Here is a 46105-nt window from a genome sequence, read left to right as displayed (position 1 = left end):
CATTTTTACCAAGCAGGGTTCTCAAACGTCTATTTAGATGGACATTCAGCTTTTGGAATAAATTTTTATCTCTCCAACGCAAAAATTGAGAATAAACCGTTTTCCAAGGAGGGAAATCGTGAGGGATGTCAGTCCATTGACAAATGGTGGAAACAGTTACCAATCAAATTCTTAAAAAAGAAACCGAATTGATTGCTAAAGAAGCAGGCTATGCTGTATACCGTTGCGTACAAGCAAATTCGACAATATACGTGGGAATAACCAATAATTTTATTAGAAGGTCTGCAGAGCATTTAAGTAAAAAAAACATGCTGATTCATCAATTAATTGGCGGTTTAACAAAAATGGAAGCTCGAGGAGTAGAGCAAGCTTTGATAAACTATCACGGTTTCATTTCTAGTAGTAATCCTGCTTACACCATCCAACTGCAAAAAGGCTATGAACTATTAAAAAGTATAGGATACATATAATGGCAAAAATTGAAATAGGAGATATATTTGAAATTAATACTCCAAAAGGCAAAATCTATCTACATTATATTTATAAAGATGAAAGAATAGGAGAATTAATAAGGGTCTTACCTGGAGTGTATCCTGAAAAACCTGATTTACTAAATTTAGCTGCAAAGAAAGAGGTGTACATGGTTTTTTTTCCATTAGCAGCTGCGAAAAAAAGAAAAATTGTTGAACAAGTAGGACATTTCCCGGCAAATGACTTTTCTAAACCAAAATATATGAGATCAAAACATATCGTTAGAGGAGAATTTTTAGGTTGGCACATAGTAGATACGGATACTTTCCATATGAGACTGGTCAAAAGTCTTGCTCCTGAACAACTGCAATTATCTCCTTGGGGTGTTGCAAATGATGCCTTTTTAGTTGACAATGTAATAAATGATTGGACTTTAGAGAAATGGTCTTGATTGCTCATTCATCCAGGGGAGAGTCGTCTCCTATTGTTCCCTCAAAAATTACCATCGACTATCTGCATGGATAATGAATCGGATTTCTTACTAAACATACCTCAAGAAAGGTTTGAGAATCATTTAAATTTTTCTAATGAAGATTATCTGCAAGTCAAGTTTTGTTGGCCTCAATCATTTTCTTTCCTGATTAGGTGTGCAAAGGGAGAATACTAGGCCGACTAGAGCTTCTATTTAAGATCGGACCAAAGGAAATGGGAATTAAGGTAAGCATATGCACATTTTTGATGATGAATTAAAGAAAAATTTGGATGGCGTAACACTATTATTAACAAAGTGTGAAATTAAGCAACTTATCGGATATGCAAAACAGCTTCTAGAAGAAAAGCCCCCTTCAGATCATTATCATTTGTGTGATGAAAATTATCAGAAAGAGATCACCATTTGCTTATATGAACCTGAAAAGATGGATTCTTTTCATCCGGCAATACAAAAGCTAATCAAAGAGTCAGGATCGTGTACTGATGCATCGATTAATTGTTTTGAGCATGGTGAAACCGATTAAATCGGATGCCCCTGCTTGTTATCGACCCTGTCATCGGGAAAGCGTATGTGGAATCCGAGAGGTTGATTTTCCGGAGCTATCACAAATGGGTTCAAAATTATATTTAATTGAATTTGATAGTGGAGAAGCGATTGAAATTCCTGAAATTTATCTCACGCATTTTGCATCGTAAGCGGAACGGTGTCCAATTTTTTGAAAAAAATCCGGAGGTTGAAAATCCCGACACTAAAACTGTTGTTGTCCCTGTGGGCATAAAGAGCAAGGTGGATTTAATTCAACTGTTTATAGATAAATGGGATTTTCCTGATTATTCAAATACTAATTGGGATTCTTTTTACGCTAATCTGACTGATTTGGAATGGATCAAAGAAGCGAATGTCCGAATCATTCATCTAGATGTTCCTCTTTCAGAGGGCAAAGATAGAGACGTGTATTTTAAAATCTTAAAGAATATTATGACATACTGGTTCAATGATCAATCACACCATTTAGAAATTTCATTTCCGCTTGCATCTAAAAAGGAATTAGAAAAGAGGGGGCTCCTTGAAGGAATGGATTAAAGCATTTTCTACTCAATTTGCCTGTGTTTTGGCTCCTCTTCAGTTCGATTATTTTCCTTTCTTCTTTCTCTTTTTTTTGGTAAAGTGATTGTATTTTAACTCTTGAATTCTTGGTAAAATTTAAATTTATGATTACTCTTAATAAGATCTCGAAAAGTTTTGGTAGCCGTGTTTTATTTGATGATGTGACAATCACGTTCAACAAAGGGCGTCGATATGGTTTAACAGGACCAAATGGTGCTGGAAAATCCACTCTTTTAAAAATTGTGATGGGCTTTGAAGAGCCTACAAGTGGAACTGTCACTTTGCCTGATCATGTGGGCATTCTCCGTCAAAATATTGAAGAATTTAAAGACTTTGTCGTATTGGATGTGGTTGTTTCAGGAAATTCCCGCTTGTGGGATGCCATGAAAGAACGGGATGCCTTGTATGAAGTCGAAATGACTGATGATGTCGGAATGCGTTTAGGGGATCTTGAAGGGATCATTGCTGAAGAAGATGGCTATTCAGCAGATGCCAACGCAGAAGTTTTGCTTTCTGGAATGGGTCTTCCGTCTGACATTTTCACGAAAAAAATGCATGAAATTCCGACGGATCTTCAGTTCCGTGTCTTATTATGCCAATCGTTGTTTGGAAATCCTGAAGCATTACTTCTTGACGAACCGACTAACCACTTGGATTTGGAGTCGATCGGCTGGTTAGAAACTTTCTTGAAAAATTACAAGGGTACACTAATTGTCATCAGCCACGACCGCCACTTCTTAAACTCGGTTACGACAGATATCGCCGACATCGATTACGACACGATTATTGTCTACCCAGGAAACTATGATGACATGATCGTTGCTAAAACGGCTGTGCGTGAGCGTGCTGACCAAGATGCGAAATCTAAAGAGAAGAAGATTTCTCAATTAAGAGAGTTTGTTGCACGTTTTGGAGCGGGTACACGGGCAAGCCAGGTGCAATCACGTCTGCGTGAAATTGACCGCTTGCAACCTCAAGATCTAAAAAAATCGAATATCCAGCGCCCTTATATCCGGTTCATTCCGACAGAGAAGGCGCCTGGAAAAATCGTGATTAAGTCCGATCACGCTTCTAAAGCTTATGATCATCCTGTGGTGAAAGATTTCAATTTTGAAATTGAGCGGGGAGACAAAATCGGCATTATCGGAAATAATGGTCGTGGTAAAACGACATTGCTAAAGCTTCTGACTGGATTATTGCAGCCAGATTCTGGCAAGGTTGAATTAGGTCACAATGTCCAAATTGGTTATTTCCCACAAAATCACAGTGAAATTGTGGAGAAAAAAGGCACGATTACAGCATTTGAATGGCTGAAAGAGAGAAAGCCAGGCATCTATGACCAGGATATCCGAAGTGTCATGGGGAAAATGCTTTTTGGTGGGGATGATGCGTTTAAGTCTGTTGCCGCCCTCTCCGGAGGGGAAACAGCACGCTTAATTATCGCCGGTATGATGCTATCTGAGCACAACGTATTGCTGCTTGATGAACCCAACAACCACTTAGATTTGGAAGCTGTTTCTGCTTTGGCATGGGGGCTTGAAGAATATAAAGGAACTGTGATTGTTGTGAGCCATGACCGCGATTTAATTTCCAACGTGGCAAAAAAAATCATTTCTTTTGAAGCGGATGGAGTTCATTTCTTCGATGGGCCTTTAGATGAATATCTGATTGCTAAAGAAGAAAGGACAAAATCTTCCTAAGTGTTGTGTGGCATGTTTGATTTTACAAAAAGAAAGTTTCTCAGTTTGCCGATAGAAAGGCAGCATAAAAAGTGCGCGGAGTTAATCCGCTTTCTTTACGAACAAAAAGTAGAGAAAAAAGAACGAGAGAAACTTTTAGGGATCTATCAAACATTGCAAGATTGGATGGATGGGAATTTGCTGGTATTGGATGATTCCAAAAGCCTTGTTAACCAATTTCATTTGCATCTTAAAAAAGCCAAAATGTCTTTGAAGGAATGGAACCTGCTTCCTGTGATTACGCATCAAGATCGAGATGTTGTATTAGAGGAGCCAGGTTCCATTGCCATTTATTTGGATAGCATTCGCTCAGCCTTTAATGTGGGGAGTATCATTCGCACGGTGGAGGCCTTTTCTCTTGGCTCTCTTTATTTTTCGCCGGAAACTCCATGTGTCGAGCATTCTCAGGTGCAAAAAACCGCCATGGGGACTTCTGAATGGGTAACATGTTTTAAGGATATTCCTCTCACAGATTTGCCCAAGCCTATCATTGCCCTTGAAACAAGTCCTTGTGCCATTTCCATTTACGACTTTGTTTTCCCAGAGGTTTTTTCTCTCGTTTTAGGGAATGAAGAATATGGGTGTTCGGAAGCCACCTTAAAACAAGCTGATTTTCTCCTCCAAATCCCCCTTTGTGGAAGAAAAAATTCTTTGAACGTCGCTAACGCATTCGCAATTGCTGCTGGGGAGATTCGTAGGCAAAAAAAATTAAGGATCCACCATGATAAAGAGTAAAAAAAATAAGCCGCAACTTTCTCACGAAGAGTTTGAAGTGAGCCAAGCTGTTGCTAAACGCGCGGCTATTACCCGTTATCCATCTCCCATTAAAGCCAAAAAAAATCCGATGTCTAAGCAAGAAAAGATCGCATTTATTGCTGATAAATTTCGGGACATTATGCTAGCATTGGATCTTGATCTAACGGATGGATCTCTTGCAAGAACCCCCGAGAGAGTAGCTAGAATGTATATTGAGGAGGTTTTTTCAGGGCTTGATCTCAATGAATTTCCTCGAGTGAGTTTTATTGAAGATCAGTATCAGCATGATGAAAGAGCGAATATGGTGCTTGTGAAAGTCAAGTTTCATAGTTTCTGCGAGCATCATTTTGTGCCTATGTTTGGAACAGCGCATGTGGCATATATTCCGAATGGTAAGTTAATTGGATTATCCAAAATTCCTCGCATCGTACGGTTTTTTGCTCGTCGTCCTCAGGTGCAGGAAAGATTGGGAGCGCAAATTGCGGATAGTTTATGCACGCTCATGGATACTCAAGATGTGGCGGTTTCCATTTCAGCCCAACATTTTTGTGTGATCGCGCGTGGAATCGAAGATGAGAACAGCCACACGATCACAAATGTGCTGAGAGGAGCGTTTGATACGCATGAAGCTTTAAGAAACGAATTTTTTGAAGGCGTAAATCGAAAATATATTCAAACCTAACAAGTGAAGAGGTGAAAGATGATGTTGAATACTGAATGCTTATTAGAAAAATCACAAGAAACATTCGGTTTTCGGCAGGAAGTCATCTGCTATCTCAAACAGTTGCGAGACACGATTATTCAGGCTTTTGAAAAGCTCGAGGATGGGAAAACGTTTGAGCGAAAGCCATGGCCCTATCATTCGGGTGGAGGTGGAGGCGAAATCTCTGTTCTTCGTGGAAAGGTCTTTGAAAAAGCAGCGGTCAATTGGTCAGGGGTCTGGGGGGAAAAATTCCCGATGAATGATGACGAAGGTCCTTTCTTTGCGACGGGTGTGAGTTTGATTACGCATATGAGCAATCCCCATGCCCCCACAGCTCATATGAATGTTCGCTATATCGAAACGGCCAATCGCGCTTGGTTTGGTGGGGGATATGATTTAACTCCCATGGGGTTTCCTTATGAAGAAGATACTCTCCATTTTCACTCTGTTGCTCGAGAAACATTAGATCAGCATGGAACTCATCTGTATCCGCTGTTTTCTCAAAATGCTCGCGACTACTTTTACATTCCTCATATGCAGATAGAAAGAGGGGTGGGGGGCATTTTCTTTGATCATTACAACACAGGTGATGTTTCTCATGATTTTTCCATGTGGAAAGATGTGGGAGAAACGTTTACAAAAGCCCTCATGCCTGTTTTAGAAAAGCGCGTGCATCAGCCCTTCTCTGACGAAGAAAAAGAAGTTCAGCTCAAGAAGCGGGGTCATTATGTGGAATTTAATCTCTTGTATGACCGAGGTACGAAATTTGGATTTCAATCGGGAGGCAATCCTGAAGCCATTCTTTGCTCATTACCTCCTGTAGTGAAGTGGTAGATGGCTTTTTGTTAATTTAATTGCGCTTATTCCTTTTCCTGATTATGTTTCAAACAGAACAGTCTTCTTTAATAAAAGGAATAAGCGATGTGGAATCCTTTCAGCTCACTGCAACCTCAAGATCGTATTGTTGAACAAGCAACTCATCCCTTGACGGATCTAGTTCAAGCAGCTCTTCTTTACTATGAAGAAAGTGGAATTAAAATTGAGTTTAGTCGAAACCGTCTGCATTTAATGCGACCATGTGTTGGGCAATCGTTTGCGCGGATGCGTGATGGAAGCAGCTACAAAGATTTGAAAAAGTTGATTGCCGATGGCAGGTTGGTCGCTAAACTTTATAATCCTCGAGATTTTCCTGAAATTGAACGCATTTTTGAAATGGCTATATGTGGTCTTAGAAAGTATCGAAAAAAGACCTATAGTGATCATAAAGATGCAAAAGCGATGATTGAGAAAGTGATAAGCGGGTTAAATGCAGCCAAAACGCTTTATTCCCCAAGCAATGTGATTTTAAGAGATCCCCTATGGAGTGAGCAAGAACGGGATCTTGAGTGTAGTGGGCAGGAAGCAGAGTCGGAGGAAGATAGGCAATTGCGAAATATATGGGAGAAAGAAGAATTGGAAGAGTTTGTCCGAAAGGCTGCCTTTGTGTGGAATAATAGGAAAAATAAAACTCCAATTGTCAAATCGCAATGTTTAGGGAAAAAAGGTGAGCTGGAGGCTCTTATCAATAGTAAGGTGGAATTGTATAAGTGTGTTTTTAAGCAAAAATTAAAGCATCTCGCAACTAATGGACAGCCATCCCATGCAAGAGTCTAATATCTCTAAAGAAAAGCCTTTCTCTTTAGCTTCATGGATCAAAAGAGGGCTAAAAAAAGGGAAAAATTTCCTAGATCGAATCGAGATCAAAGTTGCCATTCGCGGTGGAATAGCTGCCGCGCTCAGTTGGTTCTTGGGGGTGTGGTTCAGCAAAGCGATGGCTCATCCGGATACACTTGTCAGTGGGACATGGTGCGTGCTGTCTGCTTTTGTCGTGTTGCAATCGCATCTAGGGGGGACCTATAAAGCTGCTTGGGAGCGTTTTTTAGGAGTTTTTATTGGATCGCTTATTGGAGGTGTTTGCACATCTTTTTTTGGGGCGCATCCTTTAACATTGGGGGGATCTGTCATTTTGACAGTTTGCCTGCTGTCTTTTTTAAATTTGAAAGATAGTATTCGGATTGCCTGCATGTCTCTTTCTGTTGTCATGATTTTATGGGGGCTTTCCCCCGAGATAAGTCCCTGGACATTCGCATTTTTTCGATTCATGGATTCGGCTTTAGGAATTTTAATTGCGGTTGTCATCGCGCATACATTGTGGCCCTCTGAAGCAACACAGATGCTTCGGCAAAAAATGTCTCAGCTTTTGAATTTGAGTGGAAAGCTCTATCGTATGCTTCTTAGTATGGATGGGGAACTAGAAGAATTTAATTTGGCTTATCGCAAGACCCTGGATGAAGGGGATAATCTGATCGTGGAAAGTCGCAAATTCTTGAGTGAATCAAAGCTGGAACTATTGATCAAGGCCTCAAGTACGGATCAATGGGAGAATTTGATCGATGATGCGGAAAGGCTTTTTCATAAGGTTTTAGAAATGCATGCCTTTCGCAAATTCCAGCTGCAGCGTATTTTAGATAGTGAATTAACGAGCTATCTTACGCAAACAGCTAACCTCACAGAAGTTGTTTTTCATGAACTTTCACGCGCTTTGTTAACGGGTGAAAAAGCCGAGTCTTTGCCTCAATTGCAAATGACGGTGCATGAATTAAGTGTGGATCTCGAACGCTTTCGGACAACCCGTGCAACTCGTCAGTTCAATTTCGCAGATGTTGAAAATTATTTTGTCTTTTTTTCTAACCTCAAGCAAGTGATAGATGAACTTCTTGTCTTAGAAGAAAAAATCAATCAACTGAATCGGGTGTCGTGACCGCTCTAAAAAGCTTTTATTATAGCTTAAAGGTGTCATCACATTTTTAGGTGTCCTCTTCTAAATCTTGGATAAAATGCTTCGTTATTCTATACTTTTCTCTTTTATTTTGTGGAATTTAGTATGTCTTTAAATTGTGTGGTAATAGGTGGCGGGGCTGCCGGATTTTTTGGAGCGATTGCGTGTGCGCAAAAAAATCCTTTGGCGCAGGTGACCATTCTTGAGAAAACAAGGCAAGTTTTAGCGAAAGTGCGTGTTTCAGGTGGTGGAAGATGTAATGTCACCCATTCTTGTTTTGAGCCTGCTCAACTTGTTAAAAACTATCCTAGAGGGAATAAGGCTTTATTGGGTCCTTTTCATCGTTTTCAACCCCGCGATACGATTGAGTGGTTTGAAAGGCGGGGGGTGATTTTAAAGACAGAAGAAGATGGGCGGATGTTTCCTATCACAGATACTTCTCAAACGATTATTGATTGTTTAACGCAAGAAGCACGCAAAGCGAAAGTCAACGTTAAACTTGAATCAGGCATTGAGCGGATTGAGCGTGAAGAGGGGGCGTTTAAGTTGCTTTTGAGTAATGGGGAATGTCTACATGCGGATCGCCTTTTACTTGCAACGGGTAGTCATCCTTTGGCTCATCAGTGGGCTGCCTCGCTTGGGCATACCATTGTTCCTCCAGTTCCTTCTCTATTCACCTTTAATATACAGAACTTTTCTTTGAAAGAATTAGCCGGGATTTCGGTCGAACAGGCAGAAGTAAAAATCGATGGCACTTCGTTAGCTCAGTCTGGACCTCTTTTGATTACGCATTGGGGTTTTAGCGGGCCTGCCGCCCTCAAACTTTCGGCGTGGGGAGCTCGCGATCTTCATCAAAAAGGTTACAAAGGCACATTTGTGATTAATTGGATTTCTGCATTTCAAGCAGAGCGGGTGATTTCCGCTTTGCAGCAATGGCGTAAAGATTTTCCTCGTCGGTCTTTAGGATCTGAAAATCCTTTTTCCCTTCCTCGTCAGCTCTGGAAGATGTTGTTGACGCGCGCTGAGATTGATACTGAAAAAAAATGGGTAAATGTAGATAACGCCAGCCTCAACCGACTTGTTCAATGTTTGCGTGAAGATCGATATCCTATTGAAGGAAAAAGCACGTATAAGCAAGAATTCGTCACATGTGGGGGTATCCATCTTGACGAAATTAATTTTAAAACGATGGAAAGTCGCAAGTGTCCACATCTTTATTTTGCAGGTGAAGTCTTAGATATTGATGGGGTCACGGGTGGTTTTAACTTTCAAAATGCTTGGACGACTTCATGGTTAGCGGGTCAAGCGATGGCAATTGAGGAATAAAGATGCGTATTATTTCAGGCTTATATAAAAATCGGACCATTGTAGCTCCTAAAGGAGACAAAACGCGTCCCACCTCTAGTCAATTGCGAGCTGCTCTTTTCAACATCTGCCAATTATATATCGAAGATGCTGTTTTTTTGGATTTATTTGCTGGATCAGGGGCGATAGGGTTAGAGGCTTTAAGTCGTGGTGCTAAAAAAGTGGTCTTTGTGGATAATCAGCGTTATTGTATTCAATGCATTCAGAAAAATCTTGAAAATTTTAGGGAAGAAGATCACGGGCAAGTCTTTTTTAACGATGCGTTTGACTTCTTGCAAGAATCGGCTGTGTGTCATGAAAAATTTGATATTATTTATGCCGATCCTCCGTATAATTCCTTTTTTACAAAAAAAGGGGAGTCCTTAGGCTTTAGTGAGAAAATTCTTCAGTTGGTTAACGAAAAAAGTTTATTGCGCATGGGTGGAACTCTCTTTTTAGAAGATTCAAGTGCTTCACTAGCAGAAGTGGAGGCTTGCGGTTCCCTGCAACTCAAAAGCGCTAGACAGTTTGGGCATTCAAAGCTTCTTGAATATCAAAACTTCTTAGAAGAGTAAAAAAGATCTTTGTTTACTCTTTTTTGGTAGTTCATAGTGGACAGAATGCACTTTTTTTTGTTATTCTTCTCCTTTTAATCACGTTACGTATTTCACGTTCAATTTAATATAGAAGGAAGCATATCGCGATGGAAAAACAAAAACGATGGCAATTATATTTGATCATAGCGGTTATTGTTCTGACTCTCTACAATATCTTGCCGACAATTTTCTATTATAGCAAACCTTTGTCGAGCCCCATCGATGCCCCACGGGCACACGATGTTGCAGTGTCGATTGTAGACAGAGTAAACGCTCTGGAAGATCAGTCAAAAGATTGGCTGATGTCATTCTCTAAACTGCTGGGAATAAAACCTGAATATGTTGAATTGAAAGCAGAGGATCCTCGCTTATTTCGCGTAGGTTTTAAAAATTCTCAAGATGCAGATCTTTTCAAAAGGTTTCTTCCGCAAGCTGGAGCGTTAATCGGGTTTGTGCCTGAGCAACTCAGCCTTTATCCTGGAGCTTCCTTAAATGGTGCTCAAGAAGTTTTAGTGGCTCGTCAAATCGGGATTCATTTAGATCCTGCTGAAGTCGATCAACTTTTCAAATTTACACCCAAATATCAAGAAGATGGGACAATCTCAAAAAGCTATCGCGACCTTGTTTATGATCGCACAGCTTTAATTGCGCATGGCTTTGCAGGTCCAAGTGAAACAGGATTGACAGTTAAAGCGATTGTTGAGAGCCCCACAAGTCCTGAAGCTGAAGAAAGAATTTTAGCTTTAGCACGTGAGATCGTAGATATCGATAAATCTTTTGCAAAAGAAAGCACAATCGCCAAAAGATTGTTTGCAAGCTTTATGCAAGTAGATGGCGAAAATCCCAAAGAGTTGACACAAAAATTTTTAGCGAAAGTTGAAACCCTAAAGTCAACAACTGAAGCTCGCCGCGAAGCCTTAATTCAAGAACAGAAAAAGAAAACGGAAAGTGGCGAATTTTTAGGTGAAGCGAAAGAGCAAGAATTAGCTGCTTTAGGAAACCAAAAGCAAACGCTCGAAGCTGCTAGCCATGTTTTACGTAGTCGCAGTGCAGAGTTTAATGCGAGCCTTTCTCCTCTTTCATTAGAAGAGATTCAAAAAACATTGGCAACGACACCTATTAATCCCAAAAATTCTCTGCAATCGATTAGCTTGCAAGATCGAAATCCGTTTGTAGATTTCCTTTTGATTGATTGGGGCAGTGATCGTGTTTCTGTCAAATTTTATGACGATGTTCAAAAAATTCGGGAAGCAGATCCAAAGAATGAAAGTTTAGTTTATCTCAAAAACAAACTGAATCAGTACATCGTGAATGATGTTTCGCTTGTTTCTCGTTTGACAGATGAAACCATTTCTCCCGATGGGGAAACTTTTTCTGTGAACTTGAACCAGTTGACGAATGCACAAAGTTTCTTGACATTTGACTTGGGTTCTTTAGCAAACAAGCAAATCCATCAGGTGGTCCAACAGTTGAACCAAACCTGGGTTCCTCAGCATGCTGATCTTGTGAAAGAAAACTATCCGGTGAATCTTTATGATGCTTACAAAAAGCTTCCAGCTCAAGATCAAAAGCTAGGACTTGTGATCTATGCGCCTGCTATGTATGCAGAAGCTCCTCCTCAAGGATTCAACAATGGATCCGTATATGTGATTGCCAAAGGTTTGGATACAATCATTCAAAAATACCGAGACAATCCAAAATCTGCGGATAGCGAATTGCTTATGAATAACATCAGCGAATTAAACGATTTGCTACGTAAAAATGGATTCATTGGCTATCCAGGATCTTCCTACGGAATGGGACCTGAATTTAGCAAAGATTTTATCTTTGAATTGCAAGGTTACTACCAACCTCTGTTAACGGCTACACGAGAAGATTTTAGTGTTAAAGGAAGTAAAAAACTCGCTGTTTTAGATTTCACAGATGTGGAACAGAGAATTTTAACACGCAATAAGATTGATGATAGAATCCAAGAAGATTTATTGAAGTGGGCCGAAGATTACAGCGCTGCACAAGTTGATCTTGATGCGACACGCAAATACCTGATTCCAGCTCCAACAAAAAATCCTTATATAGAAAACTTCAAACTCAGTTTTGCGAAGTATTTTAGAGGGGACGATCGTAAAATCTTGAAATGGGGATTGGATCTTTCCGGTGGTAAAACAGTGCGCATTGGTTTACGGGATCATAATAATCGTCCTGTGACAAACCCAGAAGATTTAAAACAAGCAACGAATGAATTGTATACACGGATCAATAAAATGGGCGTTTCAGAACGTACGATCCGTGTGGAAAATAACAACATCATTCTAGACTTCCCAGGATCTCAAGCGCTTTCTGCCTCTGAACTTGTTCAAGCATCTGCGATGTATTTCCACATTGTGAATGAAAAATTTACACCAAACAACCCAACTCTAAAAGATTCTGTTAACCAGTTCTTACAAGGGGTATGGAATGAAGCCGCGGTCACAAACCGTAAAGATGTGCAAGGTGTAAATGAAATTGCGTGGAGACATTTAGGTGGTGATGACCAGCAAACGTACCCTCGCAGTGAAGCAGCGCGTGTTCTTTACGACAATGGCTTGCGTATTCCTTCACCAGATGATGCGACAACAGGCAATGCATTTAATGATACACTGTCAGCGGTTGCAATTATGCGTGGAGATGATTACTCTGAGTGGGAAGGACAATCCACACCATTGCTCATCGTTTTCCGTAACTATGCACTGGAAGGATCTAGCTTGACAAATGTTCAAGTCGGATATGATCCAACACAAGGGAACATTCTGAATTTCACTGTGAAAGGCTCTTATGATGGAAATAAAGTCGTCGGAAATCCACGCGATAATTTCTATGCTTGGACCTCTCAGTTTGCAGAAGATAAGATTCTCGGAACTCCAAAAGAAAACTACTCTCATGGAAGAGGATGGAGAATGGCGGTGATTCTTAACCAAAAAGTCATCAGCCAGCCAGCCCTACGTGCGGCTCTAAGAGATGGTGCGACAATTAGTGGTCGTTTTTCACAGCGTGAAATTAACCAACTAGCAGCTGATCTTAAAGCAGGTTCGTTGAGCTTTACACCGCATATTCTTTCCGAACAAAACGTCAGTGCTGAATTGGGAACACAAGAACGTGCTCGTGGAATTGGAGCTTCATTAGTTGCTCTGGCGCTTGTTGTGATTGCGATGATTAGCTACTACCGATTTGCGGGTCTTGTTGCTTCTTGTGCTGTATTGCTAAACATCCTGATCATGTGGGGGGTCCTACAAAATCTCGATGCCGCCTTAACACTGCCAGGAATTGCAGGTATCGTCTTGACAATTGGTATGGCAGTTGATGCCAACGTGTTGGTATTTGAAAGGGTTCGTGAAGAGTTCAAAATTTCAGGACGTATTGCTTCTGCAATTCAAGCGGGATATCGCAAAGCGTTTAGTGCGATTGTGGATTCTAACGTCACCACGATTATTGCTGCATTAGTTCTGATTCAGTTTGATTCAGGACCGATTAAAGGCTTTGCTGTCACCTTGATCATTGGAATTCTCTCTTCGATGTTCACAGCTTTGTTTATGACACGTTATTTCTTTGCTGGATGGGTCAAAAATCCTAATAACAAATCGCTCACTATGTGCGAATTTATTGGTAAGACACACTTTGACTTTATTGGCCAAGCGAAGAAAGCCTTCATCATTTCAGCGATTGTTATGCTGGTTGGAAGCTATTTGTTTATCTCACAAAAAAATACCATTTTTGGAATGGATTTCACAGGTGGATATTCATTAAACGTGGAAGTTCAAGAGCAAGCCGAGCATCCTTCCTATCGTCAAGATGTGATGAACAGTTTATTGGCAGCCGGTGCAAGTACGACAGACGTGCAAGTGCAAGAGCTGAGCAAACCAAACCAATTGAGAATTCAAATGGGAATGGGAATGGAAGAGAAAGGACATCCTTTCTATCAACTTCCTGAAGTTTCCAATGTAGAAGGGGCTCCTTATGAATATCAGTCCAATCCTCGTATTGTCTGGTTGGTCAATGCTCTTCAGGAAAACGGTGTACAGATCCCAAAAGATCAGCTAGAAAGTCTGAATAGAAATTGGACTGTCATGAGTGGTCAACTTTCTGAAGCGATGCGCGATAATGCCTTGATTGGCTTGGCGATTGCTCTAGCATGCATTTTGGCTTACATTACGCTTCGTTTTGAATTCAAATATGCAATTGGAGCCGTGATTGCTCTAGCACACGACGTGATCATTACGTTGGGAATCATTGCCTTGTTCCATAAGCTAGGTTTTCCTGTGCAGATCGATCTAGAAGTTGTGGGAGCAATCATGACAATTATTGGATATTCCTTGAATGATACGATTATTGTCTTTGACCGTATTCGTGAAGATGTGAAAGTTTATCGTAAGATGTCTTTCAGCGAGATTTTAAACCATTCGATCAACGTGACATTAAGTCGTACTATCATGACTTCTGGAACAACTCTGCTTGTTCTACTGGCTTTAGTCTTGTTAGGTGGACCATCCATTTTCGGGTTCTCACTCGTTATGACGGTTGGTGTGGTCGTTGGAACGCTTTCTTCTCTGTTCATTGCAGGACCAGTCATGCTCTATTTCCATAATAGAGAACTTGCCCAGCAGCAGAAAGATCAAGCGGGATATCGCAAAGTCTAATGACGATTTTCAACTGAGCTCGTAAAAAAAATCCCTGGGATTATCTCAGGGATTTTTTTTTATCCTTTCGCGACATTCGATTCTTTCCTAAGTCCCCTCCTATCCCATAAAAAAATTTGAAATCGATATCTACTTTCTATTTATTTACATTTTAATTTTCTAATCAAAACATGCTTATTAAAAAGATAGTAAAATAAAAATGAATTCGATCTAAGTTAAAATCTCTGCTTTATATGATTTCATTTGATCTTGTTTAGTTTGTTTTTTATGAAATTAATTAATTTAACTAAAATTATTGATTTAATATTTTATTGCGCGTAAAATTGAATCATTATTTTAATTAAAGAGGTAATTTATGCAACCAAGTGATTTTAATCCTGTTTCTAGTTCATCGTCTAGTTCATCGTCTAGTTCGATAAGTGCGACTGGCAAACGAAAAGAGACTGCTTCTCAAGTATTTGAAACCTCTGCTGAGAAAAAACCAAGACCTGAATCGCCGGCACTGAATGAACGTGTGACTGCAATGTCTTCTGATCAAGAAATTGATCCACGCATGACTTTTATACAGGGAACAGCAATTCAATCGATTCCAGTCAATCCTTTATTTGACGCAATTAGAAGAAAAGATACCGAGGCTCTTATAAACTCATTGGCCGGCGATGGAAAATTTTTATTTCGAAATCGCGACACCCAAAATAAAAATATTTTTCACATTGCTGCCATGTCTGGAAGTGTTGAAATATTCAACATTCTTTACAAATTTGCTTCACATTATGTGTCATATGACTGGAGAAGTGACCTATTAAATGGTCAGGATATCTTTGGCAATACACCGCTTTCCTTTGCCAATTTACTTTCCAGCCGATTGACTTACTGTTTTCTACAAAGTGGTGCGAATCCTGAAATTATGAACGGAAGAGGGGTGAGTGTTTTAAGTCGAAATAGTGAGTTGGGCCATGCTTTATTTTATTATCACCTCTATGCCATTTCCAACAATGAGAACAATTATTGGATAATCAGCCAACATATGGGTCAATTATCTCAACGACTTCTAGCCTCGCCTCAAAGCTCTCCAGCTTTGCGTAGCCTTGCTTACATATGGAACATGCATGGTCAATATGGTTTGGGTGCTTTGCATTCCTTATTCTCTCCGGTTTTAATTGTGTGCTCTGATGGTTTAGTCAAAATTCCTCAGATTTTTGTTGATGTTCTCAAAATGAAATCCCAAAAATTTAGAGATGCATGTGATGATAAAGAGGTTTTAGAAAGTGGGATAGTAAAAGGTCATGGCGCAGGAAATAATCGAGAACCCATTGTTTTTGATAAAATCGACACTGAAAGCTTCGAAATGCTGCTGGAAATTCTCTTTGCTCCTAAAGCCAATAGCCGATTGATGATTCATCAACTTGCACACAAGATGGTAAACGGGGTTTTTATTGATTTGCTGTTCGATGAGCAATTAATACGAGATCAAGAAGGGAAAAATATTTTACATCGATTTGTCATAGCAAAGAATTTAAATGGCTTCCTTAAAATTCTAGAACACATTAATCGAGCGGATCCTCAAGATTTTTTTGGGAAGTGTAGGCGCGCAGCTTTGAATATTTTTGATCATTCTGAAAAAACCCCTTTACACTATGCAGAAAATGATCCCGCTTTTGTGGTTCCTCTTTTGAAGGCAGGGGCTGACCCTCGATACAAGATGACAAATTCCTCTCTCCTTCAAGTCGCTGGAGACCAGTATAACTTTATTTTTCTAAGTATGTATTATAAACATCTTTTAGAATCTAAAGATGACTTTTTAGATGAAATGGAAGTTTATGTGAATAACATTCTTGCTGATCTAAGGGAGTCTCCAGAAGAAACTGTGCCCCCAGCGATTTTATGTTTAGCATGGATTTGGGAGGCTTTCAAGGATAAACATAATGGATTAAGAACCTTATTCCAGGATGTGACGATCGGATGTAATGACGGAGAAGCTGTGATTCCAAAAATTTTCGTCGAAGTTCTAAAACATAAATCTCCCGCATTTTTAAAGTCTTTTGGAGAGGGATATCCCTTAAGTGACATTGACTTAGAAAGTTTCAAAAAAGTTATCGAAAGTTTGTTTAGTGGAAAAGCTTTCGTTGCCTTAAATAGTCATCTTATGTTGAAGCAATTAGGTTCACCACCCATTTTATATGAGCTATTAATGGATGAGCTTCTCCAATTTGAAAAAGCTGATAATGGCAGAAACATTTTTCATGTAACGGCTATTAACAATGATGTACGAGCCTGTAAAAGCTTTTTAGGTTGTCTGGAAAATCCTACAACGTTTTTTCATGAACGTCGTTTGAAGGCTTTGAATAAGCCCGATGTTCATGGTCTTCGACCGCTTGAATATGCGATGAAATCTTCAGATCAACTGGCAGCACTTTATATTAGTATCGGCGCAGATACTTATAAAGGACGAAATGTCGAATTAAATAAAAATATTTTAGCTATATGTCGAAATTATATCCAATTATCTAAACAAGAAAAAAAACAGACCAGAGAAACTCTTATAGAAATTTTAGAGTCAATTGCTAAAGCGCCTGAAAAGTATTCTCCAGGACATGCTGGTATGGCAAACGCGTGGATGAAGTTATCTGGAGATCCAAAAAATGCAGCAAAAACATTATTTGCAAACTATACGTTTAGTTGCTCAGATGGTCCATTTGTTATCCCTAAAATTATTGTAGAAGCTTTAAGAGAAAAATCTCCCTATTTTAGAGGGCTTTTAGAGGGGAATTTTAAAGAAAACGTTCATCCAGACAGCATTTCCTTGTCCTGCATGAAAGTGCAAAATTTCGAAATGATTATAAAGTTATTATTTGCTGAAGATAATTGTTTTAGAGAGTTTGATAATGCGCTTGAAATCATCAGCATCATAGATTATTTGCAACTGCGTGAGTTAATTAAAGGTTCATGTAGCTTTCTTAAAATGGCCTGCGAGGAGTATTTTTCAAGTGATGAATTGACAAAGCCTGAGGCATTTGCCAATATCGCGGAAATTCATCGATTTGCAGATGCCTTGCAACTCGACCAAATTAAGGCTGTGATTCTGGAGTTTATTGAAAAAAGATCTAATTGCTCTTTGTTGAATAAACATTTTAAAGAGGATTTTTCTAGATTTCAAAGTAGTATCGAATTAATGCGGGAAGTACCTATTAGAAATCTCGATTTTTCTGGTGGATACTTAACAGATAACGTTCTTGAGGAATTAAATAAGATACCAACCCTTTCTGAGCTAAATTTTGTTGATTGTGAAATTCAACTCAGTAATTCTGCCATTGAAAAGTTAAGAACGGGGGAGTTATTGCCTAATCTTAAAATATTCTCTTTTGTAAGCCTGCAACATTTAGAGATTTTTGATCAATTGATGAGTATTCAAAGATTCCGATTCCAGGTAGGAGATCATCTAAATTTATCAATGGTAAAAATTAATTTTAAGCATGGCCACACAGAGGCGCTCATTCATTCTCTTGCGAGATATTTAGACCATCCTGCTTTAACTCACTTGGATTTTGATGAAGGATTGCTTACAACACGCAAATTCAGGGCCATTTGCAAAATTAAAGCTCTGAAGAACCTCACATTTTATGGGACAAGTGTAAAATTGGATTCTTCTTTTCTTAATCTTTTACGGTTACAGGAGATTCCAAATGGATTAAATAAACTTGAATTTATCGATTGCTTTATTAGTGCACAAACACTGAGAGAATTGAAAAAAATCGAGCATTTTAAAATTATTATAACAAATCCCAAAAGACCTAAAAACAAATAGATTTTATTAGTGAAATCCCTTTTTCTTCTCTTTGACAGGAAAAGGGATTTTGCTTTTTAACTATATGGGAAATAAATTAGTTTGTTTTTTATTACGTGTACAACAATTTCTTGTGTAGTTGTTTTTTAGTTTATTAAAAATCCATTTTATGGATTCATTTTGCTAAGATTAACAATGTATTGTTTATCGACATCATTCTGTTAAATGATTTGCAATAATTTTAACTAGGCAAAATATATGGACTGTACAAGAAATAATTTATACGACAACGACTATTCCACTTGGCATTGCAATCTAAACCTCTACCCAGAACAAAGAGGTGTTAAAAGAAAAACTCCTGAATTACCAGAAAAAAAATGTGTGCAGCAACACATATTTGGTTATTCGATGTCAGAATTAGAGAAAGAGCGGGTGGGAATTGATCCTAGCATAAGTGCTCTTAATAATCTTACAAAAGGAATAAATGGCCTCCTGTCAATCACTCAAAGAATTTCCAGCATTTGTCCGTTTTGTACGCATCCCAAAGGTTTTTTGGCTTTAATAGAAGCCATTAAATCTAGAAATCTCTCTTTATTATATGAGATCTTGTCAGACAGTACGATTTTGATAACCGAGCAAGATAAAGAGGGAAGAAACATATTTCATCATGCAGCTTTAATCGGGGACTTTCAGTTTTGTCAAATTTTATTCATGCAAGTTGTGGATTTATGTTTTTTTACGAGTTTAGCCGATGCATTGAATACACCAGACTCTTTTGGGTTTACACCTTTTCGATATGCATTTGAAAACTCCGCTTCGTTTGCCCGGCTATTTTACGTGGCTGGAGTCAACCCATCCATCAAGGATTACTCAAATTGTAGTGTTGAGGAGTTGGCTAAATCGAGAAATGACTTTTTATTTTTTTACTACCTTTATGAAAAAAATGGTCAACTTGCACAAATTGCTGAAACCTTTTCTACGATGTGTGAACAAATTTTAAGATATCCTAATAGGCATCTTCCCAGTAAGATGTGCGCGGCACTCATATGGGATAAGTCAATTAAAACGAAAGAGAATGTGCATCAACTTCTCTTAAAAAAAATTGTCGTTAAATGTCCCGATGGATCGATATCCATTCCCATGCTTTTTGTGAAGGTGTTTCAAGAAAAAAGCGCGCTTTTTCGTAAGCTTGGTTCAAATGAAGAAGAAATGATTTTAGATCAGATCGATCTACAAGGGTTTTTAACCGTGCTTGAAGCCCTTTTTGCTGGAGATAAAGATATTCGACCTTTACTACCTGAAATACGCAAAACAGCCTCTTTCTCTGGCTTTTTGGACTTATTAGTAGATGAGAGCTTGGCTTTGGAAAGAGGACCCAGCCATCAAAATTTATTGCAGAGGGCGATCCATACCAGAAATTTTTCCGAATTTAAAATGATCTTGGATTGCATGAAGCAAGTGGATAAAACGTCACTTTTTTCGGCATTCCGAAATAGAATATTGAATGAATGTGATCATCAAGGCAATACACTTTTGCATCGAACGGGTGGAAATCTGTGGTACTTTTCTTTGGAGTTATTGAAAGCAGGGGCGAATCCATTTATCAAAAATAGTCAAGGATTTACGTTTGTGGATATGATTAAAGCGCAAAATCATTTGCTTTTTCTTTATGATTATCATTATGTGGCCCAAAAAGAAAAGTTGGGGACTCGCATAAATGTTTATGCGACTCTATCAGAGATATTTGACCGAATCTTAAAGCATTCAGTGGAATATACTCCTGCGTTGGTATGTGCTGCAAAGGTTTGGGAGGAGTGTAGACATTTAAAACATGACGCCGTGCATTTTATCTTTAACAATGTGACGGTCAGATGCGCAGATGGTCCAATGCGGATTCCCCGGCTTTTTTTAAATGTGTTGAAAGAAAAATCTAATCTTGTAAAAGCTTTTTACAAAAGTGAAAAAAATGAGCTGATTTTGGGAAGCGTGACAAGACATGCATTCGAAGGTATGTTACGATTGATATTTTCATCTTTCGATCATTTTCATGCGGCCCAATCGGCTCTCCTCAATGTTGAAAGGGATATGATATCATTACCTCTTTATTATCAGCTATTACTTGATGAGATTTTGCTTATGGAGAAAGCCTTGGGTCATAGAAATCGGTTTCACTGGGCTGCTATTGATAAGAATTTTTATGTTTGTTTGCTATTACTTGAATGTGTGTGTATTGATGAGCGATCTTTTTTTTCTAAAGACAGATGGCATGCATTGACGGCAAAAGATGATTTTGGGTTGACTCCTCTTGATTATATTTCCCAACATTTCAACGCCCTTGAGCCGGCAATATTGCAGACAGAAGTGGTTTTGAGGTTAAAAGAACATATCAAATTATTTGGCAAGCTTGAATAGATTGTTTGATGAAGAGAGTCGTAAGTTGAATCTTTCGACTCTCGGATTTTTACAAGATAAATGATTTCCTGTCTCATTTCATCTGATTTATTCGATGAAAGATTGACAAACAGTGACTTATCTCTGTATAACTATGCATTTGGAAGTTGCTTCTCATTCTAAACCCTATCACTTACTTTCAGTTTGCGCAAACGTGATTTCTCTAGATATTTTCAGGATTGACGCTGAAGATATATTTCGATGAGGGGAGAAGTAATTATTTTTATCACATAGAATAATGGAGTGATTGCATGCTTTCTTGGCACAATGAAACAGCCGATCTTGTTTGGGTTTATCCACAAGAAAATGCTGAATTGGCTGAAAAAATTGTCAAAGAGTTTAGAATACACCCAGTGGTTGCTCAAGTATTTGTCTCTCGAGGGTTTACGACACTCGAACAAATCCATACTTTTTTATATGGACGATTGCCAGACCTATGCGATCCCTTTTTAATGGGTGGGATGCCGCAAGCGGTACAGCGTATTGCAAAGGCTATCGAACAGGGAGAAGGGATTCTAATCTACGGGGATAATGATGTTGATGGAATGACAGGAACGGCTCTTTTAACAGAGTTTTTTCGCTACATCGGAGCTAACGTTTTCTTTTATGTCTCCAATCGAGGCGCACATCGAGGCAGTTTAATCGTAGAAGCTCTTGAATATGCTCTAAAAAATGAATGCAAATTGTTAATTACGGTAGACTGTGGGATCACTGCAGCTGGAGAAATTGCAAAGGTTGTCGAAAACAATATCGATGTGATTATTACTGACCACCATGCGCCTACAGACAAAATCCCCAATTGCATTGCGACGCTAAATCCAAAGCTCGTGAATAACTCGTATCCCAATCAGGATATTACGGGAGTTGGAGTCGCTTTTAAATTGGCGCACGCTGTGACAGAACATCTCACTGCGGAAGGAAAACTTCCTCCTAAAAAGGTGGATCTCAAGCGTTACTTAGATCTTGTGGCTTTAGGTACCATTTCTGACATGGGGACCTTGCAGGGTGAGAATCGCATTCTGGTTAGTTACGGTTTGCATGAATTAGCCAAGAGAAAACGTTTGGGGCTTTCCAAATTGATGTCAATCTCTGATGTGGATTTAAACGATCTTTCAACCTTTACGATCGCTTCAAAAGTCGCACCACGCTTAAATAGCTTGGGCAGAATTGATGACCCGCAGAAGGGTGTTCAAATGCTTTTAATTCGCAATGCGGTGGCTGCTGAAAAAATGGCGATCGAGCTTGATCTCAATAATATTGAGCGGCAGCGGATTGAAAGGGCGATGGCCGTCGATATTGAAAGCAAGTTGCTAATGCATCCAGAAATTTTATCCAAGAAAGCCATCCTCATGCATTCTGAGAATTGGCATCCTGGCGTCATTGCCATATTGTCGACGCGTATTGCGAAATTTTACAACCGACCGACCGTTATCATGGCATGTGATGATAAAGTGGCTAAAGGCTCTTTGCGCTCTATACCTGAATTTCCTCTATTGCCTGTTTTAGATCAATGCTCCGATATTTTAGTGAATTATGGAGGACATGATTTCGCGGCGGGTGTTACGTTAAAATTAGAGCACATTGAAGAATTTAAGCGACGCTTCATCGAAGCCGCTGAAGCCACATTAAAAGACAGCGACGTTTTAACCAAATTACGTTTGGATGCAAAAATCAATTTTGATGAATTAACTTTTGATTTCATGGAATCTTTAAAATTGCTCGAGCCCTACGGAAATGGGAATCCACAACCAGTTCTCTATTGCGATGCGAAGCAAGCGTTCCCCCCCAAAGTGCTTAAAAAAGCCCACCTTAAATTGTATTTAGTGCAAGGTGAGGGAGATAGAATGTTAGAAGGGATTGCGCTTGGAAAAGCAGCTCAAAGCCCATTGCTTCGCAAAAAAGATCTTGTTTTGCGTATTGCTTTTACCCCTCAAATTAATAACTACCAGGGGCAGAGCATTCAATTGATGATTCGAGATTTTCAAATTTTAGGCAGTTCGCAAGAGATCGATCCTCTTCCACCTTTGCTGTAAAATGCGTTCTTTGAAAGTTTTTATGTAAAAAACTTTAATATATGTCTTTTTTCTCATAACATTCCTTGAAATATTTAACAGGTTTGTTATGAGATCTTCTTTTTATCTGTTCATTCTCTTCTCTATTTTGTTGCACACCAATGGGCATGGAGCTTGTCCTCTAGCTGATAGTGGAATCATTGCAAATGGAACCACTATTACAGAAAGTGACTGTACCATTACGACAACATATGGAGCCAATGCGAATGCGGTAACGGCTTTAGGATCCAATTCTTCGATTTTTTTAAACAATATGGACATTTTGGTTACAGGAACCAATGGAAGAGGGCTTTTTGCTCTAACGGGTGGCAACAAAATATGTGCAGAGAATTGCAAAATTGAAACCAATTCTTCAGTCAATGGAACTGTAGTAGAAGCGCAGGGGACAGGGACTACCATTTTGCTGGATCATAGTTCAGTCTCTTCTATTGGGGGAGCCGCCGTCGGGACAATTGTTGCAAGGCAAGGAGCAACTATCGATGTTATCAATGGGAGTTCCATCACAAGTTTGCAAGATTACAGTTACGGAGTGCGTGCTTCAGATATCGGCTCTTCAATCAATTGTGATAGCAGTTCAATTACGACAGCAGGCAATTTTGCTTTTGGAAGCTATGCCCAGTTTGGGGCAACCATTAGGCTTAATAATACCTCTTTGATGACAGGTGGACATTCTGCTCATGCCACCTTGATTCAAGATGGAAGTCTCATGACCGTGCACAACAGCAGTCTACAAACTTCAGGAATTGGTGCTTTAGGTGTATTTTTAATGGGGTCATCAGCAGGAACAGAAGTTGACTTATGCAATACTTCGGTAGCGACCAGTGGAAATGAGGCTTTAGCTTTATATGCGTACGCAAATACAGGAATCACAAATACTGTAAAAGCTACAAATACATCTTTTTCCGCTCTCGATGCAACCGTATTTTCTTTCAATGGAGGAACAGCCAATGTGATCTTAAATACCGTTTCGGCTATCGCACCTCCAGACTTTTTACTTGTGGAAGTGGATGGAAGTAATCCTACAAGTTTGTTTATGACGACAAGCGAATCCAAGTTGATTGGCGATCTGCGTGTTGTGAATGGAAATACTGGCAATATTTCTCTAGGAAGTAACACCCTTTGGGAAGGGGGAGCATTTGAGGTGACGAATCTTGCGATTGAGACAAGCTTATGGACTCTCACAAAAAGCTCTTCCATTACGAATCAACTCTCCAACGCAGGCATTATTGACTTTCTATCGTCAGGCAATGATTTTAAAACTTTAACGGTCAGAGGAAATTACAACGGTCAAAATGGATTACTCAGTCTTAACACCTTTTTGGAAGGAGATGGATCTCCTTCCGATTTAATCGTGATTGATGGGGGGACTGCAACCGGACATACCTATCTGTGCATCAAAAATACGACAGGAGAAGGTGCCTTGACTATTGGGAACGGTATTCTAGTCATCGATGCCATTAATGGGGGAACAACAGGAGCACAATCCTTTTCTTTAGCAGATAGTGTTATGGCAGGTCCGTATGAGTATTCTTTGTATAGAGGAAGCGTGGATGGAGCTGAAACAGAAAATTGGTACCTTCGCTCTACTTCTAATCCTATTTCTCCTCAAACACCCGACTTTCGTCGCGAAGTGTCTTTATATACAGCCCTCCCAACCACTGCGATGTTATATGGGCGTACTTTAATGGATACACGACATCAACGCGTTGGGGAAGACCAGGTATGTGGCAATACGATTGAAGAAAAGGCTTCTTTCTTTAAACGCTCTTGGATGCGGGTCATTAACCGCAATGGAAGGCAGCGCAATGGAGGCATTTTCCACCATGGTCCCGATTTCAAATTTCATCTGTTGGCTTTTCAGGCGGGAGCAGATTTGTATCAAAATAGATGTTTAGATAATAGTCGCGATTATGTGGGCGTTTTAGGCGCGATTGGAAATGGAAGAAGCCATGTGAGACACATTGCTCACGTTCATGCTGGTCGGGATTGCTTTGATGCCTATAGTGCAGGAGCTTATTGGACCCATTTTGGAGCATCCAATTGGTACATTGACTCCGTTTTTTTGACTAATTGGTATCGCAATGTAAAGGCGCATTCTTCTCGCATGTCTTTGAAAACACACGGGATTGAAATGGCTGGATCGGTAGAAGGGGGGTATCCGCTTGAATTAAAATATCTCACTTTAGAACCGCAGGCACAGTTAATTTATCAAACTTTGTCTCTCCATGATAAAAAAGAAATTACTACAAAAATTCATTTCCGAAGAACTCATTCAGTATTGGGAAGGCTTGGTTTGCGTTTAGCTAAATCCTGGACATTAGGTCGTGCGGATTCTGATCAATTCCGGCAATGCTCACTGTGGCTATGTGCAAATGCATGGCATGATTTTGATGGACAATCCAAAACATTTTTTTCGACTTCTCTAGGTCATGTCGGCTTTTCATCAGAATTAGAAGGCAGCTGGATTCAGGGAACGCTTGGCATCACCGTGCAATTAACACGTATTCTTTCTTTGTATGGAACTTTGACAGGAGATACGTATTTGAACGGACGTGAGCATTCTTATAGCGGCATTGTTGGGTTGCGCATGGGTTTCTAATCCGAGGAGTCGCTTGTTCTTTGCTATGCAGGACTTCGGCACAAAACTCTATTCTTCCTGAGGGTGAAAACCCGGCAAGCCGTTTAAAATTTTCTTCAAGAATTAGGGTGTATTTCGCTAAATTTTTTGTTTTAAGGGTTCTAGCAGTGTCAAAAACCGCCATGGCGGGTCCAAAAGCGCCTTGTGGATCTCTTTGAATCATAAATGTCATTTCAAACTCCTTGATAAAATTACTCTAAATGTTTTGGTGACAGTTTTTCATTCCACTGTTCTAGATAGAGATAAATAACGGGTGTTAAAAAAAGGGTTACAAGCTGAGAAAAAACCATTCCTCCGATAATCACAATGCCCAATGGTCGACGAGCATCTGCCCCTCCACCGAAAGCTAAAGCAATAGGGACAGCGCCTGCAATGGTGGCCAACGTGGTCATCATAATGGGACGAAAACGCATGACGCAGGCATCAAAGATCGATTGTTCGGGTGCCACATCAAAAACTGAGAGGGGAGGATTAAAAAAATGGCATCCGAAACAAATCAGGGCAAGAAAGAGGCTAATTAAGCTCTGTTTTATCCAAAAAATAATTGTCGTTTCATGGGCGTGATTACCAGGAGTCGTTCGCGGAAAAGTCAATATAAAGGATTGATTCGATAAGAGGTTATATCAAACTTTTTTGAAAGAAGAATTTTCTAAAAATTAAGAACTTATCTTAAAAAAGACATTTTTCTGTTTCTAATCTCACTAGTATTGCATGATAGTTTCGTTTGTATTGAGCACTTATTTGAGGTTCAAATGTTTTATCCAAAATTACTGACAACTTTAAAAGGTTATTCGACCGAGCAATTGACACGAGATCTCATCGCAGGAATCATCGTCGGAATCGTTGCTCTCCCGCTGGCCATTGCTTTTGGCATTGCAAGTGGAGTCACACCAGAGCAAGGAATTATCACGGCCATTATCGCAGGATTTTTAATCTCATCTTTAGGGGGGAGTCGAGTCCAAATTGGGGGGCCGACAGGTGCTTTTGTGATCATTATCTATGAGGTTGTGGAAAAATTTGGTTTTGAAGGGTTGGCCGTTGCGACTATCATTGCCGGTCTATTCATGATTGGCATGGGAGTTGTCAAATTAGGGACCTGGATACGGTTTATCCCTTTGCCCGTTGTAATTGGTTTTACAAGCGGTATTGCTGTGGTGATTTTTTCATCCCAGATGCGTGATTTTTTTGGTTTACAAATGAACCATATTCCGAGTGAATTTATTGACAAATGGATGGCGTATGCACACTCCAGTGGATCTTTCAATGTGTACGCGTGTTTAGTGGGTGTTTTAACATTAGCCATTTCGATCTTCACACCTCGTTTTTTTCCGAAGTTGCCAGGTGCTTTTTTAGCTTTAGTTATCGTGACAGGCTTAACCTATTTTTTGAATATCCCTGTCGAAAGTATCCAAGATCGGTTTGGGGATTTAAAGATTACCATACCGGCTCCCCAATTACCCAACTACGATTGGACGAACATTGCGGACATTATGCCTTCCGCGATCACTATTGCTGTTTTGGGCTCCATAGAAGCGTTGTTAAGTGCTGTCATTGCAGATGGAATGATAGGAGGAAAGCATCGCCCGAATACAGAATTAATTGCACAGGGCCTAGCTAATGTGATTACCCCATTTTTTAGAGGGATCCCAGCCACGGGCGCTATTGCACGGACAGCCACAAATATTCGTAATGGGGGACGTACACCCGTAGCAGGCATTATCCATGCTTTTACTCTCCTCGCCATTGTGTTGTTTGCCGGACCTCTCGTTGGGCTTATTCCCATGGCAGCTTTAGCAGGAATTTTAGTCTTAGTGGCTTATAACATGAGTGAATGGAGAGAGTTTAAGTCTCTGTTATCTGCTCCTAAGGCAGATCGACTTGTGCTTTTGACCACATTTTTGGGGACCGTCTTTTTTGATCTTGTCATTGCCATTCAAGCAGGTATTGTTTTATCCACCTTTTTATTTATGAAAAAAATGAGTGATGTTTCCGACATTAAGAAATTTCAACGCCAAATGGATGATCATTCTGACCCAGATACCTTCTATACTCTTGATGAAATGCGTCGCGTCCAAATTCCTGAGAATGTGCAAATATTCGAACTAAATGGAGCCTTTTTCTTTGGCGCTGCAGGCAAGTTCGAAGATATTTTTATGACAAGTCTTGACGACAAAAAATTTATCATTTTTAGAATGAACCAAATGTTATTACTGGATGCGACAGGCTTGCATACCATTGGACGCTTAGCCAATGCCGCACATAAAAATGGCAACCGTTTATTTATTTCGGAAGTGATGCCCAACTGTAAAAAGGAAATGCAGGTTTCGGGCATTTTAAATAAAATTGGAGAAGCCAATCTTTTTGATTCTCTTCCAGAAGCCATCCAGGCAACCAAACAATCAGTTTAAATTTAGTGGAGGCTGTTTTGCGACTCAAAGAAATAGAAATTACAGGATTTAAATCATTTGCCGATCGGACCACTTTAAAGTTCCATGAAGGGATCACCGCCATTGTAGGACCTAATGGTTGCGGTAAATCCAATACAGCCGATGCATTTCGTTGGGTATTAGGAGAGCAATCCGCCAAATCCCTGCGCGGTGGAAAAATGCATGACGTGATTTTTGCGGGGGCTTCCCAGCGGAAACCCTTAAATATGGCTGAGGTTACCCTTACGCTTACAGGTAACCAAGGTGAGCTTCCCATCGATTACAATGAAGTTTCAGTGACGCGTCGTCTTTTTCGCAATGGAGAATCTGTCTATCTCATCAACGGCAATCCTGTGCGCTTAAAAGATGTTCAAAATCTTTTTCTTGGATCTGGCGTTGGCAAAAACTCATTTTCTATGTTTGAACAAGGCAAGCTTGATCAGGTGATTAACTATAGTCCCCAAGAAAGACGCTTTATTTTCGATAGCGCGGCCGATATTGGGCCCTTTCTTCTGAGAAAAGCGGAAGCTTTGCGAAAATTGCAGCAATCAGATGGCAATATCACACGGATTAAAGACATCCATCTAGAAGTGGAAAAGCAGATCACCGTTTTGCAAGAACAAGCCGAAAAAGCGCGCGTTTACAAAGAGAATAAATCGAAGTTAGAAGCTTTTGAAAAGATTGTGCTAATTATGCGATGGGATACCTTAGAAGCGAAATCAGAATCCCATAAAAAGAAAGAGCAAGGGCATAAAGAGCAGTGGGATGCTCAAGTCAAAGACGCTTCTATTTTGCACGAAAAATTCAAAGAAGCTAAGGTGGACCTCGAGCAGGAAGAGAAAATTTTTCAAAGTAGAAAGGAAGAGGTTTATAAAACTCAAAGTGAAAAAGAGATCAAATCGCAAGAAATGCGTTCTAATGAAGAACGTTTAAGAGATCTACTTGAAAAAGAAAAGAAATGGAAGCGAGAACTCGAAGCCATTATTGAAAAAAGACAATTTCATCAGACCGAATCAGACGGGCTGCGTAAGCAGCAAGCGAAGCTAGATGCTGAACAAAAAAGTTGGGAGAAAAAAAGAGAAGCCCAGCAGCAGAAAGTGCAGTCAATGGACGAAATTCTGAAGAAGAAGCGGGAAGAATACCAGGAAAAGCAAAAAGATCTTCTCAATTTAATCCAGAAAGAAAATCAGTATGAGAGCGATTTAAAGCAGAATCGGTTGCGCTTAGAGACAAATATAGAGCGTACAGAGCAGTTGCAAGAGCGTAAAAGAAAACTTTCACAGACAATTGATCAATACGCTGAGCAAGCAGCTATTCGGAAAAAAGAAGTGGAGGAATATTCCAGTGGAATCGACCGGCAGCGAGAACTTTTCAATGCATTAGAAAAGCAGCTCCAGGATTTGGCTCAAGAGATTGAGCTAGGACAGCAGCACCTCAGCCAATTGCAAAGGGAGATCGCCGAAGGAAATGCCCGCCAAAAAGTTCTGCAAAGGATGAAAGAAGATCTGGAAGGATTTTCTGCCGGAAGTAAAAAGCTATTACAAGAATCTGCTAATGCCAAAAGTCCGCTGCATAAAAAATTAAAAGCTCTCTATGAGTGTGTTGAATCTAATTCCGAAACAGCCAAAGCTTTTGCCGCTGTAATGCGATCCTACGCACAAACACTCGTGGTTGAAAAGCGTGCAGATTTATCCGAGGTAATCGCGTTTATTCTCAAACATCAACTCAAAGACGTTTCACTTTTGTGCTTAGAAAGTCTTTCAACCTCTCTTTCTCACCACTTTTTTGCTGATTTGAAAATGTGTGATACCACCGAATCTGCGATGCAATTGCTGTTAGAAAAGCAAGGCATTGAGATTTTAACAGAAGAAGAAAGCTTCGTGGATCATCGGAAAGTGGTCTTTTTTGGTTTCCAGAAAGAAAACAACCCCTTTGCCCGGGAAGCCGAGCTTAAAACGTTGGAAAAGAAGCTTAAAGAGCTTGATAAAGTCTTACGCCTTCAGGAAGAGCGGTTAACGGAGCTTGCCACCAAAAAATCAAAGCTGCAAGTGGAACGGATGGAACTGGACAAAGTCATTCGAAAAGATGAAATGAAGTTAATGGAAAGTAACTTCTCTCTGCAGCGATTATTAGGGGATTTAGAAAAAATAAAGAGTGAAAGAGCTCAAGTTGAAGCGGATTTACGTCATTTAAAGCTGGGGCATGAGGAACTAATCGTTTTGGTCGAAGATTTAGAAACAAAATTAAAAATAGCTAAAACACAGGTCCAAAACGTCAAAGGAGCCATTTCTACTCTTTCTGAGCAAGTGGAAAAAGAATCTCAGCAGCTCAAGCAAGAGCAAAGTGATTTTCAATACACAGAAGCGCAATTTCACCAAGTGTTTGACGAATCTAGAAAAGTTAGCCATGCCTTGCATGTATTAGAAGTGAAAAATAAGGAAGGGCATGAGCAACAAGCACGTCTAGAAGAAGAGCTTGAGATGAGTCAAGAGCAACAAGCTCAGTTTAAACAGAAAGGATCAGAATACGGATCCTTATTAAAAACTGTAGAAGGTAACCTTGGAAAGGTCGTAGAGGCTTGTTTTGAGCTTGAGAAAAAGGTGGCAACTAAAAAAGCACGCATTGAACAAATGGAAAGCCAGATAGCCCAGTTTAATCAGCAGCTCAAAGAGCAAGAAAAGGTTTTTTATCAATTGGAGACCCAAGCTGCACAAACCCAAACGCAACGAGACAATATTCTGGCAGAATTGCAAGAACGATATGCCTTGACAATCGAAGAAGCACGTAAGCAAGTGCCCCAAACGGAAAAATCTTTGGAACAAGCCGAAAAAATTTTAAGGGCATTGCGGCATGAAATCGAATCTGCGGGTGATATCAATCTGACATCCATTGAAGAGTATTCCAAATACCAAACGCGTTATCAATTCTTGAATGAGCAAATTGATGATCTTGAGGTTTCCAAGAGTGAACTTTTGGGGATTATTGAGCAGCTAGATGCTGAAAGTCGCAAAATTTTTAAGGAAGTTTTCGAAAAAATCCGCGCCAACTTTCAGAAGAACTTTCAGATCCTTTTCGTTGGAGGAGAGGCCGATTTGCAATTCACCGATACAGAGGATATTTTGGAAGCCGGCATTGAAATCATTGCAAAACCTCCAGGAAAACAGATGCGTTCCATTAATTTGCTATCGGGTGGAGAAAAATGTTTAACCGCTGTCGCATTACTTTTTGCGATTTTTGAGGTGAAGTCAGCCCCTTTCTGCATTTTGGATGAGATTGATGCTCCGCTTGATGATTCTAATGTTGAGCGTTTCGTGAATGTTGTAAAAGAATTTGTGGATCGTTGCCAATTTATTATCATTACGCATAACAAGCGCACCATGGCGATTGCGGATCGTTTATTTGGTGTGTCAATGGAAGAAAAAGGGGTTTCTAAGCTTCTCTCAATTGAATTTAACCAGGCTGAGAATCCAGAGCCTGAGATCGTATCTGTATAGAGTGATAGGGGGGTTAAGCCCCCTAAATCTTAAGAATGATTAAGAAGTTTTTAAAAGGCTCTCTATTCTTGTTGCCAAAAAGGTCGGATCACTTAATTCCGCAAAGTGATCATCAGGAATCCCAATAAAGATTTTGTTTCTCTTTGCGCATTTTTCATCATCCAATAACTTCTTAGCCAATGATGCTTTTGCTGTTATAATCCCATCGTCAATAATCTTAGAGCTGTTTTTTATTTCTTCGTAGCTTGCCACTTTTGCAGTTTGCAGAATAATTTCGGGAGCTTGGAGCTTTTCAGAAACTTTGGAGGAATTCATATTCCATCCTAAGATTTTTACCAAAAAAGCGAGAGGTCTATAAGTCACATGAATTGCTGTTCGATACAAAGTGGAAAAAGATCTGCTCTTCACAAATACGTATTTGATATCTTTTTTTAACGGATGTTTTTTCAATGCATCACTTTGAGAACCACCACCAATGGAATGTCCATATCCGATAATTTCTTTGGCTCCTATCCCGATCTTTTGATCTTCTAAGAAATTAAGCATTGCGCGATAGGCTTTAGCCATGGCTTTTCTACTGGGCAGACCTGTGCTTGAACCCACTCCAGGATAGTTAAAAACGAGACCATTACCATGAAGAGATGTTAATATTTTTTTAAAAGTCGATTCTTCCATTAACTCTTCCTCACAAAATTGCCCATTGCCAAGAGATTCTAATACCCATCTGCCATTACTCAATGTAGATGTTTTTCCCACAATGGTTGCATCGATTTTATAGCCATCTACTTGGATCGCGATGCGCTTATATCTCCATTCACTATGTAGTGAAATATTCGATCTTACTTGGTCGGCATAATTTTCAGGATAGCCTATAATAACTGGAGTGGAGGAGGGTAATAAGAAGATTTTTCCTGCAAGGCTATGTAGGAGTTTATGAATGCCTATAGGAAAAATAATTATCGCAAATATTTTTTTTGCAATCCTTATGACTCTACTTTCAGAATTCCAGGTATAGGACACTTGTAGAGAGGGATTTTGGGAAAAATCCTGCTTTGTCGTTTCGACGTAGTCAGGTCGCTTATAAAACGCTTTTTTCCCCTTTAACAAATCTTTAAAAGATGCAGGAAGGGGAAATTCTTGTGAAGAGACTCTTGAAAAAGACATTGACTCCATGATTAAACTCCTTGAAAAAGGAATTGTTTTAGCATGATACGGGAAAATTTTCTATCTTATTTTTAAAACAGTTTCTTTTTAAATAAATTTTATGAAAATCGAATTATTAAGATAACTTCACATGATAGCCTTTGTTGAGAAATTTGATGGCCAAGCCTACGATCCCCTTTAGGCAATGAGGAGGATTTGCCCAAGAAATTTCGTCTGTCCTATCGTTGAAATTTCGAACTTTAATCAGAACACAAATATGTGCAGAGGCAGGGTATTCCCCTATTTGGGAAACAATAGAAGAATCTGGTGTAGAGGAAATTTGGATACTTTGCAGTGTTTTTAAAACATCAGGAATATCTGCAGTGCAAGTGGGGATAACCTCAGTCGGAAGTCTTAGTTGAAGGATTTTATCTATCTGCGCTTGCAATTCGTTTTGTAAAAATCGAATAAAGTGATTTAAATTTCCTTTCGAGGCGCTATAAGGTTCGGAAAGTTTTTGCAAAGATTGCCAATTTTGAATAATTTGGATGATTTTATCGACCAGAATAGGGTGGACTTCTGCGGGTGGCACAGATTGAGATAAGATCGACTGAAGTGACATATCCGCAAAAGGGTTAAAAATAAGGGCTTCCAAATCTATCTCCACATTTATTTTAGACATGCTTTGGCAACAATCACACGGTTGAGGATCTTCCCTTGTTTTAGAATAGATGTGGGCCCCTATGAAATCTTGAAGTTTATCAACCATGGGTTTTAATAGCCTTGTTTCAAAAGAGGGATCAATATCTTTCCAAACGGTGCCAAATACATTTTTTGAAGGTCGCTTTAAAGAGACTAATGGATACCAAAGATGGCTCTGCCATTTATCATTCAGCATGTCGTGGCTAATCGTTTCAGCAATTAATTTTCGAATTTTTAGACGTTGCTCAATTTCAAATAATAAGGGAAATTTTTGTGCAAATGCGGCCCAAATCATTTCCATTTGGGGTATTTGTCTATAGAGCAACGTGATGGCTTGATACTTTTTTAACCGTTTCCATATGCATGTAACAGTTTTAGAAATTGCTTCATGATCTAATTGGCTTTGATCAGATTCTTTAATGAGATGATAGGCTTTTTGTATTTCATGCTCTAAATTTAGAGGATGACCTGGATGTAAAAAACTCAAAGTATGCTCTAATAGCTCTGTTGGTAGATCGGTGAGATGTTGGAGCAAGTCTTCATCTTTCCAAGGAAATCTAGGTAAGGGGGGATCAAGGTTTGTTTCCATTGCTGAATCCTTTAAACGATAAATGCAAAAAAATTCTATACATCTCTTCCTAAAAAAACAAGACTCCTTTTTTAAAAATAATGAAAGTCAGAGAAATCAGCAGTTTTGCAAAAACTATTCAGAAGTGGTGCTCAAAAATCTTTGAGCGCCACGAATTATTAGGATTGGCTTGGACTTGGATATTGGCTTTGGTTGTGGTAGCTATGCGCACTTTGTGCATGAGCATATGCATGTTGAGAACTGTTGTATCGCTCTCGATTGTATGGAGCAAATTCATTATGATACTTAGGTTTTTTATAATCGAAGTAATAAGCTCTTCTTGGATCTTTCATTATTATAATTGTCTGGTAAAAGATTTTAGCAGGCGCCAGAAAGACTTTAATCGGAAAATTGGCGGCCTCTACCATCGATCTTTCGAAGTATTTGATGGAATTTTTAAAAGTATATTTTGGAGAAAATGGGGCTCTAGCTAAATTTATAGCCGCAACAGCAAGAAATTGAATCGATCTTAGTGGCGATGCTCCCGTTTCAACTGAGATATCAAGAATGGCTACAGAAAATGCAAGTAGGCGGCCTAGATGTTTGTGTGAATTAGAAAAGGCATTATATTTTTTGAAAAGATTTTTTCGAAATTCATTTGTGATTTTTGAAGCAGCATCAAAATTATCCATGAGGGTCTCCCTATTTAGGAAAGTTTAAATGTTTTGAAGCGAAATCGATGACAAATTTTTATATGAACAAGTTAAATCTTTGTCAAATAAAAAATATTTCTTTAAAAAAGAGAATCATCTAAAATATTATTCACTTTAATCAAAGTTGTGAGGTCAACATGTTTACTCTTTTACTTAGGCGACTGCGTTCGCAATCCAATGGTCAAAAATTCCTCTCTTCCTCAACGTTTTTGAAACGTAAATCTTCTTTCGTTGCTTCTAAACGAAAATAAATTCCCCTTTTTTGTGTTTGTTTGAACCAGATGGCTCTCTGGGCATTTTTTTGATTTTTCGCATGCCACTTGCATGTGCATATTCATTTTTATTTTTTTAGTTTTACGGAATAGGTATGTTTTCCCATTTATTTCAATTTTTTTTGGATGTTGATGCCTTCTTTTGGGGGTATATTGGTTTTTTTATTATTTCTGCTTTTGGATGTTATTTGACGATCAAAACTGGGCTTTTCCAAATTCGTGCGTTCCCTTTGGTGGTGCAAACATTTGCACAAGAAATTCTCCAAAAAAATGATCAAGATAGAGGCTTAAAACCGATTAAAGCATTTTTTGCTTCGATTGGAGGAATGCTTGGAGTGGGCAACATTGTCAGCATTGTCACGGCGATTCAATTAGGCGGCCCTGGTGCATTATTTTGGGTTTGGTTAGCGGGATTCATTGGAACTTTAATCAAATATGCTGAGATTTATTTAGGACTTAAATATCGCGTTCAAAACACTTATGGCGGTTACGATGGAGGGCCGATGTACTTTCTTAAAAAAGCATTTGCTGTTCGATGGGTTCCCATGCTTATTTGTGTGCTTTTATGTATTTATGGAGCGGAGATTTATCAATTTAATGTGGTTGTAGATACGTTGACATATTCTTGGGGATTCAATCGCATGTTCATCGCCTTGGGTCTTCTTGGATTGGTTTTATACACAAGTATCGGGGGAGCTTCGCGTGCAGCTGAAGTGTGCTGCTGGGTCATGCCTTTTTTTATGATTGTTTACATGAGCTTATGTTTGTGGGTTATTTTTTCCCATTTTTCAGAGCTTCCCTCTATTTTTTCGATGGTCATGCATGCGGCTTTTGATGGGCATGCGGCAATCGGAGGTTTTGCAGGTAGCTCAATGTTAATGGCCATCCAAAATGGGATGGCAGGGGCTTGTTATGCATCAGATATTGGGATCGGATATGACTCGATCATCCAAAGTGAATCACATACCATTTATCCAGAGCGACAGGCAAGAATGGCATTTTTTGGAGTTGTTCTAAACAACTTGATTTGCACGCTGAGTATATTAGTAGTTTTGGTAACAGGTTTATGGTCACTCCCTCTAACGGGCGAAGGAGCTCCTTTGGTGCAATTGGCATTAGCTCAATATTTTCCGTGGATTTCAATGATTATGCCTGTTTTTATCTGTATTTTGGGTTATACCACTTTAGTGTCATTTTTAATCGTGGGCATTAAATGTGCACGTTATCTTCATCCAGAAAAAGGGGCACGGCTGTATTTAATCTACAGCGTTTGCGTATTCATATTTTTTGCATTCTTTGACCAAACAGTGGCCCTTTTAGTGATGCGCGCAGCCGGTGCATTCCTGTTAACCATTAACTTAGCGGGGATTTTTCGTTTAATCGGAGAAGTCGAATTTTCTTTCGAAGATCTCTTGTTAAAAGATCACTACGAGCATAGTTGAGAATATCGAAAGCAATCGATCGTGTGGTCATTAACAAGACCGGTTGCTTGCATGTGGGCATACATCACCGTAGGGCCCACAAATTTAAAGCCTCTTTTGCGCAAATCACGACTTAGAGCTTGGGATTCCGGTGTTTCAGCGGGGACATCGCGGATGGACGTTCTGCGATTTTGAAGAGGGGAGCCTCCAACGAATTGCCACACATAGGCATCGAATGAACCGAATTCTTTTTGGATATCCAAAAACAGCTTGGCATTAGTTACAGCTGATTGGATTTTGAGTTTATTTCGAATAATACCCTCATCCAGCATTAAAGCGGCGATTTTGTCTTCTCCAAAAGCAGCAACCTTTTTAGGATCAAAGTTTGCAAAAGCTTTACGATAGCCCTCACGTCTTTTGAGAATAGTTATCCAGCTCAGTCCAGCTTGAGCCCCTTCTAAGATGAGAAATTCAAAGTGTTTATAATCATCATGGACAGGAACACCCCATTCTGTGTCATGATAATTTTCATACAAGGCTTGGCCTTCTGTGACCCATTGGCACCGAATGTTGTTTTTTGCGCACATAATGTCATCCCATGATAAAGAGATGGCCATTTTGGCCACCTAGAAGAACAGATTACAGGAGTGGGCCATTTAAAGAAAAGTTCCGTAAAATCTGGTAGACATCCTTTCCTACTGCATTAAAATTTTTGCTGTGTGTCCATGCTCCCACAAGATAATTCTTATTATTTCCTGTAAATGCGGCTGTCCAACAAACGAGGTCATCGTCGCCTCGGATGATGAGAAAATTGCCCTTGAGACCGCTATATGTCTTAATCGGTCCTTCGGCAACCACATTAATGCCATCATTTTTTAGGGATGCTAGAACCTCTTCCCAAATATCTTGAATCTTTTCCCCAGACTCATTGGAGATTGGGATAGCAGAGACGCTGCCAAAAACTAGGCTGTCCAATCTGGAGAAAAAAGCACAGCTTTGGTTTTTTAAACCAAATATATTTGAGGTGTGAGGAACGTCACTTTTCTTTTCGGCAATTCTCCACGATTTTGGTAGCTGCAGAGAAAAGTCCATTAAAGCATTATTGTAAAGCTGCGTATTGAGGCAAATATTAACTTTTTCTTCATTCAACATGACGTTAGAAGGCTTAACAACTAACCAATCGGGATCCGCTATCATAGGAGCCTCTTTTAATTTTTCAAAACGCTCAATCCAAAGACGTCGATCTGCATCTGAAATATACTCTGCAGGACAGGTGTACATGACTTCGTACAAATATTTTCTTCCCTGGAGATAGCAGACCATAGAAAAACGATCGTCAAGGCTATTGTGGACAGCAATGAGGATTTTATTTTTTGAACGTTGATTCGTATATTCTTCAGACCCTTCCGAAAATTTTGTTTTAACAGTTAGGTCTCGCATGTGAGATTGCTGAGAATAGAACTTGACTGTAATGAACTCGTCATGATTTTTTGCATTCTCTTCGGGCATTAACCAAATTTCTTCTTGTCCATAGGGAAGGATAGAATCGTTGAGGACCCATGTGCGATTATCAATAGGGAAAGTGACCCCTGGAGGAGGGCGACGGGTAAAAGCGTGACTTTGTGAACAGATGAATAGGGAAGTGAGAAGGGCAAGAGAGAATAAACTTCTGAAATAAAACATCATTTCCTCATTGTTTAAGAGGTTTTTGAGATTTATGGGTTGTAGCGTATTACATATTTTTAAATCAACTTTTTAACTTGATAAGAAAGATCCAATTTGTTGACTGAAAAATTTTTTAAATAACGGAAAATATCTTCTCGAACGGTTTTGAAATTTTTGGAGTGAGTAAAAATTTCTACCCTGTACTGTTGGTCATCGACCATGTAAAAAGACTTACTGACGATATCATCTCCAATTGTTGAAACGATAAACTTCCCTTTTAGGCCATCAATAGACGTAATAGAACCTTCGGCCAACACATTTAAACCCTCTTTCTTTAAAACATGAAGGGTATATTTCCAGTTTTTTTCCATTTGTTCATATGAGATTTTTTGGGGAAGTTTTGTAATGGCAATATTGCCGTGGATCAGCAAATCTTTACGGCCAAAAACGGCATATGAGATTTGCTGCAATTCTCCGGGGAATCTTTCGGTCTCCTCAACTTGCTCAAAAAATATCCAGGATTTTGGCAAAGCAATGGACAAGTTCTGGACAGGGTGATGGAAGGTTTCCTGTTTGGGCAGATCTAAAGGCACGTTATTCCGGATGGCTACTATTTGATTAATGATGAGCCCCTCTGAAGAAATCGTGGAAGCTTCCTCGATGTGTTTAAAACGATCGATCCATTGATGGCGTTCTTCTTCGGAAATAGATTTGGCTGGAACGGAATAATGGATTTCGTAAATTTGCTTTTTCCCCTTAAAAATCAGGCAAATATCAAAGTTGTCATTATGAGGAAAATAAGCGGCAGAAAGAATTCTGTTCTTTTGTTTTTCTGCAGCATAAATTCGGCACTTTTCGGGGTGTTCAATTACAAGAGAGATCTCTTTAAAACGGGTATAAGGAGGGTAAAATTTAATGCGGATAAATTCCTTGCGTTCGAAAGAGCCGTCTTCAGGCATTAACCAAATCGTTTCCTGCTCATGAGGCAGAATTGGATCGCATAAAACCCATTGTCGATCATCCACAGAAACGTTGGCACCAAGTTGGGGTGAGGGTTTGGCGAACAAGAGCATATTGACACAACACATCGCAAAAAGGATTGCGTAGAGCCATTTGTGAATGCTTGTTTTCATGCTCTCTCCTAAAATAATTTTGACTAAAGAGTTTTATCAAAGGTCCTTTTTTTAATCAAATTTTTTGACTCTATCTAATGGTGAATATTTTTTATTTGGTTATTTACGGAAATAAATTCAAAAGTTGGCCTGGGAATTCTACTTACCTTCGGAGGCATGTTTAGGGTGATCGTAAGAAATTTTTATGTTTGCTACAGCAGGTTTGAGGGAAGAATATATGCAAATTTGTCCATTTAGGCCGTAAAAATCAGATGCGTTTTCTCATGCATATGTTTTATTTCATTCCATTCCAGAATGAATCATATTTCCTTAGTATGGGAAAATGTTTTTTCCCCTTCATTGATGACTCTGTAATTCTTTTTGTAGTCTATGATTACGAACCGGGTGATTCTTGTTCTAAAAAATGCACTCATTTTGTAAATCAATGATAGTGAGTGGTACAGCATTACTTGTCCATACTATATTATAGAGGTATTGTTAAAATATTGTACAATCATGAGTTCCAGAAAGGAGTTGACGGGAAGAAAGCTAACGCATAAATTAACTGAAAAATTTAAATGGATGGAAACCGTATGGAAATTACTAGAAACTTTCAACAATTTATACCTATTGAACCACAAGAAAAAAAACAATTGATCGTCCCTGAAGAGAAGGTAGAAGATTTCTATGATTTAGACATTAAAATTAGTGAACAAAAGCTTCAACCGCATCAGCAGACATTAAGTACGTATACTTGCGGAACCTGCGCTGCAAGCGTCTGTCCTTGCCACATTACAGATGCTACAGGAAGTGCTTGTAATTGCTAAATCTTAAATTTAAATAAACTACATGAAATTATATTTGTAATGTTGGAAATCCTTCAGATAAAAGAAATAGATCAGCGTTTAATTAGATCTATAGAAAACATGACAGATCCTGATCGGGTGAAAGGGGTTATGCTCGATCAAAAATCTCAAAATCCCGATCCATACTGGCCGTTTGAAAGAATTTGGAATCCTCTTTCCTTGGCTGAAGGATATCCTGGGTTGTTAATTCTTTTCGCCGAGCTCAATGGCCATAACCTCATAAATGCCGATGATGTCGTTCATCAATATGTTTTAAGGATTAAAGAAACAATTGAATCTCAAGGTTTAAATCCAGATTTATCTCTTTATAACGGTATTGCTGGAATTTGTTTTTCTTTACATCTTGCGTCATGTAAGAGAATGCGTTATCAAAAAATGCTAAAGACTTTAGATGAATACTTATTAAGAAGGATTGAGAAACAATATTTAGAACCGATTCGTATATGTCTCTCTAATGAGACTCCTGTTATGGTTAAACTTTATGACCCCATACAGGGAATTACTGGTATTGGGCGCTATATTTTGGAAAATACCTCCCAGGAAGCAATGGATTGCACTATTAAGATTATTAAGGTGCTGATTGATCTAGTCCGGCCCATCAAAGTTGAGGGGAAAAAAGTTCCTGGTTGGTATGTATCAGGGCAAGATCCTCTTAATTATCGTGTTCAGGATGGATTGTCGAAAGGAAATTTCAATTTAGGTTTAGCCCATGGCGTGACTGGTATTTTAGCGTATTTATCTATTGCTTCTATAAGGGGAATTGAAGTAGAGGGGCAAAAGGATGCGATCAACATCATTGCTAATTGGTTACAAGCAAAGAGTTTTGTATTTAATGAATCTATGATTTGGCCATTTTATGTTTCTTTTGAAAAAGAAGTAAATGAATATGATGAACCTAGTGTACCTTCTAGAGATGCTTGGTGCTATGGAACGCCTGGGGTTGCCCGATCACTTTATTTAGCAGGGAAAGCCCTTGGAGATCAGGGGCTAAAATTATTAGCTAAAAAAGCATTCCAGGGGATTTTTCGACGTTCTTTCGAACAATGGGAGATTCCATCACCAATACTATGCCATGGTATCGCAGGTCTATTAGCAATAACTCAAGAAATGGCAAATGAAGAGGATGGTGAGGATTTATTTGAAGAAATTGAAAAATTAAAGTTTCTCTTATATTCTGCTTATCAACAAGAGGCTGCTTTTGGCTTCAAAGATATTGAGCCTTGTCGTCGAGGAGGCCAAATCGAATTAGATAAGATAGGATATTTAGAGGGAAGCGTAGGAGCGATTTTAAGTTTGCTACCATTATCACAAGAACACTCAACATGGAAACTTCCACTTTTAATTCATGAATGAACCCCTATTTATCCCCGCTTCATTTTTTTTATTGAGAGTTCCATTCTGGTCAATAGATGAATTAGAATCCATGCATCTAGAAGACAATTGGATAAATGCTGTTCTAAGCAAATTTGATAATGATGAATTGTTTAGAGAGGCTATTAGCATTGCATCTCACTCTTTATATCAAGCTCTACAAAAACGACCATTAAAAAATCCTACACAAGTGTGTAGAAGTTTACAAAATTATATAAATCGTATGGCTAGCAGAGCAACTCCATTTGGATTGTTCTCCTTTGTCACAGCAGGTTATTGGGATGAAGAAACAAGAGGATCTTTAGACCTAACAAAGGTTTATAGAAGAGCCAGGCCAGATATGGAATGGATTTATGCTCTTGTCAAAAAGTTTTATCGGGAAAATTCGGATTTCTCAGCTCTTTTAGTACAAAGCAATAGTTTAGTAGACTTGAAGGGTGATCGTCTTTTTTTAAAATATTTTCGTTTCATTAAAGATAAAAAAATACAAACACCAAAAACAATTTCTTTATATGCTAATCGTTTAGTAATTACCATTTTCGAAATGGCTAAGAGCCGCTTGTCCATTGATCAGTTATGGGAAAAATTACTTGAAGTGCTACCCAATCTAAATAAAGAAAAGACGTTTGAAGTCATCAAGAAATTATTGTCGCACCAAATCCTTTTGCCTGGAATTTTGCCTTCTTTGCTAAGCGATTCTCCTTTCAAGGAATTGATGAAATTTCTTCCAAATGCTGTATGGATGAATGAATTGGAAACTAAACTTTCTGATTATCAATCAACATCACTGGGAAGTGGAGAATTATCATTGCAGAACTTAAGAAAAAGTATGGATGCGGTGGTTCCTATCCAATCTCCATTACATGTAGATGCAAGCTATAAGGGAACGCCTATTTATTTATCGAATGAGATATTGCTAAAATTGCAACAAGCAGTGACATTCCTTTGGAAAATTTCCGCAAGCCGTTCTTCTCAATTTACTTCGTTAGAGGCCTATCGAAAGAAATTTATTGAAAAGTTCGGTCTACACAGAATCGTACCACTTAAGGAATTGCTAAGTGAAGAAAAAGGATTAGGATCTTTTCTTGCTTATCCACAAATTGATGAAAAGTCAGTTTTTGATAAATTTTCTCAACAATGGGAAAAATGCCTCAATAAAAAATGGCAAGAATCCATGCTGAATCATCAAAAGGAGATTGTGCTAACTGAAGAGTGGCTAAATTCTCTATTCGAGTTGGTAGAAGAAGAATTACCAGATCCTTGTAAAGCCCTATCATCTTTCGATCTTTTTTTCAAAATTCAAGCTCAATCCATAGAAGAGATAAATCGAGGAAATTATCAACTCTACCTTTCAGATTGTACATGGAGTGGAGGTAGCACTTTTGGCCGTTTTTGGGATCTTTTCAACCCGGAAATTCAACATGAGTTATCCAAATTGGCAAAAGCTGAAAAACATTTAGAGAAAAGTGCTAAAGTTGTTGAAGTGTCATACTGGCCTTCACACGTCAGAAATGCAAATGTATCTGTCCATCCATGCTTAAGAGAATATTCTCTCGAAATAGATAACAAAGACAATTCCATTTTAGGCTTGGAAGATCTCTATATTGGAACAACACATGAACGATTTTATATCACTTTAAAAGATGGGAAAGAAGAAATTCTTGCTAGATCAGGAAATGTCTTAAGCTATATTCAAGCCCCTGAATCTATAAGATTAATAAGAGAAATTACTTTATCCCGTCATCTATTGTTATACCCATTTTATTGGGCTGGTTTGGAAGAAAAGGCTGTTTTTTTACCGCGGGTACGGATGGGATTATGCATTCTATCGCCTGCGAAATGGAATTTAGACGCTTCTTCCTTTTTGAAAGATTCCTTAGATATCATAAAAGTCAAATTCTTAGCCTGGGCCGAACAGTGGAAGTTACCCGATCGATTTTTGATGACCGAGGGCGATCAACACCTTTTGTTAACATCAAAGCATCCTGCTCATCTGAATGAGATCGCTACTAGACTAAAAAGGGGGGAATCATTGCAATTAATGGAGGAAATTACATCTGAATGGCTCAAAAGTGAATCAGGAAGCCATTCGGGTGAATTTGTTGTTCCATTTATTAAGAATTCTATCTATCCCTATCCGGAGAATACGAGAACTCCGCAGGCTTTTGAGACAGTGAAAAGTAGATGGATGCTTCCTGGAAGTCAATGGATGTATATTAAAGTTTATTTATCAGAAGAGCAAGAAAACAATTTTTTATTAAACAAATTTATCCCTTTCATTGAACATTTAAATGAATTCATTTCAATAAATGATTGGTTTTTTGTTCGTTACCAAGATCCTGAGAGACATTTACGTTTTCGACTTCGTATTGAAGACATTCACTATTATGGTTTGATTTTATCTTGGCTTCATCCAATCGGTATACAATGGATGGAACAGGGATTGATAAAAAAAATTATGTTGGATAGCTACGAAAGAGAAGTAGAAAGGTATGGTGGTGAGGATGTGATGGACGCTGTGGAATCTTTATTTTGCGTTGATTCTCTTGCTGTGACCAGCCTTTTAAAATATTTTGAGAAAAAAGAAGATACTTTAGAAACAGTGTGTCACATACTAAGCATTGTAAGTTTTCTTAATGGTTTTGGACTTGATTTGCAAACAAAAATAGACGTTCTTGGTAATGCTAGACAGGATCAGAAACTTCTCAAAGGATTCAGAGAATATAAAAATCAATTGTTAAAATTGATTCCTGCTTTAGAAGATCCTAATCAGCCAGAAGAAGGTATTTGTAGCGTGGTTAACAAATTTGCAATGATTCGGATTCCCGCTCAAAATCAGTTTCTTTCTAAGGCGCAACATATTGAGAATTCTCGTTTATTGGAAATTTATAGTCATATGATTCATATGCATTGTAATAGATTAGGATGCGATAATTCACAGGAGACTCGATTACGTCTTTTTTGTGAGCATGCGCTAAAATGCTGTCTTAAAACTTCACATATTAGCTAAAGGTTTTAAACATCAGCTGTTTTTCATAGAGTTTTAAGGACATATATATTTCATGATGAAGACAACTTTAATCGTTGGAGGTTTAGATGAAAATTAATAGTAGGAATGGAGTGGATTTTTTTGATCTTAATGATGATTCAAAACTCAAAAATACCGAAAATTCTAAGAGTCAAAAAAAATATAGAAAAGATGAAGAAGATCTTTATGATCTTGATCTACGTATCAAGGAAACGGTAAATGATTTACATTTAGTAGAGACAGGAGGCACTTGGAATTGCACTGGGACTGGTAGATGTAGTAGGGGCTGCCAGACAAACCGTGGTCAAACTTGCGTAAGATGTGGGCCTACTGAATATACAACATGCGGTTCATGCCGTTGTCCATAGGTTGGAAACTTACATGAGCTAAAATTAAGCGTAGGAACGTTGTATTAGGTTTTCATACATATAATAATAACTCTATTTTCTTGGTAAAGTCTTAGATTTTACAAAATGGGCACTAGTCTAAAATTGTCCCTCAGCAATAAAAGAGAATTTTTTTCTTGCTGGAGAAGAGAAATGTAATCTTGATCTAAAGCTGGGCAAGTTTTAGATCGGAATTCTTTGAGGAAAGCAGGTAGAGCATTGCAAAAACAAGGTTCTCGTCCAGGTAACTTTTTCCTAAGTGAACGACAAGGCTACTACTTTAAACATTCAGGGACAAAATTGTTTAGACGAAATTTTAACACACCAAATAGTGCTATCAGCCATGAGGTCACAGAGAAGTTTTGGAAGAATCCTTGATGATTCCAGAAGATATAAGGGCAAGATTTTTAACAAAAGGCAATTTAGAGCCATGATGTTAGAAGAAGATAAATTTAGAATTGTTATCGCTCGCTTGCCTGATCGTGAAAAATGTGTGTGGAAAATTTTATTATAACCAGCGAATGGGCTGAAATTTCACAGGAAAATGAAGGGGACGTTATTCAATTTTATTCACGTCCATCTCAGGACTATTGAGAGTTTCCTGAGATATTGTCAAATGTTGTGTTTTGAGCATCTAATAGCGCATCCAATTTTTTAAAAATTAAGCTGTGTATTTCACGTTAAAGACTTCTTCCCCATCTTTAAACTGCACACCCAAAATCAGTTTGCTAATCAACTCATGACCTTTTAATTTTCGCCATCGCTTTTGCGCTTCCATTGAAAGCTTGTAAACCATGGCAAGTGTGGCTGTTCTGGACCCACAGCCTTTGGTTTGTCGTGTGCGGTGCCTAATAGTTGCAAATGTTGATTCGATTGGATTCGTTGTTCTTATATGTTGCCAATGCATGCCTGGAAAATCATAAAAGCTAAATAATTGATCTTTGTCTTTTTTCAAACATTCACAGGCCTTTGGATATTTTGATTCATATGTTCCAAGAAACTTCTCAAAAGCTTTTAGTCCATCCGTTTTTCTTGGAGCCATATAAATTTCGTGAATGATCTCTTTGGCATACTTTTGAATACTTTTTGGCATTTTATCTAAAATATTAGCCGTTTTATGCACCCAACACCTTTGCTGCTTTGTTGCTGGAAACTCTTCATTTAAAGCTGCCCAAAAGCCAAGCGCTCCATCTCCAATCGCAAGCTTTGGTCCTTCTTTGAGACCTCGATGTTTTAAATTTTGCAAAACTTCTTTCCAAGACAGCTTGCTTTCTCGGTGCCCATCATGGATCATGA

At 38.9% G+C, this 46105-nt stretch carries 32 protein-coding genes and 1 pseudogene; 24 read left to right on the top strand and 9 right to left on the bottom strand.

Annotation, left to right across the window (positions count from 1 at the left end; translation table 11 throughout):
• The coding region (locus tag AB7E63_RS04035) for a transposase (protein ID WP_428418779.1) at positions 1-163 on the bottom strand (163 nt) is incomplete at its 3' end.
• 25 nt (positions 164-188) lie between these two features.
• Between AB7E63_RS04035 and AB7E63_RS04030 the strand changes: the two genes are divergently transcribed.
• The 17 genes from AB7E63_RS04030 (at position 189) to AB7E63_RS03950 (ending at position 25603) form a co-directional block, all read left to right on the top strand.
• Complete coding sequence (locus AB7E63_RS04030; RefSeq protein ID WP_428418776.1) at positions 189-470, top strand: GIY-YIG nuclease family protein; 282 nt, start codon at positions 189-191, stop codon at positions 468-470.
• Positions 470-922 (top strand): hypothetical protein, encoded by a 453-nt coding sequence (locus AB7E63_RS04025; protein WP_284452666.1) that lies wholly within the window; start codon positions 470-472, stop codon positions 920-922. The genes AB7E63_RS04030 and AB7E63_RS04025 overlap by 1 nt, the downstream gene beginning before the upstream one ends.
• A gap of 274 nt (positions 923-1196) precedes the next feature.
• Complete coding sequence (locus AB7E63_RS04020; protein ID WP_284452667.1) at positions 1197-1487, top strand: hypothetical protein; 291 nt, start codon at positions 1197-1199, stop codon at positions 1485-1487.
• A 131-nt stretch (positions 1488-1618) separates the two neighbouring features.
• Positions 1619-2047, top strand: a complete 429-nt coding sequence (locus AB7E63_RS04015) for a barstar family protein (RefSeq protein WP_284452668.1) — start codon at positions 1619-1621, stop codon at positions 2045-2047.
• A gap of 128 nt (positions 2048-2175) precedes the next feature.
• On the top strand, positions 2176-3771 hold the full coding sequence (locus AB7E63_RS04010) for an ABC-F family ATP-binding cassette domain-containing protein (RefSeq protein ID WP_006340489.1): 1596 nt from the start codon (positions 2176-2178) through the stop codon (positions 3769-3771).
• Between the two features lie 12 nt (positions 3772-3783).
• Positions 3784-4545 carry a TrmH family RNA methyltransferase gene (locus AB7E63_RS04005; RefSeq protein ID WP_428418773.1) on the top strand — a complete coding sequence of 254 codons (762 nt, stop codon included), beginning with the start codon at positions 3784-3786 and terminating at the stop codon, positions 4543-4545.
• Positions 4532-5248 carry a GTP cyclohydrolase I FolE gene (gene folE / locus AB7E63_RS04000; protein ID WP_428418771.1) on the top strand — a complete coding sequence of 239 codons (717 nt, stop codon included), beginning with the start codon at positions 4532-4534 and terminating at the stop codon, positions 5246-5248. The genes AB7E63_RS04005 and folE overlap by 14 nt, the downstream gene beginning before the upstream one ends.
• 21 nt (positions 5249-5269) lie before the next feature.
• Positions 5270-6103 (top strand): oxygen-dependent coproporphyrinogen oxidase, encoded by an 834-nt coding sequence (hemF, locus tag AB7E63_RS03995; RefSeq protein ID WP_013924265.1) that lies wholly within the window; start codon positions 5270-5272, stop codon positions 6101-6103.
• 87 nt (positions 6104-6190) lie between these two features.
• Positions 6191-6922, top strand: coding sequence for a hypothetical protein (locus tag AB7E63_RS03990; protein WP_428418769.1), 732 nt, complete (start codon positions 6191-6193; stop codon positions 6920-6922).
• Positions 6909-8069: an FUSC family protein gene (locus AB7E63_RS03985; RefSeq protein ID WP_428418767.1), complete on the top strand. Its 1161-nt coding sequence runs from the start codon at positions 6909-6911 to the stop codon at positions 8067-8069. The genes AB7E63_RS03990 and AB7E63_RS03985 overlap by 14 nt, the downstream gene beginning before the upstream one ends.
• A 123-nt stretch (positions 8070-8192) precedes the next feature.
• On the top strand, positions 8193-9413 hold the full coding sequence (locus AB7E63_RS03980; protein ID WP_428418765.1) for an NAD(P)/FAD-dependent oxidoreductase: 1221 nt from the start codon (positions 8193-8195) through the stop codon (positions 9411-9413).
• Positions 9414-9415: 2 nt separating this feature from the next.
• Positions 9416-10006 (top strand): 16S rRNA (guanine(966)-N(2))-methyltransferase RsmD, encoded by a 591-nt coding sequence (rsmD, locus tag AB7E63_RS03975; RefSeq protein WP_006340482.1) that lies wholly within the window; start codon positions 9416-9418, stop codon positions 10004-10006.
• Between the two features lie 128 nt (positions 10007-10134).
• Positions 10135-14697: a protein translocase subunit SecF gene (gene secF / locus AB7E63_RS03970; protein WP_428418763.1), complete on the top strand. Its 4563-nt coding sequence runs from the start codon at positions 10135-10137 to the stop codon at positions 14695-14697.
• Positions 14698-15052: 355 nt separating this feature from the next.
• Positions 15053-18502, top strand: a complete 3450-nt coding sequence (locus tag AB7E63_RS03965) for a BTB/POZ domain-containing protein (RefSeq protein WP_284452669.1) — start codon at positions 15053-15055, stop codon at positions 18500-18502.
• 237 nt (positions 18503-18739) lie between these two features.
• Positions 18740-20893, top strand: coding sequence for an ankyrin repeat domain-containing protein (locus AB7E63_RS03960; RefSeq protein ID WP_428418760.1), 2154 nt, complete (start codon positions 18740-18742; stop codon positions 20891-20893).
• 290 nt (positions 20894-21183) lie between these two features.
• Positions 21184-22965, top strand: a complete 1782-nt coding sequence (recJ, locus tag AB7E63_RS03955) for a single-stranded-DNA-specific exonuclease RecJ (RefSeq protein WP_006341145.1) — start codon at positions 21184-21186, stop codon at positions 22963-22965.
• Positions 22966-23053: 88 nt separating this feature from the next.
• Positions 23054-25603, top strand: coding sequence for an autotransporter outer membrane beta-barrel domain-containing protein (locus tag AB7E63_RS03950; RefSeq protein ID WP_428418758.1), 2550 nt, complete (start codon positions 23054-23056; stop codon positions 25601-25603).
• A gap of 230 nt (positions 25604-25833) precedes the next feature.
• Here the strand turns inward: AB7E63_RS03950 and AB7E63_RS03945 are convergent, their stop codons facing one another.
• Complete coding sequence (locus AB7E63_RS03945) at positions 25834-26235, bottom strand: efflux RND transporter permease subunit (RefSeq protein WP_284452676.1); 402 nt, start codon at positions 26233-26235, stop codon at positions 25834-25836.
• A gap of 159 nt (positions 26236-26394) precedes the next feature.
• Here AB7E63_RS03945 and AB7E63_RS03940 point away from each other — a divergent pair, with 159 nt between their 5' ends.
• Entirely contained in the window at positions 26395-28050 is a 1656-nt protein-coding gene (locus tag AB7E63_RS03940; protein ID WP_006341149.1) for a SulP family inorganic anion transporter, read from the top strand.
• A gap of 17 nt (positions 28051-28067) precedes the next feature.
• Positions 28068-31562, top strand: a complete 3495-nt coding sequence (gene smc / locus AB7E63_RS03935; RefSeq protein WP_428418755.1) for a chromosome segregation protein SMC — start codon at positions 28068-28070, stop codon at positions 31560-31562.
• A gap of 39 nt (positions 31563-31601) precedes the next feature.
• Here smc and AB7E63_RS03930 read toward each other — a convergent pair whose 3' ends face one another.
• From AB7E63_RS03930 to AB7E63_RS03920, 3 genes are all read right to left on the bottom strand, one after another.
• On the bottom strand, positions 31602-32735 hold the full coding sequence (locus AB7E63_RS03930) for a CPn0927/CPn0928 family alpha/beta hydrolase fold protein (RefSeq protein ID WP_226987499.1): 1134 nt from the start codon (positions 32733-32735) through the stop codon (positions 31602-31604).
• A 106-nt stretch (positions 32736-32841) separates the two neighbouring features.
• Positions 32842-33996: a hypothetical protein gene (locus tag AB7E63_RS03925; RefSeq protein WP_006341152.1), complete on the bottom strand. Its 1155-nt coding sequence runs from the start codon at positions 33994-33996 to the stop codon at positions 32842-32844.
• Positions 33997-34154: 158 nt separating this feature from the next.
• Positions 34155-34667, bottom strand: coding sequence for a hypothetical protein (locus AB7E63_RS03920; RefSeq protein WP_059360278.1), 513 nt, complete (start codon positions 34665-34667; stop codon positions 34155-34157).
• 388 nt (positions 34668-35055) lie between these two features.
• Between AB7E63_RS03920 and AB7E63_RS03915 the strand changes: the two genes are divergently transcribed.
• Positions 35056-36402, top strand: a complete 1347-nt coding sequence (locus tag AB7E63_RS03915) for an amino acid carrier protein (RefSeq protein ID WP_284452671.1) — start codon at positions 35056-35058, stop codon at positions 36400-36402.
• Here the strand turns inward: AB7E63_RS03915 and AB7E63_RS03910 are convergent.
• The 3 genes from AB7E63_RS03910 to AB7E63_RS03900 are packed head-to-tail and all read right to left on the bottom strand — an operon-like array spanning position 36387 to position 39179.
• On the bottom strand, positions 36387-36998 hold the full coding sequence (locus AB7E63_RS03910; protein WP_013924277.1) for a DNA-3-methyladenine glycosylase I: 612 nt from the start codon (positions 36996-36998) through the stop codon (positions 36387-36389). The genes AB7E63_RS03915 and AB7E63_RS03910 overlap by 16 nt on opposite strands.
• Before the next feature lie 22 nt (positions 36999-37020).
• Positions 37021-38064 carry a hypothetical protein gene (locus tag AB7E63_RS03905; RefSeq protein WP_013924278.1) on the bottom strand — a complete coding sequence of 348 codons (1044 nt, stop codon included), beginning with the start codon at positions 38062-38064 and terminating at the stop codon, positions 37021-37023.
• Positions 38065-38123: 59 nt separating this feature from the next.
• Entirely contained in the window at positions 38124-39179 is a 1056-nt protein-coding gene (locus tag AB7E63_RS03900; protein ID WP_059360276.1) for a hypothetical protein, read from the bottom strand.
• Between the two features lie 572 nt (positions 39180-39751).
• On the opposite strand from AB7E63_RS03900, the gene AB7E63_RS03895 reads away from it, so the two are divergent.
• The 4 genes from AB7E63_RS03895 to AB7E63_RS03880 all read left to right on the top strand — a co-directional run bounded on the left by AB7E63_RS03895 (position 39752) and on the right by AB7E63_RS03880 (position 44791).
• Positions 39752-39985: an FDLD family class I lanthipeptide gene (locus AB7E63_RS03895; protein WP_226987498.1), complete on the top strand. Its 234-nt coding sequence runs from the start codon at positions 39752-39754 to the stop codon at positions 39983-39985.
• A 39-nt stretch (positions 39986-40024) separates the two neighbouring features.
• Positions 40025-41377, top strand: a complete 1353-nt coding sequence (locus AB7E63_RS03890) for a lanthionine synthetase C family protein (protein WP_428418751.1) — start codon at positions 40025-40027, stop codon at positions 41375-41377.
• A gap of 70 nt (positions 41378-41447) precedes the next feature.
• Entirely contained in the window at positions 41448-44405 is a 2958-nt protein-coding gene (locus AB7E63_RS03885; RefSeq protein WP_428418749.1) for a lantibiotic dehydratase, read from the top strand.
• A gap of 86 nt (positions 44406-44491) precedes the next feature.
• Positions 44492-44791: a hypothetical protein gene (locus AB7E63_RS03880; RefSeq protein WP_013924282.1), complete on the top strand. Its 300-nt coding sequence runs from the start codon at positions 44492-44494 to the stop codon at positions 44789-44791.
• Between the two features lie 679 nt (positions 44792-45470).
• On the opposite strand, the pseudogene AB7E63_RS03875 reads toward AB7E63_RS03880, so the two are convergent.
• Positions 45471-46105, bottom strand: a pseudogene (locus AB7E63_RS03875) (IS256-like element ISPaac1 family transposase); the annotation flags it as partial.

Origin of the sequence: Parachlamydia sp. (assembly GCF_050255895.1) — a bacterium.
Lineage (GTDB): Bacteria > Chlamydiota > Chlamydiia > Chlamydiales > Parachlamydiaceae > Parachlamydia > Parachlamydia acanthamoebae.
The sequence above is the reverse complement of the archived record's forward strand: the minus strand, read 5'-3'. Positions and strand labels throughout refer to the sequence as shown.

Bases quoted from the DNA above. Each gene is read 5' to 3' on its own strand.
- AB7E63_RS04025 (WP_284452666.1), top strand. From the start codon at position 470: ATGGCAAAAATTGAAATAGGAGATATATTTGAAATTAATACTCCAAAA.
- AB7E63_RS04020 (WP_284452667.1), top strand. From the start codon at position 1,197: ATGCACATTTTTGATGATGAATTAAAGAAAAATTTGGATGGCGTAACA.
- AB7E63_RS04010 (WP_006340489.1), top strand. From the start codon at position 2,176: ATGATTACTCTTAATAAGATCTCGAAAAGTTTTGGTAGCCGTGTTTTA.
- AB7E63_RS04005 (WP_428418773.1), top strand. From the start codon at position 3,784: ATGTTTGATTTTACAAAAAGAAAGTTTCTCAGTTTGCCGATAGAAAGG.
- folE (WP_428418771.1), top strand. From the start codon at position 4,532: ATGATAAAGAGTAAAAAAAATAAGCCGCAACTTTCTCACGAAGAGTTT.
- hemF (WP_013924265.1), top strand. From the start codon at position 5,270: ATGTTGAATACTGAATGCTTATTAGAAAAATCACAAGAAACATTCGGT.
- AB7E63_RS03990 (WP_428418769.1), top strand. From the start codon at position 6,191: ATGTGGAATCCTTTCAGCTCACTGCAACCTCAAGATCGTATTGTTGAA.
- AB7E63_RS03985 (WP_428418767.1), top strand. From the start codon at position 6,909: ATGCAAGAGTCTAATATCTCTAAAGAAAAGCCTTTCTCTTTAGCTTCA.
- AB7E63_RS03980 (WP_428418765.1), top strand. From the start codon at position 8,193: ATGTCTTTAAATTGTGTGGTAATAGGTGGCGGGGCTGCCGGATTTTTT.
- rsmD (WP_006340482.1), top strand. From the start codon at position 9,416: ATGCGTATTATTTCAGGCTTATATAAAAATCGGACCATTGTAGCTCCT.
- secF (WP_428418763.1), top strand. From the start codon at position 10,135: ATGGAAAAACAAAAACGATGGCAATTATATTTGATCATAGCGGTTATT.
- AB7E63_RS03965 (WP_284452669.1), top strand. From the start codon at position 15,053: ATGCAACCAAGTGATTTTAATCCTGTTTCTAGTTCATCGTCTAGTTCA.
- AB7E63_RS03960 (WP_428418760.1), top strand. From the start codon at position 18,740: ATGGACTGTACAAGAAATAATTTATACGACAACGACTATTCCACTTGG.
- recJ (WP_006341145.1), top strand. From the start codon at position 21,184: ATGCTTTCTTGGCACAATGAAACAGCCGATCTTGTTTGGGTTTATCCA.
- AB7E63_RS03950 (WP_428418758.1), top strand. From the start codon at position 23,054: ATGAGATCTTCTTTTTATCTGTTCATTCTCTTCTCTATTTTGTTGCAC.
- AB7E63_RS03940 (WP_006341149.1), top strand. From the start codon at position 26,395: ATGTTTTATCCAAAATTACTGACAACTTTAAAAGGTTATTCGACCGAG.
- AB7E63_RS03930 (WP_226987499.1), bottom strand. From the start codon at position 32,735: ATGGAGTCAATGTCTTTTTCAAGAGTCTCTTCACAAGAATTTCCCCTT.
- AB7E63_RS03925 (WP_006341152.1), bottom strand. From the start codon at position 33,996: ATGGAAACAAACCTTGATCCCCCCTTACCTAGATTTCCTTGGAAAGAT.
- AB7E63_RS03920 (WP_059360278.1), bottom strand. From the start codon at position 34,667: ATGGATAATTTTGATGCTGCTTCAAAAATCACAAATGAATTTCGAAAA.
- AB7E63_RS03915 (WP_284452671.1), top strand. From the start codon at position 35,056: ATGTTTTCCCATTTATTTCAATTTTTTTTGGATGTTGATGCCTTCTTT.
- AB7E63_RS03910 (WP_013924277.1), bottom strand. From the start codon at position 36,998: ATGGCCATCTCTTTATCATGGGATGACATTATGTGCGCAAAAAACAAC.
- AB7E63_RS03905 (WP_013924278.1), bottom strand. From the start codon at position 38,064: ATGTTTTATTTCAGAAGTTTATTCTCTCTTGCCCTTCTCACTTCCCTA.
- AB7E63_RS03900 (WP_059360276.1), bottom strand. From the start codon at position 39,179: ATGAAAACAAGCATTCACAAATGGCTCTACGCAATCCTTTTTGCGATG.
- AB7E63_RS03895 (WP_226987498.1), top strand. From the start codon at position 39,752: ATGGAAATTACTAGAAACTTTCAACAATTTATACCTATTGAACCACAA.
- AB7E63_RS03890 (WP_428418751.1), top strand. From the start codon at position 40,025: ATGTTGGAAATCCTTCAGATAAAAGAAATAGATCAGCGTTTAATTAGA.
- AB7E63_RS03885 (WP_428418749.1), top strand. From the start codon at position 41,448: ATGCATCTAGAAGACAATTGGATAAATGCTGTTCTAAGCAAATTTGAT.
- AB7E63_RS03880 (WP_013924282.1), top strand. From the start codon at position 44,492: ATGAAAATTAATAGTAGGAATGGAGTGGATTTTTTTGATCTTAATGAT.